This window comes from Williamsia deligens (genome assembly GCF_024171765.1).
Classification (GTDB): domain Bacteria; phylum Actinomycetota; class Actinomycetes; order Mycobacteriales; family Mycobacteriaceae; genus Williamsia_A; species Williamsia_A deligens.
In genome coordinates, this window is the sequence record NZ_JAMTCI010000001.1 from 1253214 (window position 1) to 1309657 (window position 56444).

General features: G+C 69.0%; 55 protein-coding genes and 3 tRNA genes (2 of these 58 cut by a window edge). 27 read left to right on the forward strand and 31 right to left on the reverse strand.

Features of this window, described 5'->3' with window-relative positions:
- The 9 genes from alc to LX14_RS06060 all read right to left on the reverse strand — a co-directional run.
- A protein-coding gene (gene alc, locus LX14_RS06020) for an allantoicase (RefSeq protein WP_253646339.1) crosses the window boundary here: on the reverse strand, positions 1–12 show its 5' portion. The gene continues 972 nt to the left of window position 1, outside the view; the window shows 12 of its 984 coding nt (coding positions 1–12); it begins with the start codon at positions 10–12; the stop codon falls past the left edge of the window.
- Positions 9–1241 carry a DUF6986 family protein gene (locus LX14_RS06025; protein ID WP_253646340.1) on the reverse strand — a complete coding sequence of 411 codons (1233 nt, stop codon included), beginning with the start codon at positions 1239–1241 and terminating at the stop codon, positions 9–11. The genes alc and LX14_RS06025 overlap by 4 nt, the downstream gene beginning before the upstream one ends.
- A 14-nt stretch (positions 1242–1255) precedes the next feature.
- Positions 1256–1987, reverse strand: a complete 732-nt coding sequence (locus LX14_RS06030; RefSeq protein WP_253646341.1) for an ABC transporter permease — start codon at positions 1985–1987, stop codon at positions 1256–1258.
- Complete coding sequence (locus tag LX14_RS06035) at positions 1984–2679, reverse strand: ABC transporter permease (RefSeq protein ID WP_253646342.1); 696 nt, start codon at positions 2677–2679, stop codon at positions 1984–1986. Before LX14_RS06035 ends, LX14_RS06030 begins: the two co-directional genes overlap by 4 nt.
- A complete protein-coding gene (locus tag LX14_RS06040) occupies positions 2676–3776 on the reverse strand; it encodes an ABC transporter ATP-binding protein (RefSeq protein ID WP_253646343.1) in 1101 nt (366 codons plus the stop codon). Before LX14_RS06040 ends, LX14_RS06035 begins: the two co-directional genes overlap by 4 nt.
- Positions 3773–4774 carry an ABC transporter substrate-binding protein gene (locus LX14_RS06045; RefSeq protein WP_372505256.1) on the reverse strand — a complete coding sequence of 334 codons (1002 nt, stop codon included), beginning with the start codon at positions 4772–4774 and terminating at the stop codon, positions 3773–3775. Before LX14_RS06045 ends, LX14_RS06040 begins: the two co-directional genes overlap by 4 nt.
- Positions 4775–4830: 56 nt before the next feature.
- Entirely contained in the window at positions 4831–5604 is a 774-nt protein-coding gene (locus tag LX14_RS06050; RefSeq protein ID WP_253646345.1) for a class I SAM-dependent methyltransferase, read from the reverse strand.
- Between the two features lie 126 nt (positions 5605–5730).
- Positions 5731–7188, reverse strand: coding sequence for an ATP-binding protein (locus LX14_RS06055; protein WP_253646346.1), 1458 nt, complete (start codon positions 7186–7188; stop codon positions 5731–5733).
- The gene (locus LX14_RS06060; protein WP_253646347.1) at positions 7185–8924 is read right to left on the reverse strand and encodes an NAD(P)/FAD-dependent oxidoreductase; all 1740 of its coding nucleotides are present in this window, start codon (positions 8922–8924) and stop codon (positions 7185–7187) included. The genes LX14_RS06055 and LX14_RS06060 overlap by 4 nt, the downstream gene beginning before the upstream one ends.
- Here LX14_RS06060 and LX14_RS06065 point away from each other — a divergent pair.
- Entirely contained in the window at positions 8923–9654 is a 732-nt protein-coding gene (locus LX14_RS06065; protein ID WP_253646348.1) for a YqjF family protein, read from the forward strand. The two genes, LX14_RS06060 and LX14_RS06065, sit on opposite strands and share 2 nt — an antisense overlap.
- Before the next feature lie 77 nt (positions 9655–9731).
- Entirely contained in the window at positions 9732–10757 is a 1026-nt protein-coding gene (locus LX14_RS06070) for a hypothetical protein (RefSeq protein ID WP_253646349.1), read from the forward strand.
- A 22-nt stretch (positions 10758–10779) separates the two neighbouring features.
- On the opposite strand, the gene LX14_RS06075 is transcribed toward LX14_RS06070, so the two are convergent.
- On the reverse strand, positions 10780–11136 hold the full coding sequence (locus LX14_RS06075) for an SRPBCC family protein (protein WP_253646350.1): 357 nt from the start codon (positions 11134–11136) through the stop codon (positions 10780–10782).
- A gap of 164 nt (positions 11137–11300) precedes the next feature.
- Here LX14_RS06075 and LX14_RS06080 point away from each other — a divergent pair, with 164 nt between their 5' ends.
- The 5 genes from LX14_RS06080 (at position 11301) to LX14_RS06100 (ending at position 16483) form a co-directional block, all read left to right on the forward strand.
- Positions 11301–11558 (forward strand): hypothetical protein, encoded by a 258-nt coding sequence (locus tag LX14_RS06080; RefSeq protein ID WP_253646351.1) that lies wholly within the window; start codon positions 11301–11303, stop codon positions 11556–11558.
- A gap of 253 nt (positions 11559–11811) precedes the next feature.
- Complete coding sequence (locus tag LX14_RS06085) at positions 11812–12474, forward strand: NADPH-dependent F420 reductase (protein ID WP_253646352.1); 663 nt, start codon at positions 11812–11814, stop codon at positions 12472–12474.
- A gap of 309 nt (positions 12475–12783) precedes the next feature.
- The gene (locus LX14_RS06090) at positions 12784–13860 is read left to right on the forward strand and encodes an ATP-grasp domain-containing protein (RefSeq protein ID WP_372505365.1); all 1077 of its coding nucleotides are present in this window, start codon (positions 12784–12786) and stop codon (positions 13858–13860) included.
- 41 nt (positions 13861–13901) lie between these two features.
- Positions 13902–15920, forward strand: coding sequence for a hypothetical protein (locus LX14_RS06095; RefSeq protein WP_253646354.1), 2019 nt, complete (start codon positions 13902–13904; stop codon positions 15918–15920).
- Between the two features lie 62 nt (positions 15921–15982).
- Positions 15983–16483, forward strand: a complete 501-nt coding sequence (locus LX14_RS06100) for an NADPH-dependent FMN reductase (protein ID WP_253646355.1) — start codon at positions 15983–15985, stop codon at positions 16481–16483.
- 15 nt (positions 16484–16498) lie between these two features.
- On the opposite strand, the gene LX14_RS06105 is transcribed toward LX14_RS06100, so the two are convergent.
- The 3 genes from LX14_RS06105 to LX14_RS06115 form a co-directional block, all read right to left on the reverse strand.
- Positions 16499–17194 carry a nucleoside/nucleotide kinase family protein gene (locus tag LX14_RS06105; protein ID WP_301283168.1) on the reverse strand — a complete coding sequence of 232 codons (696 nt, stop codon included), beginning with the start codon at positions 17192–17194 and terminating at the stop codon, positions 16499–16501.
- Position 17195: 1 nt separating this feature from the next.
- Positions 17196–17891, reverse strand: coding sequence for a 3-oxoacyl-ACP reductase family protein (locus LX14_RS06110; RefSeq protein ID WP_253647908.1), 696 nt, complete (start codon positions 17889–17891; stop codon positions 17196–17198).
- 62 nt (positions 17892–17953) lie between these two features.
- A complete protein-coding gene (locus LX14_RS06115) occupies positions 17954–19159 on the reverse strand; it encodes an acetyl-CoA C-acyltransferase (protein WP_253646356.1) in 1206 nt (401 codons plus the stop codon).
- A 150-nt stretch (positions 19160–19309) separates the two neighbouring features.
- Here LX14_RS06115 and LX14_RS06120 point away from each other — a divergent pair, with 150 nt between their 5' ends.
- The 4 genes from LX14_RS06120 (at position 19310) to LX14_RS06135 (ending at position 22764) form a co-directional block, all read left to right on the forward strand.
- A complete protein-coding gene (locus LX14_RS06120) occupies positions 19310–20722 on the forward strand; it encodes a phenylacetate--CoA ligase family protein (RefSeq protein WP_253646357.1) in 1413 nt (470 codons plus the stop codon).
- Entirely contained in the window at positions 20719–21489 is a 771-nt protein-coding gene (locus tag LX14_RS06125) for an SDR family NAD(P)-dependent oxidoreductase (RefSeq protein ID WP_253646358.1), read from the forward strand. The genes LX14_RS06120 and LX14_RS06125 overlap by 4 nt, the downstream gene beginning before the upstream one ends.
- Before the next feature lie 79 nt (positions 21490–21568).
- Entirely contained in the window at positions 21569–21982 is a 414-nt protein-coding gene (locus LX14_RS06130; RefSeq protein WP_253646359.1) for a VOC family protein, read from the forward strand.
- A gap of 47 nt (positions 21983–22029) precedes the next feature.
- The gene (locus tag LX14_RS06135; protein ID WP_253646360.1) at positions 22030–22764 is read left to right on the forward strand and encodes a TetR/AcrR family transcriptional regulator; all 735 of its coding nucleotides are present in this window, start codon (positions 22030–22032) and stop codon (positions 22762–22764) included.
- Position 22765: 1 nt separating this feature from the next.
- Here the strand turns inward: LX14_RS06135 and LX14_RS06140 are convergent, their stop codons facing one another.
- The 5 genes from LX14_RS06140 to LX14_RS06160 form a co-directional block, all read right to left on the reverse strand.
- Entirely contained in the window at positions 22766–24580 is a 1815-nt protein-coding gene (locus LX14_RS06140) for an acyl-CoA dehydrogenase (RefSeq protein WP_253646361.1), read from the reverse strand.
- Positions 24581–24613: 33 nt separating this feature from the next.
- Positions 24614–25534 carry an MBL fold metallo-hydrolase gene (locus tag LX14_RS06145; RefSeq protein WP_253646362.1) on the reverse strand — a complete coding sequence of 307 codons (921 nt, stop codon included), beginning with the start codon at positions 25532–25534 and terminating at the stop codon, positions 24614–24616.
- Between the two features lie 37 nt (positions 25535–25571).
- On the reverse strand, positions 25572–27563 hold the full coding sequence (locus tag LX14_RS06150) for an oxidoreductase (RefSeq protein WP_253646363.1): 1992 nt from the start codon (positions 27561–27563) through the stop codon (positions 25572–25574).
- A gap of 481 nt (positions 27564–28044) precedes the next feature.
- Positions 28045–28117 (reverse strand) — tRNA-Arg (locus LX14_RS06155).
- Between the two features lie 50 nt (positions 28118–28167).
- A tRNA-Ser gene (locus LX14_RS06160) sits at positions 28168–28256 on the reverse strand.
- Positions 28257–28357: 101 nt separating this feature from the next.
- On the opposite strand from LX14_RS06160, the gene hisC reads away from it, so the two are divergent.
- Positions 28358–29440: a histidinol-phosphate transaminase gene (hisC, locus tag LX14_RS06165; RefSeq protein WP_253646364.1), complete on the forward strand. Its 1083-nt coding sequence runs from the start codon at positions 28358–28360 to the stop codon at positions 29438–29440.
- Positions 29441–29483: 43 nt separating this feature from the next.
- Positions 29484–29738 (forward strand): hypothetical protein, encoded by a 255-nt coding sequence (locus tag LX14_RS06170; protein ID WP_253646365.1) that lies wholly within the window; start codon positions 29484–29486, stop codon positions 29736–29738.
- Here LX14_RS06170 and LX14_RS06175 read toward each other — a convergent pair.
- The gene (locus tag LX14_RS06175) at positions 29684–30730 is read right to left on the reverse strand and encodes an alpha/beta hydrolase (RefSeq protein WP_372505258.1); all 1047 of its coding nucleotides are present in this window, start codon (positions 30728–30730) and stop codon (positions 29684–29686) included. The genes LX14_RS06170 and LX14_RS06175 overlap by 55 nt on opposite strands.
- A gap of 122 nt (positions 30731–30852) precedes the next feature.
- Between LX14_RS06175 and LX14_RS06180 the strand changes: the two genes are divergently transcribed.
- Both LX14_RS06180 and LX14_RS06185 read left to right on the forward strand, forming a co-directional pair.
- Positions 30853–31290, forward strand: coding sequence for an acyl-CoA thioesterase (locus LX14_RS06180; RefSeq protein ID WP_253646366.1), 438 nt, complete (start codon positions 30853–30855; stop codon positions 31288–31290).
- A gap of 547 nt (positions 31291–31837) precedes the next feature.
- Positions 31838–32767, forward strand: coding sequence for an alpha/beta hydrolase (locus tag LX14_RS06185; RefSeq protein WP_372505366.1), 930 nt, complete (start codon positions 31838–31840; stop codon positions 32765–32767).
- A 3-nt stretch (positions 32768–32770) separates the two neighbouring features.
- Here LX14_RS06185 and LX14_RS06190 read toward each other — a convergent pair whose 3' ends face one another.
- Genes LX14_RS06190 through LX14_RS06200 form a run of 3 tightly spaced genes read right to left on the reverse strand, consistent with a single transcriptional unit; the run spans position 32771 to position 36482 of the window.
- Positions 32771–33994: a hypothetical protein gene (locus LX14_RS06190; RefSeq protein ID WP_253646368.1), complete on the reverse strand. Its 1224-nt coding sequence runs from the start codon at positions 33992–33994 to the stop codon at positions 32771–32773.
- A complete protein-coding gene (locus LX14_RS06195; protein WP_308214113.1) occupies positions 33991–35127 on the reverse strand; it encodes an acyltransferase family protein in 1137 nt (378 codons plus the stop codon). The genes LX14_RS06190 and LX14_RS06195 overlap by 4 nt, the downstream gene beginning before the upstream one ends.
- Positions 35128–35147: 20 nt before the next feature.
- The gene (locus tag LX14_RS06200; RefSeq protein WP_253646370.1) at positions 35148–36482 is read right to left on the reverse strand and encodes a UDP-N-acetylmuramoyl-tripeptide--D-alanyl-D-alanine ligase; all 1335 of its coding nucleotides are present in this window, start codon (positions 36480–36482) and stop codon (positions 35148–35150) included.
- An 83-nt stretch (positions 36483–36565) separates the two neighbouring features.
- Between LX14_RS06200 and LX14_RS06205 the strand changes: the two genes are divergently transcribed.
- The 4 genes from LX14_RS06205 to LX14_RS06220 all read left to right on the forward strand — a co-directional run bounded on the left by LX14_RS06205 (position 36566) and on the right by LX14_RS06220 (position 40660).
- Positions 36566–37684 (forward strand): D-alanine--D-alanine ligase family protein, encoded by a 1119-nt coding sequence (locus LX14_RS06205; RefSeq protein WP_253646371.1) that lies wholly within the window; start codon positions 36566–36568, stop codon positions 37682–37684.
- Positions 37684–38715, forward strand: a complete 1032-nt coding sequence (locus LX14_RS06210; RefSeq protein ID WP_253646372.1) for a magnesium transporter CorA family protein — start codon at positions 37684–37686, stop codon at positions 38713–38715. The genes LX14_RS06205 and LX14_RS06210 overlap by 1 nt, the downstream gene beginning before the upstream one ends.
- A gap of 63 nt (positions 38716–38778) precedes the next feature.
- Positions 38779–39942 (forward strand): NAD-dependent epimerase/dehydratase family protein, encoded by a 1164-nt coding sequence (locus LX14_RS06215; protein ID WP_253646373.1) that lies wholly within the window; start codon positions 38779–38781, stop codon positions 39940–39942.
- A gap of 4 nt (positions 39943–39946) precedes the next feature.
- On the forward strand, positions 39947–40660 hold the full coding sequence (locus LX14_RS06220; RefSeq protein WP_372505260.1) for a CPBP family intramembrane glutamic endopeptidase: 714 nt from the start codon (positions 39947–39949) through the stop codon (positions 40658–40660).
- A 2-nt stretch (positions 40661–40662) separates the two neighbouring features.
- Here the strand turns inward: LX14_RS06220 and LX14_RS06225 are convergent, their stop codons facing one another.
- The 3 genes from LX14_RS06225 to LX14_RS06235 form a co-directional block, all read right to left on the reverse strand.
- A complete protein-coding gene (locus LX14_RS06225; RefSeq protein WP_253646374.1) occupies positions 40663–41268 on the reverse strand; it encodes a class I SAM-dependent methyltransferase in 606 nt (201 codons plus the stop codon).
- Positions 41269–41380: 112 nt separating this feature from the next.
- A tRNA-Ser gene (locus LX14_RS06230) sits at positions 41381–41468 on the reverse strand.
- A gap of 45 nt (positions 41469–41513) precedes the next feature.
- On the reverse strand, positions 41514–42035 hold the full coding sequence (locus LX14_RS06235; RefSeq protein ID WP_253646375.1) for a MarR family winged helix-turn-helix transcriptional regulator: 522 nt from the start codon (positions 42033–42035) through the stop codon (positions 41514–41516).
- Between the two features lie 228 nt (positions 42036–42263).
- Between LX14_RS06235 and LX14_RS06240 the strand changes: the two genes are divergently transcribed.
- Positions 42264–43241, forward strand: coding sequence for an NAD(P)H-quinone oxidoreductase (locus LX14_RS06240; RefSeq protein WP_253646376.1), 978 nt, complete (start codon positions 42264–42266; stop codon positions 43239–43241).
- Positions 43242–43245: 4 nt separating this feature from the next.
- Here LX14_RS06240 and LX14_RS06245 read toward each other — a convergent pair whose 3' ends face one another.
- Positions 43246–44442: a cysteine desulfurase-like protein gene (locus tag LX14_RS06245; protein ID WP_253646377.1), complete on the reverse strand. Its 1197-nt coding sequence runs from the start codon at positions 44440–44442 to the stop codon at positions 43246–43248.
- A 164-nt stretch (positions 44443–44606) separates the two neighbouring features.
- Between LX14_RS06245 and LX14_RS06250 the strand changes: the two genes are divergently transcribed.
- The 4 genes from LX14_RS06250 (at position 44607) to glfT1 (ending at position 47856) form a co-directional block, all read left to right on the forward strand.
- The gene (locus LX14_RS06250; RefSeq protein WP_308214075.1) at positions 44607–45173 is read left to right on the forward strand and encodes a bacterial proteasome activator family protein; all 567 of its coding nucleotides are present in this window, start codon (positions 44607–44609) and stop codon (positions 45171–45173) included.
- A gap of 76 nt (positions 45174–45249) precedes the next feature.
- Entirely contained in the window at positions 45250–46113 is an 864-nt protein-coding gene (gene wzm / locus LX14_RS06255) for a galactan export ABC transporter permease subunit Wzm/RfbD (protein WP_253646379.1), read from the forward strand.
- Between the two features lie 7 nt (positions 46114–46120).
- Positions 46121–46930: a galactan export ABC transporter ATP-binding subunit Wzt/RfbE gene (wzt, locus tag LX14_RS06260; protein WP_253646380.1), complete on the forward strand. Its 810-nt coding sequence runs from the start codon at positions 46121–46123 to the stop codon at positions 46928–46930.
- A gap of 2 nt (positions 46931–46932) precedes the next feature.
- On the forward strand, positions 46933–47856 hold the full coding sequence (gene glfT1 / locus LX14_RS06265) for a galactofuranosyltransferase GlfT1 (RefSeq protein WP_253646381.1): 924 nt from the start codon (positions 46933–46935) through the stop codon (positions 47854–47856).
- A gap of 3 nt (positions 47857–47859) precedes the next feature.
- Here the strand turns inward: glfT1 and LX14_RS06270 are convergent, their stop codons facing one another.
- Entirely contained in the window at positions 47860–49470 is a 1611-nt protein-coding gene (locus tag LX14_RS06270; RefSeq protein ID WP_253646382.1) for a glycosyltransferase family 39 protein, read from the reverse strand.
- 123 nt (positions 49471–49593) lie between these two features.
- On the opposite strand from LX14_RS06270, the gene LX14_RS06275 reads away from it, so the two are divergent.
- Positions 49594–51189, forward strand: a complete 1596-nt coding sequence (locus LX14_RS06275) for a hypothetical protein (RefSeq protein ID WP_253646383.1) — start codon at positions 49594–49596, stop codon at positions 51187–51189.
- On the opposite strand, the gene LX14_RS06280 is transcribed toward LX14_RS06275, so the two are convergent.
- Entirely contained in the window at positions 51148–51516 is a 369-nt protein-coding gene (locus LX14_RS06280; protein WP_253646384.1) for an ASCH domain-containing protein, read from the reverse strand. The two genes, LX14_RS06275 and LX14_RS06280, sit on opposite strands and share 42 nt — an antisense overlap.
- An 18-nt stretch (positions 51517–51534) precedes the next feature.
- Positions 51535–53439, reverse strand: a complete 1905-nt coding sequence (locus tag LX14_RS06285) for a glycosyltransferase (protein WP_372505262.1) — start codon at positions 53437–53439, stop codon at positions 51535–51537.
- Positions 53440–53575: 136 nt separating this feature from the next.
- Here LX14_RS06285 and LX14_RS06290 point away from each other — a divergent pair, with 136 nt between their 5' ends.
- Complete coding sequence (locus tag LX14_RS06290) at positions 53576–54454, forward strand: TIGR03619 family F420-dependent LLM class oxidoreductase (RefSeq protein ID WP_253646385.1); 879 nt, start codon at positions 53576–53578, stop codon at positions 54452–54454.
- Positions 54455–54488: 34 nt separating this feature from the next.
- Entirely contained in the window at positions 54489–55352 is an 864-nt protein-coding gene (locus LX14_RS06295; protein WP_253646386.1) for an alpha/beta fold hydrolase, read from the forward strand.
- Between the two features lie 7 nt (positions 55353–55359).
- Here the strand turns inward: LX14_RS06295 and LX14_RS06300 are convergent, their stop codons facing one another.
- Complete coding sequence (locus tag LX14_RS06300; RefSeq protein WP_253646387.1) at positions 55360–56163, reverse strand: UbiA family prenyltransferase; 804 nt, start codon at positions 56161–56163, stop codon at positions 55360–55362.
- A 45-nt stretch (positions 56164–56208) separates the two neighbouring features.
- Positions 56209–56444, reverse strand: the 3' portion of a protein-coding gene (locus LX14_RS06305; protein ID WP_253646388.1) for a MarR family winged helix-turn-helix transcriptional regulator. Its footprint extends 220 nt past the window's final position; only the last 236 of its 456 coding nucleotides appear in the window; the start codon falls outside the window, past its right edge — the gene reads right to left on this strand; it ends in the stop codon at positions 56209–56211.

Below are 56444 nucleotides of genomic sequence, written 5' to 3' on the forward strand. Positions count from 1 at the left end.
GTCGTCACTCATGATGCGCCCGAGTATCGCAGCAGTCCGCGCAGCGTCTCGACGGTGCAGCGCGGCGCGAGCGCGACGATCTCGGATTCGGCGACGGCGCCGCTGTCGACGCCCCGCAGGACCACCGCGGCGAGCGCCTCGGCTGTCGCGGGTTCGTCGACGACCGATCCGCCCAGCCGTGCCAGGTAGGACTCCAGGCGACGGGCGGCCGGGGGCAACGCCGAGCGGAAGAAGGCGGTGGTCGCCGCCCAGCGGGTCACCAGGTGGCCGGGGTGCATGTCCCATCCTTGGTAGATGCCCCGCTGCAGTGATCGCGTGACCAGGCGGAAGTGGCGGTTGAGTGCGGTCAGCACCACGTCGGTGTCACCCTCGGGGACCACCTGTGTCGACCCGTCGGACACCCACACACCGGTCTGCGCCGCCGCGGCGGTCATCACCGCTTTCGCGTGGTCGGCGACGGGGTGGTCCAGGGACTGGTGCCGGGCGGCGATGCCACACGCGGCGCTGTAATCGTAGGTGCCGTAGTGCAACCCGGTGCACCGACCCTCCGACGCCGCGATGGCCCGCGCCAGAGTCGCCGTGCCGTCGTGTCCGACGACCGCCTGCGGGCTCTCGATCTGCAGTTCGAAACGCAGGGAGTGGTCGCCGAGGCCGTGCGCCCGTTCGAGCTCCTCGCACAGGGCCACGACGCCGTCGACCTGCCGCACCGACCGCAGCTTGGGCACGGTGAACACGAAACCGTCGGGGACACCGCCCGCTGCGTCGAGGACGATCTCGAGAGTGCGGATGCCCCGACGCCGCTCGGCGGGACCCAGTCCCTTGGCGCGGACCCCGAGGGAGAACGGGCCCGACGGGTCGTCCGCCCACGCCCGCAGCGTGGCGCCGGCGCGGGCGGCGTCGGCGTCCTCGGCGTCGTCCCCGCGATCGCCGTAGCCGTCCTCGAAGTCGATGCGCAGATCCTGCACGGGGCGCTCATCGAGGATGGTGTCGATCAGCTCGACGTCGACAGCGGGGTCGAGCGATGCGACCGCGGAACGGTGTTCGGTGAGCAGCGCCCGCGCTCGCGTCCCCCAGGACCGCGGGGTCTGCGGGGACGCGAGATCGGCGGTCACGTAGACGGTGTGGACGGGCTGGCCGTCACGCCGGTCCCCCGGGTAGTGGCGGGCGAGTTCGGCATCCGCCTCGGCGAGCAGACGCTCCACGCGGGCGCGGCCCTCGTCGGGAATCGGTGTGTGCACCATGGGACGAGATCGTGTCAGACGCGCGCCGCGGCACCCGCGCTCGACGGCGTCGTGTCGAGCGATGGCACGCGGCGCAGCCGACCGGTGCCCGGAGCGGCCACCCACACCAGACCGGCCAGGATCGAGTCGAGGACGAGGGCCAGCAGCGTCACCAGGATGGATCCCGCGATCATCGGTGCGTAGTCGTAGGTCGCGAGCCCGTCGAAGATGGGGCGGCCCAGTCCGCCCAGTCCTGCGTACGCGGCGATGGCCGCGGTCGCGACCACCTGGAGGGTGGCGTTGCGCAGCCCGCCGAGGATGAGCGGCAACGCATTCGGCAGTTCCACCCGGAGCAGGATCTGCCACTCCCGCAGCCCCATCGCGCGGGAGGCGTCGACGACGACACGATCGACGTTGGCCACACCCGAGTAGGCGCCGGCCAACAACGGCGGGATGGCCAGCAGGATCAACGCGATGATCGTGGGCGTCAGCCCCAGTCCCATCCACAACACGAACAGCAACAGCAGTCCGAGCGTCGGCAGTGATCGCACCACGTTGACGAGCCCCACGATGACCACCTCGCCACGCCCGGTGTGTCCGACAATCAGTCCCAGCGGGACCGCGATCACCGCGGCGACGACGACCGCGATCACCGTGTACTGCAGGTGTTGTCCGATGAGCAGACCGAGCCCGTCGACGTCGGCGGTGCCCGTCCAGTTCGTACCGGTCGTGAGATACGACCATGTCTGCGAGGCGATCCCGCTCATGCGCCCGCCCCCTTCGCCACGACACGGGCCTGTCGACGACGGAAGCGGCTGGGCGTCGGCGTCGCACGGGTCCACGGGGTGGCGGCCCGGCCGAGCAGGACCAGGATCACGTCGATCACCAGCGCCAGCACGACGGTGGCGATGATGCCCGCGATGATCTCGTCGGTGTAGTTCCGGCTGTAGCCCTCGGTGAATAGCTTGCCCAGCCCACCGAAACCGATCACCGAACCGACCGACACCAGCGAGATGTTCGTGACCGACACGACGCGGATCGCGGCCACGAGGACCGGGATGGCCAGCGGAAACTGCACTCTCACGATCCGTTCCCACGGCTTGTACCCGACCGCCGTCGCGGCGTCGAGAGACGCGGCCGGAACCGCGTCGAGCGCCTCGGGCACCGACCGCACCAGCAGGGCGGTTGCGTAGAGCGCCAACGCCACGATGACGTTCAGGTCGGAGAGGATGCTCGTGCCGATCAGCGACGGCAGCACGATGAACAGCGCGATCGACGGGACGGTGAACAGGATGGACCCGACGACGACGGTGATCCGCCGCGCGAGTGCCGACCGGTGGACGGCCAGGCCGAGCGGGATGGCGATGACCAGTGCGACGACGATCGGGATGAGCGCCAGCTTGAGGTGTTCCCCCGTCAGCGCCCACACCTTGTCGAAGTGGTCGATCAGGTAGTTCACGACGAGGTCCGCTCGCGTTCGATCACCGACAGCACCCCGGCGGCGCGCAGCCCGCCGGTCACCACACCGGCGGCATCCACGACCACCCCGACGCCGGACGGGGACGACAGCGCGGCGTCGAGTGCCTGCCGCGCGGTGCCACCCTCGACGAAGAGCGATCCACCGGCCGAACAACTCTCGTAGAGGCCGGCACCGCCTCGGTGGACGGTCACCCCGGCCGCGTCGACCCAGCCGAACGGGCGTCGCTCGCCGTCGAGGACGAGGCGCCAGTCGTCCTCACCGAGACGGAGCTCGTCGATCTCCGACTCGGTGACGGGGACCAGCGGTTCCATCGGGATCTCCTGCCCGGAGGTGAACTGCAGCAACCGGTATCCCCGGTCGCGGCCGACGAAACCGGCGACGAAGTCGTCCGACGGTGCCGCGAGCAGGCGTTCGGGGGTGTCGTACTGGTGCAGCTTGCCGCCGGCACCGAAGATCGCGATGCGATCGGCGAGCTTGACCGCCTCGTCGATGTCGTGGGTGACGAAGACGATGGTCTTGCGCAGTTCGCCCTGCAGCCGCAGCATCTCGTTCTGCAGGTCCTCACGGACCACGGGATCGACGGCGCTGAAGGGTTCGTCCATCAGCAGGATCGCGGGGTCCGCGGCGAGCGCCCGGGCCACACCGACACGCTGCTGCTGACCACCCGAGAGCTGCGCCGGGTACCGGGTGGCGAGGTTCGCGTCGAGCCCGACGCGCTCCAGCAGCTCCATCGCCGCGGACCGCGCCTTCTTCCGTGAGACACCCTGCAGCACCGGCACGGTCGCGACGTTGTCGACGATGCGCTGGTGCGGCATGAGGCCGGCACTCTGGATGACGTAGCCGATCCCCCGCCGCAGCGTCACCGGGTCGACCCCGGAGATGTCGTCCCCGTCGACGCGGATCGTCCCGCTGGTCGGCGTGATCATCCGGTTGATCATCCGCATCGAGGTGGTCTTGCCACATCCCGACGGCCCGACGAACGCGGTGAACGATCCCTGTTCGATGGACAGGTCGAGGGTGTCGACGGCGGTGGTCCCGTCGGGGTAGGTCTTGGTCACCGACTCGAAGGTGATCATCGTGTTCCGATCTTCTCGTTCAGGTTCCACTTGTCGACCCATTCCGACGCCGCCTGTTCGACCTCGAGTTTGCGCGGCCCGGACACGGCGTAGTTCAGGTCCCGCAGCTCGGTGACCGTCAGTTTCGCGGAGACGGCGTCCAGCACTCCGAGCAGTCGCGGCGACGCCTTCTCCTTCGCGATCAGGGGCACCACGTTGTTGGCGGGGAAGTTGTTCTTCGGGTCCTCGAGCACCACGAGGTTCTCGGTCGTGATCGCCGGCGTCGTCGTGTAGATGTCGGCGGCGGTCACCCGGCCCGAGGTGAGCTCGTTGATGGTGGCCTGGCCACCCGAGTCGTTGTTGGGGCGGAACTCGACGCGCAGGCCGTAGTTCTTCTCGAGACCCGGCACGCCGACGGACCGCGTCGCGAACTCGCTGTTGGCCATGAACGTCACCGTCTGCCGCTGGGAGAGCGCGGCGAGGTCACCGATGGACTTCAGGCTGTACCGACGGGCGGTGTCGGCGGTGACCGTGACGCTGTCGGAGTCGGATCCCGGCGCCGGCGCACCGATCGCGAGATCCGGTCCGAGCGCCTCGGGCATCGCGGCCTCGATCTGCTGCAGTCCGGTGATGGCCGAGATCGTCTCGGCGCGCTCCGCGGACACCGCGGGGTTGTTCGCGGCGAGGTAGTAGAGCAGGTTGCCGATGAAGTCGGGCGTGAGGTCGATGTCGCCCGCCTTCAACGCGGGGACGTACCGCTCCCGGGTACCGGAGTTGAGCTGGTCGGTCACCTGGAACCCGTTGGCCTTCAGCGCATCGATGTAGATCTGACCGATGATCTGCGCTTCCAGGACGCCGCCGGATCCGACGACGATGTGGTTGGGGTCCGGGTCACGGTCGCCGGCCCGGTCGAGCGGGTCGAAGCAGCCGGCGAGGACCACGGCTGCGACCGTCAGGACGACGGCGAGGACGAGACGACCACGCCGTCGACGGCTCCGGGGCTCACGCACCCGATCCATACAACACCACCCACCGACACCGCGTGCGCCTTCGAATACGACGCAGGTCGCCGTGCCTACCGGACGGTGGCGGTGACGACGACGTAGGGCGAGTCGAACGCGACCGTCCCGTCGGAGTCGCTGTGGGTGGTCATGACCGCCTCGAATGCGGTGAGCAGACGGTCGCGTTGCACCTCGTCGACCCGAGCGAGCAGATCGACATGGACCGGCGACTCGCGCGAGATGAAGTGCAGCGCGGCGTCGACGGAGGCGAATCGCCACGTGTGCACGCGCGGATCCACCTCCACGGTGTGGAACCCGTCGGCCAGGCGCGCGTGGACGGTCTCGGCGTCACCCCATGCGTCCGGACCCGGCTGCCCCGCCGGTGCGTCACCGAGGACCTCGACCACCGGGTCGTGGAACGGGTTGTGCGCGGCGCGGGTCCACGCGGTGAACCCCAGCAGCCCACCGGACCGCAGCACGCGGGTGATCTCGGTGAGCACCGGGTCGGCCGCGGTGAAGATGATGCCCATGTTGGACAGCACGACGTCGGCGCTCTCGTCGGGCAGACCGGTGTCGGTCGCGTCGGCGACGAGCCAGCCGATCGCGTCGGGCGAGGAGTTCCGCGCGATCTCGATCAGTTCGGCGGTCAGGTCGACGCCGGTCACCCGGGCGCCTCGCCGCACCGCGGACCGCGCGACCGACCCTGTGCCACAGGCCAGGTCGACGACATCGAGCCCGGCCAGCGGCCGCAGGTCCTCGGCGCGGGCGACGAGCTCCTCGGCGGCGGGAGCGATCATCGTCGCCACCGATTCGTATCGTCCTCGCGCCCACGGCGTCGTCTGCGACATGGGGTCAGCCTAGTGGCGCCCTGCGCCGGGGCGGCCACTTCCGTCCGGGTCGGACCCGATCCTCAGCGGTGAGAACCCGCGCCCTGCGCATCGACCCGCGCCGAGCACGGCGCGGGTCGGCATGGATCACGCGGAGACGTCGGCCGTCGGGGTCTCGGCGGAGACCGCCGGCGACTCGAGGGGGATCCGGACCTCGAACACCGTGTCCCCCGGCTCCGACCGCACCGTGAGACTGCCGCGGTGCTTCTTGACCACGATGCGCCAGGAGATGTCGAGTCCCAGGCCGGTGCCCTGACCGACGGGCTTGGTGGTGAAGAACGGTTCGAAGATGCGGGTGCGCAGGTCCTCGGGGACGCCGGGTCCGGTGTCGCCGATCTCGACGACGGCGCTGTCACCGTCGCGGCGCGTCCGGACCGTCAGGGTGCCGACACCGTCCATCGCGGCGACGGCGTTGTCGATCAGGTTGGTCCACACCTGGTTCAGCTCCGCGGCATAGACCGGGATGTCCGGCAGCGTCTGGTCGTATTCGCGGACGACGGTGACACCGTCACCGAGCTTGCGGCCCAGCATGATCAGCGTGGAGTCGAGCAACTCCCGCACGTCGACCCGCTGGTGCGGGGCACGGTCCATCTGCGAGTACTGCCGCGCCGCATCGACGAGCGTGGACACCCGCGTGGTCGAGTCACCGATCTCGTTCATCAGCAGCTCGGTCTCGACGGTGTAGTCGAGCCAGCGGATCGCGCTCTCCAGCAACGACGGGTCGACCCGAGCCGACACCTTCTCGAGCCAGTCGACGTCGATGCCGGACGCGACGAACGGCGGCGCGAGTTCCCACCCCCGCGAGACGGAGTGGTCGTCGAGCCAGTCGGCGATCGCGTCCTCGCGATCGGAGGTCTCGAGCGGCGTGAGCGTCGGGGCCTTCGCGACGAGCTCGGCCGCCTCGTCTTGGAGTCGGATGAGGGTGGCGATCGCCTCGGCGTCGTAGGTGCCCGACGCGATCACCTGCAGCTTGCGGCGCATGTGGGCGACGCGGTCCCGCAGCGCGGAGGTCGCCCGGACCGCCGCGGCTGCAGGGTTGTTCAACTCGTGTGTCAGGCCGGCCGAGAGCGAGCCGAGCGCGAGCAGCCGCTCGCGCTGGTCGAGGACCTGCCGCGAGTTCTGGTTGCCCCAGAACAGGCCCTCCAGCAGGTGCACGGCCATCGGGAACCACTCGCGTACGACCCGACCGAACACGTCCGCGTCGAGGACGAAGAACCGCGACGGCACCACCACCCGCATCGATCCCGGATAGGTCTGGGCCGCACGCTCACCCAGATACGCCTGCCACGCACCCGCGTACACACCCTTCTGCGCGGTGCGGGAGATCTCGATGTCCTCGCCCGCCGACATCTTCGACAGCACCAGCTCACCGGAGATGAGGACGAAGAAACAGGTCGCCGGATCGCCTTCGGCGTAGACCGGCCCGGGTTCGACGGCCTCGACCCGTCCCAGCCGACACAGTTCGTCGAGTTGGTCGGCGGTGAGGTGCTCGAACAGGAACAGCTCGCGCAGTTCGTCCGGCGTGCAGGTGGTCTCGGTTGTCATGACTGCCCCAGATATCGGTGGACGAGCATCACGGCCATCGCCCCCTCGCCCACGGCGGAGGCGACGCGTTTGGCGGACTGCGACCGGACATCACCGGCCGCGAACACCCCCGGGACGTTGGTCTCGAGGTGGTGTGGCATGCGGCTCAGGGACCATCCGCCGCCGACGGCCCCGTCGCTGACGAGGTCGGGGCCGGACACGATGAACCCGTGGGCGTCGCGTTCGACCACGCCGTCGAGCCATTCGGTGCGCGGTGCGGCACCGATGAACAGGAAGAGGAAACCGCTCTCGACGGACTCCTCCGCCCCGGTGTCGCGGTCCCGCAGGGTGATCCGCTCGAGATGGCCATCGCCCTCGACGCCGACGACCTCGGTGCAGGTGCGCACCGTGACGTTCGGCGTCTTCTCGATCTGCGCGATCAGATAGTGCGACATCGACGCCTCCAGGGACTTCCCCCGGACGACGATGGTCACCGACCGCGCGCCGCGCGCGAGGTACAGGGCTGCCTGGCCCGCACTGTTCGCCCCGCCGACGATGTAGACGTCCTGGTCGCCACAGCGGGCGGCCTCGGTGACCGCCGAGCCGTAGAAGACGCCCCGCCCGGTGAGCTCGTCGAGTCCGGTCGCGTCGTGGCGTCGATAGGCGACTCCGGTCGCGAGGATCACCGCGTGCGCGTCGATGGTGCTGCCGTCGTCGAACCGGACCGTGCGCGCGGACCCGTTGCGCTCCAACGCCACCACGTCGCGTGTCGTGATCAGCTCCGCGCCGAAACGGATGGCCTGACGGCGGGCGCGATCGGCCAACTGTGCGCCGGAGACCCCGTCGGGGAAACCGAGATAGTTCTCGATGCGCGAGCTCTGTCCGGCCTGACCGCCTGTCGCCGTACGTTCCACCAACACCGTGCGCAGACCCTCGCTGGCGCCGTACAACGCCGAGCCCAGACCGGCCGGACCGCCGCCGACCACGACGAGGTCGTAGAACTCGCCGGCCGGATTGGTCTGCAGGCCCAGGCGGTCGGCGAGCTCGGTGTCGGTGGGCTGCTGCAGCACCGTCCCGTCCGCGCACACCACCACGGGCAGTTGCGGGTCGTCGCCGAGACCGGCCGCAGCGAGCAGCCGCGCCCCCTCCGGCTCGTCGGACATGAACCACCGGTACGAGAGCTGGTTGCGTGCGAGGAACTCGCGCACCTCGGAACTGCGCGGATCCCACCGATGGCCGACGACGCGGGTGTCCTCGGCCGGACTGCGGTCCGACGCCGACCACGCCTCCAGCAGCGTGTCGACGACGGGGTAGAGCTTCTCCTCCGGCGGGTCCCACGGCTTGAGGAGGTAGTGGTCGAGGTCGACGACGTTGATCGCGTCGATGGCCGCGCCGGTGTCGGCGTAGGCGGTGAGCAGGACACGACGGGCGGACGGGACAAGATCCATCGCCTGCTCGAGGAACTCGATGCCCGTCATCCCGGGCATGCGGTAGTCGGCGAGGATCACCGCGACGTCGTCGCCGCGCAGGGTCAGCTCGCGCAGGGTGTCGAGCGCCGACTCGGGGGACTCGGCGCGGACGATGCGGTGGTTCTCGCCGTAGCGGCGGCGTAGATCGCGGGCGACAGCGCGCGAGACAGAGGGGTCGTCGTCGACGGTGAGGATGGCGGGTTTGGCACCGTTGGGCACGAGGGTCAATGCTGCCCGTGTCGCACGCCACGTGCCAGTGCAGCTGGCCTGAGAGATACTGGACGACATGTCCACGACCACCGGACCGCCGCTCATCGCGCCGAAGCTGCCGCGCCCCATGATCCTCGATCAGCGCTGGGAGAACCTGACTTTCGTCCACTGGCCCGTGGAGCCGGCGTCGGTCGCGCACCTGTTCCCGCGCGGGACGCGGCCGGACGTGTTCGCGGACGGCTTAACCTACGTCGCCCTCGTCCCGTTCGAGATGCACGACATCTCGCTCGGCCGCACCCCGTCGGTGCCGTATCTGGGGTCGTTCGCCGAGACGAACATCCGCCTCTACTCCGTCGACGACGCCGGCCGGCACGGCGTGGTGTTCCGCTCGCTGGAGACCACCCGGCTCGCCGTGGTGCCGATCACCCGCATCGTGTTCGGCATGCCCTACACCTGGGCGGGGATGTCGGTGCTGCGGCAGGGCACGCGCGTCCGGTACCAGAGCCGTCGGCGGTGGCCGGATCGCGGCCTGAGGAGCCGTCTGGAGGTCGAGATCGGCGAGCCCGTCGAGCCGACGGAGCTCGAACAGTGGCTGACCGCGCGCTGGGGTGCCCACACCCGTATCGCCGGGCAGACGTGGTGGGTCCCCAACGAGCACACCTCGTGGCCTCTGCACCGCGCCGAGATCCTGCACCTCGACGACGACCTGCTCGACGCGAGCGGTGTCACGGCCGCGGGCCCGCCTCTGCGGGCCCTGTGGTCGCCCGGTGTGCGCACACAGTTCGGACGGCCCTCGCTCGTCCGCTGACGCACGCCTCTTGCAGACGACGGATCTGTGATCAGATATCGCACACATGACCCGACTCGCTGCCAGGAGCACTGTCGATGACGTCCCGCACACCCGCCGGCCTCAGCGCGCTCCGTTGGGCCGTCCTGGGTGCTGCGGTCGCGGTGATAGCGCCGACGCTCGCGGCGTGCGGCGACGATGCGTCGACGAACCCGGCCACGCTGTTCGCCGGGACCTACTCGGTCACCCGGACCACCACCACGGTCGACGGGGCGCCGGCCACCGGCACGGATGCGACACCGGCGACGTCGACCTGGGTGGTGCAGACGTCGTGTGCCGGTCCCGGCGACGGTTGCGTCGCGGTGGCGTCGTCGACGAGTCCTGATCCCGGCCTGACCTACGACCAGGACCGCATGGAGTTCGTGTTCGAGAACGGGACCTGGGACCGGGTCGTGGTGCCCCCGACGCGTCCGTGTGTGCCCGACGGGGAGTCGGCGCCGGTCGACGAACCGTGGGTGGCGCTCGACAGCGCGACGATGCGCATCAACGAGTCGGCCAGCCGCGTCATCGGCACGCTGCGGTCGGTGCAGGGCGGCTCGTGCTCCTCCTCGTCGGAGGGCACCATCACCCTGTCCCGCACCGGAGGACTGCCGTCGGCGACACCACGAATCGGTGAGGTCCGCGTGCCGCCGAAGGTCGAATCCCCCGCCGCGGGCTTCCGCGGCTCCTACGAGCAGAAGACGACGATCGTCGCCTGGAACCCGCCGTCGTTGATCCGCACCCCGACCACCGAGACCAGTCGGTTCACCGCGACGCCCACGTGCACCCGCGACGGCGTGACCTGCGCCGTCGTGATGTACGACGCCGGTACCCCGGGGCAGTCGCCGACGGTCGCGGGATACACCGGCGGACCGACCCGAACACTGTCGCAGGTGGAGACCGTCGGCCCGCGGCGATGCGCCGACGGCCGTCAGTACCGTCCGGTGCTCACCTCGACCACGACGCTCCCCACCGACGCGGGGTCACCGGTGCAGTCGGTGACCAGTACGTCCACGCTGTCGTGGACGGAGGCCTGCCCCGGCCGGGTGACCTTCGAGAACGACGTCCGGCGGGTCGGCGACTGATCCTGGTCCCGCCATCCTGCGGTCACTGCCCGTAGGAGTACCGGAGCCCCGCGTTGATCAGCTCGCCGATGCGCTGACACATGTGCCGGAACGACCGATCGTCGGGCGCAGGTCGCTCCACCAGCAGAGTCCACCGCAGGTCGGTCCCTCCGTCGCCGGGTTCGAGGTCGAAGCGGACCTCGGCATCGGGTCGCTTCACCCAGATCGACGACCACACGACGAGGCTCGGCCGCTCCGCGAGCCGGACCTGCGGACGCACCTCGTCGTCGAGGAGGTGCAGCCAGGGACGGCCGGCGTCTCGCTCGGGCTCGACGAGATCGTCGAAGACGACGTGCGGAGGGGCCGGCTGGTTCCGTTTCCGGGTTGCGATCGCGTCCACACCGCGCACGGTACGAGCCCGGCCGGGAGGCGGACCCTGCCTGCGAGGCTGCCGATCAACGGACTGCAATCGACCGTTACCGGATCGCAACCGGCGACACGGTTGGTGGGTCGATTGCCCTCGGACCCTTTCGGGCACGCCTGCGTCGCTTTAGCGTCGGAGAGGTGACGAACCACAAGGCAATCGCAGACCACATCGCACTCGGATCGTCGCCGGCGCAGACGGCCACGCTCCTGGGCGTCTCCCCCGCCGACGTCGACGAGTGCCTCAGCGCGCTCGCGACGATTCTGCGGACGCAATCACTCGAGGCCATTCGCGGCCGGCTCGTGCAGATGGGATACGGCCGAGAGACCGTCGCGCCGTGGACAGCGCCGGCGTTCCGCGGAACGCCGGCGGCACCGCACGTCGCGCCTGCTGCCTGAGAAAGTTTGGGTGACGGGGCCGGCGATGCGCCTCTCGGCAAGTGGCCGCTCTCGGCGGCTGTGAGGTGGGGCCCGGGGCATTCGTCCGGCTCCGTCGAGCTCTACAACCACCCCCGGGGCGTCTGCATTCCCGGGCGTCGCGCGTCTCCTGCGTCACACATCGTCGTCGGAATATCTGCCTGCCGCCGCCCCTTGTCATCGCCGAGAGCTCGGCCACCACACAGCGGGACCGGCACGCGACGAAGGAGACATTATGCGGATCGGGATCATCGGGGCCGGATACATCGGCGGCACGTTGACGCGTCGGCTCACCGCCCTCGGCCATGAGGTGTCGGTCGCCAACTCCCGCGACCCCGAGACGCTGTCGGAACTCGCGTCGGAGACAGGGGCGACCGCAGTGTGGGCACGCGACGCCGCCCGCGGTGCCGACCTCGTCATCCTCTCCATCCCGCAGAAGAACGTCCCCGACCTCGAGCCGGGCATCTTCGCCGCCCGGGCCGACGGCGCGCCGATCATCGAGACGAACAACTACTACCCGCAGCAGCGCGACGGTCTGATCGCGGCGATCGAGGACGGTCAGCCCGAGAGCGCGTGGGTGTCCGAGCAGATCGGCCAGCCGGTGGTGAAGGTGTTCAACGGGATCTACTGGAAGAACCTGCTCGAGAAGGGCAAGCCTGCGGGCACCGAGGGCCGCATCGCCCTGCCGATCGCCGGCGACGACGCCGCCGCGAAGGTGCTCGTCTCCGACATCGTCGATCAGCTCGGTTTCGACCCTGTCGACGCCGGCACGATCGCCGACTCCTGGCGCCAGCAGCCCGGTACGCCCGTCTACGGCCAGCACGGCACCGCCGACGAGACCCGCACCGCCCTCGACCAGGCAACTCTAGAGCGCACCGCGGAGTGGAAGGCTGCGTGAACAGGTTCGCGCACGCGGCCGAATAGGACGCTGCATGCGTCATCTGTACCGTTGGCGGGGCTCGACCCCCTACCGCTCGACGGGAAGGAGACAGGCATGACGCAGACGCAGACCCAATCGCCGACGCAGTCACAGACGCAGGTGCAGACCGGGGTGCAGAAGACCCCGAAGAACCCCGACAAGGGGTACGTGGCCCTCCTCGGATGGAGCCTCGCCGCGGTGGAGGCACTTGACGCATTCGACCGCCGATACGTGGTGGTCGCGCCGCCGTGGGCGGAGGAGTACTGCACCCAACACGACATCCCCTTCCTGCCGTGGGATTTCGAACGTCTCAACGACCGGTCGCTCGAGATCGCGGAGACGCTGCGCGACAAGGGCGTCGACGTCGCGATCCCGCTCTACGAGGAGACCGTCGAGTGGGCGGGCGCCATCAACTCCGTCCTGCTCGACAATCCTCGCCTCTTCGGACAGGCGATGTTGTTGCGCGACAAGGCGTTGATGAAGCGCCGCGCGCAGCTGGGTGGTATCCGCGTCGGCATCTTCGAGGAGGCGCACGACCGCGAGGACGTCATCCGCTTCCTGCGGCGGGTCAACCAGACGCTGTTGAAGCTCGACGGTGACCCGAACGACCCCATCCACCTCAAGGCCTTCGACAAGGCCGGATGCCTGGGGCACCGGGTCATCCGCACCCCCGACGAGGTGGACTCCATCCCGGACGACGAGTTCCCGGTGCTGATGGAATCGCACCTGGACGGTTGGGAATTCGCGGTCGAGGCGTGGATCCACAACGGAAAGATCAAGTTCCTCAACATCTCTGAGTACGTGACGCTCGGCTACTCCGTCTTCGTCCCAGCCACACCGGAGCTCGAGAAGTACCGTCCCGCGATCACGGCCCAGATCGAGAAGCTGATCAAGACCTTCGACATCGAGTTCGGCTTCGTGCACCCCGAGTACTTCGTCACCAGTGACGGCGAGATGTACTTCGGCGAGGTCGCCTACCGTCCGCCGGGCTTCAAGGTGTTCGAACTCCTCGAGCGCGCCTACGGCTTCAACGCCTATCAGGGACTCGCACTCGCGTTCGACCCGAAGACCACCGAGGAGGAGATCGACGCGTTCTTCCCCCGCGAGGTCGTCGACGCCTCCGGTGTCGCCGGGTGTTTCGGCGTGTACCCGCGCCGTCGGGTGGTCTCGAATCTCGAGATCCCGGCGGAGACCGCCGAACACGACTACTACGAGACCAACGATCTCGCCGCGCCGTTGGAGCAGACCGTCACCAAGCGCACCGCTTTCGGGACGCACTGGGGTCTGCTGTACTTCTTCGGTGACGACCCCTACCGGATGCGGGACCTGTTGAAACACCAGGAAGAACTGGACTTCTACGTGTGAGGCAAGAACTCGGCGGGGGTGAACCAGGTCCGACGCAGTCGATGGACGGCGATCCCGGCGCGTCGACACCTGCCCCGGATCCTGCGCTCACCTCGCGGCTCGCCCAGCTCGACCACGCGGTGGTCGCGCTGCGGGACGCGCCCGAGTTCTCCAAGAGCACCAAGGTGCGGCGCGTCCTGGACTCGCTGACCCGGGTGCTCGCACAGAAGGGCGGCTGCGAGGCAGTTCGTGATCGGGCCGGTGCGCTCGAGGACGCGGGTCTGTTCTCGGGCACCGACTGGGGACATCCCGACATCCTCGTCCCGGGCATCGTCGGATCCAGTCTGCGCAGCGGTCACGCCGACACCGTCGCGATGGAGGCGACCAGCGAGCTTCGTCTGGTCGCTGTCGCGGCCGGTGAACTGGTCCACCCCGCGATCGACGCCGACGACGCCCGACGGTTCCTCTCGCAGGTGCTGGCCATGAACCTCGACGTGCTGTTCACGCCGCCGTCGGAGTCCGAGCGGGTCCGTCTGGGCCGCACGGCCCTCCTCATCCGCGACCTCTTCGGCTACGTCGCCGAGCAGATCGGCTACGACAGCGTCCTCGACCAACTCGTCGACGAGATCTGGCGCATCCTGCGACAGCGACCGATCCAGGTGGAGCAGGTGACCGCGATGGTCACGCGCATCGCGATCTATCGCGACGACCCCGACGTGGACCTCGGCACATCAGGTCAAGGCCTCGACCGGCTCATCACCGCCCTCTTCGGCACCACCGACGCCTGCCGGGAGGACCCCGGTGTCGACGTGTACCGCTCACGCCTGGAGGTGATGGACGCCGGCGGCCTGCAGTTCGAGGCCGGCGGATTCGCGCGTGCGATGCACGACACCGGGCTCGTCTCCCCGTATCACGCTGCGCTGCTGCGGTATCTGGTGGAGACGAACCCGCATCTGCTCCCCGAGGCGCTCGGCCTGTCCGACGTCGGACGCACCTCCCTGCAGCGGTTCCCGGACCTGGTCTACCGGCTCGTCGACGTCGCGGTGCATCCCCAGACGGCACAGAGCATCTACGGCCTGGCGCTCATGCTCGATCGCGGGATCCTCCATCAGCCGCCGATCGTCCCGTCGCTGTGGCGTCAGATCGCGCTGCCACTGGCACCCGGGGCGCGGGAGCGCCTGCGCCTCGCGTTCGGCGACGCACCCGATCCCGCCGCGAGGCTCGTCGCCGGGATCCTGTCCATGCTCGGTCAACCGCTCGGCGTCGGACAGGGTGACAACCCGACGTGCCAGTCCGCGCGGGCGCTGTCGATGTGGGCCTACAACGATCCCGACTACCTCCTGCAGATGGTGGTGTGGGCCGCACGTGACGAGGAGATCGTCATGCACTTCGAGGGGCAGTCGCTCTCGTCGACCGCGAGCGAGGGCGGCGTCGCCACGAGCGATCCGATCGACCTCGACCCGGTGTCACTGCTGCTGGTCCCCCACCTCGACCGGATCTACGCCGAGATGGTGCGCCGCTGCGCCGATCGCCCCGGTGACCCCCACCGTTGGGTGAACCCGGAGTTCCACGGGTGGTGGTCGTGGCGGGAGTTCCACATCGACGTGGACGTCGAGACCGGCGACATCGTCGACGTCCACGGGTTCCTGCGCCAGTTCCACGCCTCGTATCACCCCGCCTACAACGGGGATCAGCCGCTGATCCACCCGCAACCGGCCGGGGTCGCGGTCACCGACAGCGCGGCGCGGTATGTCGGGTGGCACGCCATCACCATCCTGCGTGTCGCGGCCGATCCCGACGGCGTCATGCGCGTGTACTTCTTCAACCCCAACAACGACAGCGGCCAGGACTGGGGGGACGGCGTCGTCGTCGGCACCGCGGGCAACGGTGAACGGCACGGCGAGGGGTCACTCCCCTTCGACCAGTTCGCGTCGCGGCTGTACATCTTCCACGCCGACCCCCTCGAGGACGGCGAGCCCGACGCCGTGCCCGCCGAGGACGTCGACCGCATCGTCGGCTACATGCGGCGCAGCTGGGCGACCGACCGCCTTCCCCCTGCCGCCCCGTCCGCGGAGGGCTGAGCGATGACGACCTCCGACGTCTCGATCGTGACCGCGGTGCACCCCGACAGAAGGGCCCTCCTGTGACCATCACCGTCGTTGCCGGGAACCCCAAGCCGGCCTCACGCACTCTCGACGCCGCGACGCGGCTGGCCCACGCGCTCACCGGTGCCGCGCCGGATCATGTCGTCGACGTCATCATCCTCGGTGCCGGCCTTCTCGGCTGGGGTGACCCGGACGTGAAGGCCGCGGTGACGACCGTCGCCGAGTCGGATCTGGTCGTGGTCGCCAGCCCGACGTTCAAGGCCACCTACACCGGCGTGCTGAAGCTGTTCCTGGACCAGTTCGCCGGTGGCGACGGGCTGCGCGACGTGGTCGCGGTGCCCCTGATGCTCGGCGCCGGCCCCGCTCACGCGATGGCGCCGGATCTCCTGCTCAAGCCCGTCCTCGTCGAGCTGGGTGCTGTCACGCCCGCGCCCGGGCTCTACCTGATCGACTCGACCTACACGACCGACACCGCGATCTCGGACTACGTCGAGCGCTGGGGCCCTGCGCTGACGTCCCGACTGTCCACGGAACCCTGAGGTCCTAGCTCGCCGTCACCGCTCGATCGACCACCCGTCGGGGCCGTTGACGATGACGCGGGCGGCGCGCGTCGCCGTCGACGACACCATCTCGGCATTGGGATCGTCGACGTCTGCGATCCACGCGCGGGCCGCCGTCGGCGTCTTCCCGAACTCGACATGCCTGGCCAGCAGACGGTCACGACGTGTCGACTCGTCGGCGGTCACGAACCAGACGGCGTCCATCGCGGCTCTCGCCGACGCCCACGCCGGATCGTCGAGCAGGAGATAGTTGCCCTCGGTGACCACGAGCCGGGCCTCGGGCACCACCACCAGGGCGGCGGCCACCGGTTGCTCCAGCGTCCGCTCGAACCCGGGCGCGTAGACGGGTTGCTCGGTCTCGCGGCGGACCCGCTCGAGGAGAGCCGCGTACCCCGCCGCGTCGAAGGTGTCGGGCGCGCCCTTCCGGCCGAGTGCTCCCAGACGCCGCAGTTGGTCGTCGGCCAGATGGAAGCCGTCCATCGGCACGAGTGCGGCCCAGCCCGGCCCCCGGAGTTCGTCGATCCGGGCGACGAGCGCCTCGCTCACCGTGGTCTTGCCCGCGCCAGGCGGTCCGGTGATGCCCAGGACAGCGCGCGCGTTCGCCCCGACCAGGTCGATGGCATCCCGGGCGAGAGTGTCGATCACCACCGCGACGACTGTAGACGTCCTCGGAGACGACGACTCCCACATGTCACATGGCCAGCCCGCCGTCGACTGGCAGGACCGCGCCGGTGATGTATCCGGCCTCTGTCGACGCGAGGAACGCGACAGCAGCGGCCATCTCGTCCGGGTCGCCGAAGCGCCCCAGGGGAATGCCGGCCTCCGTCTGCGCCCGGATGCCGTCGGGGATGGAGGCAATCATTCGGGTGTCGGCATTCGGCGAGATCGCGTTCACCGTCACGCCGAACACGGCCAGTTCCTTGGCGACGGTTTTCGTGAAGCCGATGATGCCGGCTTTCGCCGCGGCGTAGTTGGCCTGGCCGACGTTGCCGTGGAGGCCGGTGTATGAGGTGACGTTGACGATGCGACCGTGGTGCTGGGCTCGGAACGAGGGGATGCAGGCCTGCGTGAAGTGGAAAGCTCCCGTCAGGTGAACCCCGAGGACGGCGTTCCAGTCCTCGGCCGTCAGCTTCCAGACCCTTCGGTCTCGGAGGATTCCCGCGTTGTTGACCAGGACATCGACCCGGCCGGTGTGCTCCACGGCAACGGCGACGACGTGGTCGACCTGGGTGCGGTCCGACACATCCGCACCCACGGCGATCGCGCCGATCCCCGCCGCTGCCGCAGAGAGCACATCCTCGTCCACGTCGACGGCGACGACCGTTGCTCCTGATGCAGCGAACAGCGTCGCAATGCTCAGCCCCACACCTCGTCCAGCGCCGGTCACGATCACGGTCTGCCCGGAGAAGTCGAACTCCAGAGTGGGCGGACGATCGGGCCGCGGTGTGTTCACAGTGCCACCTCGAAGAGACCGGCGGCACCCATACCGCCGCCGACGCACATCGAGACCACGACCCAACGGACCCCGCGGCGTCGTCCCTCGACCAGAGCATGACCGACGAGCCGGGCACCGGTCATGCCGTACGGATGCCCCAGCGCGATGGCGCCACCATCGACGTTCATCTTGTCCGGATCGATGCCGAGGACGTCGCGCGAGTAGACCGCCTGAGATGCAAAAGCCTCGTTGAGTTCCCAGAGCCCGACGTCGTCCACGGACAGCGAATGGTTCTGCAGGAGTCTCGGGATCGCGGTCACCGGACCGATGCCCATCTCTTCGGGAGAACACCCTGTGACGGCCATGCCGCGGTAGAAGCCGAGGGGGATGACACCCCGCCGACTGGCCTCGCTCGCCTCCATCATGACGACCGCGGCCGCGCCGTCCGACAGCTGCGACGCATTCCCCGCCGTCACGGTGGGTACTTCACTGGCGTCACCGGGAGCGAGGACCGGCCTGAGCGCCCCGAGCCTGTCAGCCGTGGTGGGTCGGATGCCCTCGTCGTGGGTCAGCGTCACCTCCTCTTCGGTGACCTCGCCGGTCTCACGGTCGTGCACCTTCTTGACCACGGTGATCGGCGCGATCTCGGAGGCGAACCGGCCTGTGTCCCTGGCAGCAGCGGCGCGCTCCTGCGACTGGAGACCCATGAGGTCCTGGGCCTGCCTGCTCACGTCATACCGCTCGGCGACGACCTCGGCGGTGCGCAGCATGGGCCAGTACACGCCGGGCGCATTCTGTTCGAGCCAACCGTCCGCGGCGCGATGGGTGTTGCGGTGCGCGTTCTGGACCAACGAGATCGACTCGACACCCCCGCCGATGGTCACGGTCATGTTTTCGTGCACCACCTGTCGACCCGCCGCGGCGATCGCCATGAGTCCTGACGCGCACTGACGATCGACCGTCGACCCCGGAACGGTGACCGGCAGCCCTGCGCGCAGCGATGCCTGGCGCGCGACGTTGAAGCCCGTGGTGCCCTCCTGCATGGCGCAGCCCAACACCACGTCCTCGACCTCCGACGGGTGGACGCCCGCGCGCTCGACAGCGTGACGTATGGCGTGCCCCGCCAGTTCCTGTCCGGACGTGTCGTTGAAGGCGCCGCGGTAGGCCTTGCCGATCGGCGTGCGTGCCACCGAGACGATCGCTGCTTCTCTCTGACTCATGGGACGCAGCGTCGCAGTGTTCTACCCATAAGTCAATAATTCGACCCGCCGTTTAAATCGCGGCCACCTCACCCTTGACGCAGGCGTCCGAGGGCACCATGATCGACCAATAGTTCAATTTTTCGACCGCGCGACCGGCCAGGAGTTCCGATGTCCCAGAAGCCCATTCCCTATTACTGGTCCAGCGTCGACTGGGAGAAGCTAGTGGCGGACTACCCGCCGCCTCCGCACTTCGACGCAGCCATGGCCGGGCTGTCTGATGAAGCCGTGCACGAACTGCAGAACGCCCGCTTTCTCGCGCGGATGGACGATGCGTGGCGGGTCCCGTTCTATCGGGAACGCTGGACGGCTGCCGGCCTGGAGCCCGGGGACATCCGCTGCCTCGACGACCTGGCCCTCGTCCCGACCTTCACCAGCGAAGACCTCAAGCACAGCGCGGAGAGGACCCCGCCGTTCGGCGACCACCAGACATTCGCGCTGGCCGATATGAGCACGCCGTTGAAGATCCAGTCGAGCGGCGGAACGTCTGGCCTGCCCCGACCCACACTCTTCGACCCGATCGCGTGGGAGGTGCAGGCAATCCAGTTCGCGAGAGCCTTTGTGGCACAGGGATCTGAGGTCGGCGACATCCTCCAGATCACTCTGACCAACAGTCTCGCCAACACGGCGTGGTGCTCCTCGACGGCTGCGATGCACTGGTCGGGCATGGTGCCTCTGACGACGGGTTCCGGTGCCGTCACGAGCTCTGTGCGCCAGCTCGAGCTCGCTCGGGAATGGGGCACAGCCGGGTGGGTCGCATTCGGCGAGTACCTGAAGATCCTCGCCGAGACGGCGGAGAACACCGGCATCGACCTGCGCAAGGATCTGCCGACCCGCTTCATCCACACCTATCTCGGTGTCGACACCGACGGCCACCTGCGGCGCCTCCTGGAGGACGCCTGGGGAGCGCCCGTGTACGACAACTACGGGACCCATGAGGTCGGACTCATCGGCTACGAGTGCCGGGGGCAGAACGGCTTGCACGTCAACGACGACACCGCGGTGCTGCAGATCGTGGATCGTGAGACCGGTCAGCCTCTGCCCGACGGTGGAGCGGGGAACATCGTCGTCACGAGCCTGCACCGATCGGTGCCCCCCATCATCAGGTACGACCTGCGGGACCTCATGCGTCGGGAGTCGCGCACCCTGTGCGCGTGCGGCGCACGCACGACCAAGCTGTCCGGCTTCCTGGGCAGGAGCGACGAGATGGTGAAGCTTCGGGCGACCAGCGTCTATCCCCGTGCTGCCCAGGACACCGTCCAGGGTGACGAACGCTCGACGGGCGAGTTCCTGTGCGTCGTGGAAAAAGTCGGGGCCGGCCTCGCCGAGCGCGAACGGATGACCGTGCGGGTCGAGGCGCGGCGGGGGGTCGACGAGGCGGCCCTGCACGCGGACATGGCCCAGGGTCTGAAGGTCCTGTTCGGAGTGGGTGTGGACGTCGACATCGTCCCGGCCGGCTCACTGGCGGAGTTCACGGGCCTCGGCGGCGAAGGCAAGGTCAAGCGGCTCCTGGATCTCCGATGACCGGGCCGCTGAGCGACTGGTTCTCGCTGCAGGACAAGGTCGTCGTCGTCACGGGCGCATCCGCGGGACTGGGGGCCGTCTTCGCCGAGACCTTCGCGCGCGCAGGCGCGGACGTGGTCGTCGGCGCCCGGCGGCCCGACCGCCTCCGGGTGACGGTCGACGCTGTCACGGCCCACGGCCGTAGGGCGCTGGCCGTACGGACGGACGTGTCGGTGCCAGAGGACTGCGACGAGCTCGTGCAACAGGCAGTCGAGGAGTTCGGCCATGTCGACGTGCTCGTGAACAACGCCGGCGTCGCAGGGGCGGTCCCTGCCACGCGGGAGACTCCCGAGCAGTTCCGATCTGTCGTCGACGTCAACCTTCACGGTTCCTACTGGATGGCGCAGGCGTGCGCGCGAGTCATGCGGCCGGGCAGTTCGATCATCAACATCTCGAGCGTGCTCGCCGTCACGACAGCAGGGCTACCCCAGGCGGCCTACTCCGCCAGCAAAGCAGCCTTGATCGGACTGACCCGCGACCTGGCGCAGCAGTGGGGTCGCCGCAGGGGCATCAGGGTCAACGCACTCGCCCCCGGATTCTTCGAGAGCGAGATGACCGAGGCGTACACCGCCCAGTACATCGACGAGGTGCTGATGCCGCGCGTGCTCCTGGGTCGCGCAGGCATCCCCGAGGAGCTGGCGACGACGGCGGTCTGGTTGGCCTCGCCGGCAGCGGGATTCGTCACGGGCCACACGCTTCTCGTCGACGGTGGCATGTCCATCACCTGACCCCGCTGCACAGGAACCCCCGGAAGTCCCCACCTCGCTCGTCCCGGCTCCCCCGCCGGATCCGATGAAAGGCCCTCACATGAAGTCGAACTCCGTCTACGGGATCAACATCGCCGTCAGCGACCTGGATCGTTGGACCCGTCAGTACGAGCAGGTGCTCGGCATCACCAGCGACCCCGTACCAGAGGAAGGTTTCGCGTTCCCTGGCATGCGCGGTTCGTCGTTCGACGTCGACGGGTTCAAGCTCAACCTGATCACCAGTGCCGATCCGACCACATCGGTCGGCCGCTTCCTCGCCCGAAACGGTGACGGCGTCTTCCTGTTGTCGGTGCGCGTGGACGACGTCGAGCAGGCGAGCCAGGAGCTCCGCGACCTGGGCATCGATCCGCTCCTCGAGCAGACCAAGAGGGGGCCCGGGCACCTCCCGGTGAACTTCGTGCACCCCAAGGCGATGGCCGGAGTGCAGATCGAGCTCATCGAGGTCCCACGGTAAAATTCCTCCGACGTCCTACTTCCCGGAGACAGCGAGCACAGATCCGCATGGCCAGAGGCGCGATGGTACGAGACGAAGTCGTGCGGGCGGCCACGAGGCTGTTCACGGAGCGCGGCATCCGTGGCGTGTCCCTGCAGGACATCGCCGACGAGGTCGAACTGACCAAAGGCGCCCTGTACCACTACTTCAACAACCGCGACGACCTGTTACGCCAGGTGTTCGGCGACTGGATCACCGGTGAGTTCACGAGTCTGCAGGAGCACACATCGAGGTCGGGTACTGCGACCGACAAACTCCGTGACTACGTCCGCTACCACGTGTCGTCCGTGGTCGACAACATCGAGCTGTACAGTCTCTCCTTCTCGTCCGAGGCCGAGCTGCCTCCGGAGGTCCGCACAGAATTCCGTCACCTCAAGCGCCGCAGCGACAGCGTGCTGAAGGACATCCTGAGCCAAGGCGTCTCCGACGGTGAGTTCGAGCTCCGCGACGAGAAGGTCATCGCCTTCGCCATCGACGGCATGTGCAACTGGCTGTGCCAGTGGTACGTGTCCGATGGCCCCAAGTCGGCCACCGAGATCGCCAACGACTTCAACGACCTCCTGCTCAGGGGCCTCCTAAGAGGGGACGGCGACGAGAGTCCTGTTCAGTCCGGCCGCACACACAGCCCGGCCGAGGCGGTCGAGTACCACGCCAGGGCCATACGGTTCCACAGCGAGCGCCTAGAGCAACTGCTGCCGTCACTGACGGGCGACCATCCCGGCCCGACTCACGAGACTCCCTGACTCACAACACGTTGTAGTCGACATCGCGACAGAACGTCTGTTGGCCGCTGACGACGCGCAACCACGCACCTACGCGCGGGAGCTCGTGTGTGAAAAAGTAGCGCATCGCCGCAGTCCGGCCCGGCGCGTCCGGGTGGCTGGACGATGCCGCCGCGATCGCGAGGTCCAGGTGGATCCACGCCAGCACCACGTGCCCGAACCCCTGTAGGTAGGGCGTCGCATTGGCCAATGCGTCCGCCGGTTTCCCGGTGGCCCATGCAGCGTCGGTCGCGCTCATGATCTCGACCCAGGCGTCGTCCAACATCGACGACTCCGCCACGAGACCGGCCGAGCGCGCGGCCTGGACCGTCGACCCGATCGCGGTCCCTAGTTCACGCAAGTGCGACCCCCCGTCGAGTCGGACCTTGCGCCCGAGGAGATCCATCGCCTGGATGCCGTGTGTCCCCTCGTGGATCATGTTCAGGCGCTGATCGCGCCAGAACTGCTCGACCGGGAAGTCGCGGGTGTAACCGGCGCCGCCGAGCACCTGGATGGCCAGGCTGTTCCCTTCGAGGCACCACTCGCTGGGCCAGCTCTTCAGCACCGGGGTCAGGATCTCCAGCAGTGCGCGGGCCCGACGCCGCTGTGAGGCGTCGCCGGTTCTCTCGTCGTCGAGGAGTTTCGCGACGTACAGCGTCAGGGCGATGCCGCCCTCTGCGTACGCCTTCTGGGCCAACAGCATCCGCTTGACGTCCGCGTGCTCGATGATCGGTACCTGGTCCGTGGTGACGCCGTCACGGGGCCTACCCTGACGCCGGGTCTTCGCATAGTCCAATGAGACGGCGAACCCTGCATATCCGACGGCCGCCGAGAGCAGCCCGATCTCAGCTCGTGCGGCGTTCATCATGTGGAACATCTGGGACAGTCCGCGCCCCGGGTCGCCCACCAGGTAACCGACAGCGCCTCGTCCGCCCCGCGGACCGTGACTCCGCTGCCCGAAGGCGAGTGCGGTGTTGGGGATACCGCGGTTACCCAGCTTGTGGTTCAGCCCGACGAGCGCCACGTCGTTCCGCTCGAGCATCTCCGAGTCCTGACCGACCAGGAACTTCGGCACGATGAACAACGAGAGCGCGCCGGTCGAGGCACCGACCGTGCCGGCCGCGTCAGGGATCTTCGCCAGGACGAGGTGCACGATGTTCTCGGTCAGGGTGTGTTCCGCGCCGCTGATCCACATCTTGTCGCCGACGATGCGATAGCGCGGCCCCAGGGGGTCGGTGTCGAAGTCGTCCCCGTCCGGGGTGGCGCGGGTTGCGATGTCGGCGAGCGAGGAACCGGCCTGCGACTCCGACATGGCCATCGTGCCGGTCCATCGAGCCTGGATCTGCGGCAGCGCGAACGCTGTGCGCTGACCCGGCGTGCCGTGCGCCAGGATCAGCGCGGCATTGCTCTCGGTCAGGAGGATGGGAGCGACGTTGGGGCCGGCCGCCGAGAACAGGACCCGGATGGCCATGTCGACCACGCGAGGCAGCTGAGCGCCTCCGTGCTCTTGGTCGTGGCCGGCGCCCATGAGTCCGAACGCCGCGTAGGCCTTCCACGCGCGGTGGGTCGTCTCGGGGAGGACGACCTCGCCGTCCGCGTCGACGTAGGGCTCCTGCAGGTCGCTGATCCGATTGGCCGGTTCGAAGACCTCGGCAGCGAGGTCGGACGATGCATCCAGCAGGTCGCGGCATGACTCCGTGGAGTGGTCGTCGAACCGCGGTCGATCGAGCAGGTCCTCGAGGGCCAGCCAGTCGAACAGCAGGAAGTCGATGGTCGAGAGCAGCTTGCGCTGTGTCACCGAGTTGTTCACGGGCGTGGTCGGTCCTCGCCGTCAGACCGACGTCAGCCGGTAGGAGTCCCCGTCGCGGACGATCCGGCCGGCGCTGGTACCCGCGAAGTGGGTGCCCAGCACGAGCAGATCCGTGTCGGCACTGCTCGCGACGAAGTCGGTGCGATGGTCGGCGCTGATGGCACGCTCGAAATCACCGCGGGAGCTCCATCGCGGTCGCGCGATCTGGACGGGGTGATGGATGAAGTCCCCGGTGATGAAAGCGCGCTCGCCACCGGACTCGACCATGACGCTGTGATGGAACTTGGTGTGTCCAGGCGTCGACACGTACCGCACCCCATCGGTCACGACGTGGTTCATCGGGACGAGATCGACCAGGTCGGCGTCGAGGCATGGCTGGAGCGATTCTGCGAACACGAGCCGCGTCTGGGAGTGGATGTCGGGGTCGGCGCCCTCGTAGACGACGGCGTGGGCGAGGTCGTCCGAGATCGCGCTCTCCTGACCGATTCCACGGTGATACTCGAACTCCTCCTCCACGAACGTGTATCGAGCGTTGGGGAACGTCGGCACCCATCGACCGTCGACCTGGACGGTGTTCCAACCGACGTGGTCGAGGTGCAGATGCGTGGCGAGGACATGGTCCACCTGGTCGGGCATGTAACCCGCTGCGGCGAGGCGCTCCAGGAACGGGTCGTGGCGGCTCCAGTTCGGGATGAGCGGGAGGGTCTTGCCGGGGCCACATCCCGTGTCGACGACAACCACGCTCGACCCGGTGTCCACGACATAGGAATGGACACTCCACAGCATCTGACCGTCGGCATTCGCGTAATCCGGTTCGAGCCAGGGAATCTCTCGCACCGCTTCGGGCGTGGCCTGCTCGATCAGCCCGTCGAGCTCACCGATCTCCACCTCGAACTCGACCACCTGAGTGACCGTGATGTCACCGATCGTCCAGCTGCGCACTGCGTCGTCCTCCGAATGTGTTGGGGATGTGGGGGTGTCAGATCGCACGGCCGGCCATCTCACCTTCGTAGATGGCCTCGTCGACCTGGCGCGGCGCCAGGCAGTCACCGACCTGGGTCACCTCGAACTCGCGCTGGAGGGACGACAGCAGTGACGTCTCGGAATCGCGGAGCATGACCGTGACGATCGAGTCGACCTTCGACAACCGGGAACTCCCATCCCAGATTCGCGTCAGCACAGCACCATCCGAGTTCACCTCGCCGACGATGTGCTGGGGGGTCAAGGTGACACCCAGGGCGTAGAGCCTGGGATAGAGATGGCCGACGTCCAGCGTCAGAAGGATCTTGTCGCCGAGGAACAGGCCGGCCGTGATGACCTCGACAGACTTGCCTGCCTCGGCCAACGTCTCGGCCAGACCGAGAGCTGTGTACTCGCCGGTGTCGTCGACGATGAGCACGGAGTCTCCGCACCGGTCGGGCTCTGCAATCGCCTCCAGCGGGTCCAGCACGGTCACATGGTCCAGCCCGGGGATACCGGGACGGGCGGCCAGCTTCGCTGAGAACCCGTCGGTCCGCCAGCTCGACCCTGTCGCCAGCACGACGTGGTCCGGTTCGAGCTCACGGATGTTCTCCACGGTCGCCTCGAAGCCGGCCCGGATGTCGACCCCGTGCACGTCGAGCGTCCGCTCCATGTCGCGGATCATGACGGCCCAGCGGCCGCGGGTGGCGAGCTGGGCGGCGTACCGGATCTGTCCTCCGAGCCGGTCGCTCCTCTCCAGCAGCACGACGTCGTGCCCGCGGGATGCAGCGGCCTCTGCGGCCCGCATACCCGCGGGGCCCCCGCCGACGACGACGATCCTCTTGCGACGGTCGGGCACTGTGATCGTGCCGATGCCCAAGGTCTTCTCTCGTCCGGCGGCCGGATTCTGCGTGCAGGTCAGGGAGAGGCCCTGGGCCATGCGGTTGATGCATCCCTGATTGGCGCTGACGCAGTGGCGGATCTCCTTCTCCCGTCCGGATCGCGCCTTGCTGATCAGGTGGGGATCGGCGATGTGGGCCCTGGTCATGGCGACCATGTCGGCCTTGCCCCCACCCACGATGTCCGCGGCGATCGACAGGTCGGTGATGCCGTTTGCGGTCAGGACGGGCGCGCCGTTGACGACCTTCTTGGCGCGTACGGCGAGGTCGACGAGCCGTGCGCCGGGCAGACTCATCGGCGAGACGACCTGATCGAATGTCGACGCGTTGCCGGCGCTGATACTGAAGTAGTCGAAGATGCCGGAGTCGGCCAGATGCTCGGCGATGCGCTCACCCTCCGACTCGTCGATCCCACCGGGCACTCCTTCAACCATGGACAGTCGCACACCGATCGGGAAGCCCGGTCCACACTGGTCGCGCACTGCTTGCGCGCATTCGAGGACGATGCGGCACCGGTTCTCGGTACTGCCGCCGTACTGGTCGGTCCGCAGATTCGTCAGCGGGGACAGGAAGCTGCACAGGAGATACCCGTGGGCAGCATGGACCTCGGCACCGTCGAGGCCGGCGACCTGTGCGTTGCGTGCGCTCCGCGCGAAGCCGGCGACCAGTTCGTCGATGTCGCCGTGGGTCATGGCCCGGCCGATCTCGTTGTAGGTCGACGACGGGAGTCCGGAAGGGCTCCACAGGGCGCGCCAGTTGTCCAGGTGCATCGAGCTGTTGTCCTCGACGCCGAAATGCGACAAGTCGATGAACACCTTCGCGCCATGGCGGTGGACGGCCTCGGCGAGACGTTCATAGACCGGGATGACGTCGGTAGGCCACCCCTGCGTCGTGCGCGGCGCCAGACCCCGGCTCGTCGGGTGCACTGCTTGCGCCTCGGTGAGGATCAGGCCGGCGCCTCCCTTCGCCCGCTCCTCGTAGTAGTCGACACTCTGCTGGGTCATGAGGTTGTGCTCGGCGTACTGGAGTGCGTGCGCGGTGACGACGATGCGGTTCTTGAGCGTCACGGAGCCGAGCGTCAGGGGCTCCCACAACGGCGCGTACTTGTCCATGTCTGTTCCTCCACGATCCACAAGAGGGCCGCCTCACGACCGACTCGACCGATCATTCAATTTTCCAACTTGATGGTCAGTTGTCATCATGGTGCTCTGCGTCACACGTGTCAAGAGCACGCTGGTTTCAGCCGGTCGACTGTGCAAAACAGCTCTGCTGCAACGGCTCTACTGGTTCGACGGGCGTCCACGTCCTCGTGTGGGACCTCCGGTGTCCATCGCCGTCAACGTCACCGACGACTCCGATCCGTGCACGATGGCCGGGCGTCGTGAACCAGGCGTCGCTCGGGCAGGCCTGAGCTGAGTGAGTCGCGGACGGCGACGGCGCCGCAGTTCTTCGCGGTGAGGCTGCCACGCACCGCCGCCAGGTCGAGGGTGTTCCTACCGCGCACAGCGGCGCGGTGGACCCGCCCGCTCTCCGTGTCGAGCGGCCCGGGAACGAGGAACTCCCCGGCACCTGAGGTACCGGGGAGTTCGTGGGTGCGCCCGAAGGGATTCGAACCCCTAACCTTCTGATCCGTAGTCAGATGCTCTATCCGTTGAGCTACGGGCGCGTGCTGTGTTCAGTTGTGGCGGCCGGCCCCGCGAGGGGCCGATGCCGGTGCGGAGGCGAGAGGATTTGAACCTCCGGTCCCGTTTTAGCGGGACAATTCATTAGCAGTGAATCCCATTCGGCCGCTCTGGCACGCCTCCAGCGAGTCCTTGCGAACTGCCGAACGCAAAGGTTACACATCGCGTCCGAGGCGGAGCAAACCAGGTTGGAACCCCTGCTCACACGGCCCTAGATTGGACGTGTGACCCCGCGCATCCGCCCCGATCTGGCCTCGGTCCCCGCCTACGTGCCGGGCAAGACGTTCCCCGGCTCGGTGAAACTCGCGAGCAACGAGGTCACCTTCGGTCCGCTCCCGAGTGTGGCCCGGGCGATCGCGGACGCGGCGACGTCCCTCAACCGCTACCCCGACAACGGCATGGTGGAGCTCACCGAGACCATCGCGAAGAAGCTCGGCGTCCCGCCGGACGCGATCCAGACCGGGTGCGGCTCGGTCAGCCTCTGCCAGAACCTCATCACCATCACCTGCACGCCCGGCGACGAGGTGTTGTTCGCATGGCGGTCGTTCGAGACCTACCCCCTCGCGACCCGTGTCGCCGGCGCCACGCCCGTGCAGGTCCCGCTCACCGGGGACCGCGTGCACGACCTCACCGCGATGGCCGACGCGATCACCGATCGCACGCGTCTGATCTTCGTCTGCAACCCGAACAACCCGACCGGCACCGTCGTCGAGGCGCAGGCTCTCGTCGACTTCCTGGAGAAGGTGCCGCCGGAGGTCGTCGTCGCCCTCGACGAGGCGTACGTCGAGTACGTGCGGCCGTCGCAGACGCAGGCCTACGACGCGATCGAACTGCAGCGCCGGTTCTCGAACGTGGTGGTGTTGCGGACGTTCTCCAAGGCGTACGGGCTGGCCGGCCTGCGGGTGGGCTACGCGGTCGCCGACGCGGCGGTGATCGACGGCCTCCGTCGCGTCCATGTCCCGTTCAGCGTGAACTCCCTGGCGCAGGCCGCGGCCACCGCATGTCTCCATGCCGACGACGAGCTGCTCGCCCGCACCGAGGCCGTCGTGGCCGAACGGGCCCGGGTCGCCGGTCGACTCCGCGAACTCGGCTACGTGGTGCCGGAGTCGCAGGCCAACTTCGTCTGGCTGGACCTCGGCGACGACGCCGCGCCGTTCGCGGCCGCCGCCCTCGACGCGCGCGTCGTGATCCGCCCGTTCGCGGGCGACGGTGTCCGCGTCACGATCGGTGACACGGTCGAGAACGACCAGTTCCTCACGTTCGCCGGGACCTGGGCCGGCCGGGACGGGGCCGTGGCCCATCACTGACGCGATGGGGTTCTCGCAGTGTGCACGAACCCGCGGATGCGACATGGTCCCGCACTACCTCGAGGTGTCCGCCTGGCTCGCTCTCGCGGCGGTGACCTTCGCGTGGATCGCGCTCGCCGCCTACCTGACGATGGTGGTCATCGCACAGGACGACGCCACCCGGGCGCAGCGATCACGCTGGATCGCGGCGCTGTGGCTTCTGCCGTTCGTGGGTGTCGCGGTCGTCCTGGTCGCTCGGCGCGCTCAGAGCCCGCGGGCGATCGTCGGCCACAGGTCGGGCAGGTCACGCTTCCAGTAGGCCCAGGAGTGTGTGCCGATGAGCGGGAAGTCCACCGTCGCCGGGATGTTGTTCGCGCGCAACGTGACCGCGAACTCCACCGAGCAGCGGTAGGCGCCGCTCTCGAGCCCCGACGCGGCCAGGGTCTGTTGCTGTCGGCTCATCCCCGGATCCAGGGGCTCGGCGAAGTCCAGTGGCCCGACGGCCCCGGTGCCCGCGGAGATGTAGAGGTTCTTGCCGCGCAGCTTGTCGAGGTGCAGGCTCGGATCGTGGTCAGCCCACCCCGGCGCACCGAACGGGCCCCACATGTTCGTCGCGTCGGCGCCGTCGCGGCCGACCGTGGCCCGGATGTACGCCTCGTTGAGGATGCCGCTGGTGGGAGGACAGCCGCTCAAGGACGCTGCACCCGTGTACAACTCGGGATGCCGGAATGTCAGCGCGATGGCCGCCTGACCGCCCATCGAGAGACCCACGATGGCGTTGCGACCGTTGCCGTTGTAGTACCGGTCGATCAGCGGCGGGAGTTCCTTCGTCAGGAACGTCTCCCACATCGGCTTGCCGACGACACGGTCGGTGCGTTCCCAGTCGGTGTAGAAGGTGCTCTTGCCCCCGGACGGCAGGACGACGTTGACGTCCTTGTCCTCGAACAACTTCGCCGCGCCACCCTTGGTGATCCAATCGCTCACCGAGCCCGTCGCGCCGGCACCGTCGAGCATGTACACCGTGGATCGGCTGCGGGACGTGTCGCGGGGCAGCAGCACCGTGACCGACACCGGGCCACCCATCGCGGGCGACTGCACGGTGATCTCGAGTTGGCGCGGCGACACCTTCGTCACCTCGTCGAGCGCGACCTCGCGGGGCGCGACGAAGGGTGCGGCGGGCGCGGCGATCGCCGACGGCGCGGCCACACCACAGCACGCGAGAAGGACGGACGCGGACACGACGGCACGCCGCAACACACGTCGCCTACCCGTCGAGCTGGTCACGCCACCCACCCCTCCATCGCGGTTCATCGGACCACCGCGTTGTATCAACAGTAACTTCGGCACCATCCCGCACCCGGTTGCCGACGGGGCTCGGCGGCTATCGGCTCGATCACGATCAGGCATCCGGACGGCAACATCAAGGAGGAGACGTGCACGGATCCGACGGCTACGCGTTCGTGGCCACCGTCGCCGTCCGGTGGTCCGACGTCGACGTCACCGGCCACCTCGCACCCGCCCGACTCGTCACCGCGATGGAGGAGGCCCGCGTCGCCTGGCTGCTCAGCGCCGGTGACGAGTACCGACCCCTGATCACCAGCGCGATGATCGTGTCCGTCGAGCTCAGCACCGACAGGCGCCTGACCTACGACGACGGACCGCTGCGCATCGCGATGTGGATCGAGGGGTTCCGCAGCGTCGACTTCACCATCGCCTACGCCGTGCACTCGTCCCGGGACGCACCCGACGCGCCGGCCGCCTACACGGCGCGGACGCAGATGGCGGTCGTCGACGTCGCGGCGCACACGCTGCGCAGGCTGACCGACGAGGAGAAGGGTCACCTGCGGGCCTGGTCCCGTCCGTCCACCTGACGTCGGAAACGTCGGCTGCGTCCGGGTTCCATTGTGTGCACATCGATCTCACAGCGACCGGCCAGGTTCGCTCGGCACCATCGGGGCCGTGCCTGTGTCGTCACATGAGGGTGTGTCCCTGCTCGACGGGTGGTTCCCGATCACCCTGCAGATCGTGTCCGTCGTCCTGCTGGTGGTCGCCGTCGGATGGCGCACCCGGCGGTGGCGACTGGTCTGGCTGCCGGTCTCGGTGGCCGTCGCGGTGCTCGGGGCGGTACTCGTGCACGTCTACTTCGACGCACAGGGGCTCGCGACCGACCCCGCACCGTGGCAGCTGTGGGTATGGGTGGGCGTGACGGTCGGGGCGCTCGCGGTGGTGGTCGTCGGGTTCCGCAGCGCCCGGTGGTGGCGGCGCGGTGTCGCCGTCCTCGCGGTCGCCGCGGCCGCGCTGACCACCTCGGTGGTCCTCAACCAGTGGGTGGGGTACTACCCGACGCTGACCGCCGCGTGGGGCGCCATCACCGCCGGTCCGCTACCGGATCAGGTGTCCGCCGACCACCTCGCCTCGATGCGCGACACGAACCGGACCACCGGGGCCGTCGTCCCCATCACCACCACCGACGACGTCAGCCACTTCGCGCATCGCACCGAGTACGTCTACCTGCCGCCCGCATGGTTCCGCGGTGCCACACCACCCACCCTGCCCGTGGTGATGATGATCGCGGGCGAGTTCAACACCCCGTCGGACTGGATGCGCACCGGCAACGCGATCCCCGTCGTCGACGCCTACGCCGCCCAGCACGGCGGACAGGCCCCGGTGCTCGTGTTCGTCGACGCGGGTGGGTCGTTCAACAACGACACCGAGTGCGTGAACGGGCCCCGCGGGAATGTCGCCACCCACCTCATCGACGAGGTCCGACCGGCGGTGATCTCGCAGTTCCACACGTCGTCGGCGGCCGCGAACTGGGGGATCGTCGGGTGGTCGATGGGCGGGACCTGCTCGGTGGACCTGACGGTCATGCATCCGGATCTGTTCCACTCCTACGTCGACATCGCCGGGGACGCAGCGCCGGTCGCCGGGACGAAGCAGCAGACGATCGATCGACTCTTCGGCGGGAACGCCGCCGCCTACGCATCCTTCGACCCGGCGACCGTGATGCAGAAGCACGGCCCTTATCAGGGCGTGTCCGCACGGTACGAGGAAGCCGACCAGTCCGGCATGCCCCGTTGGCGCGGGCAACACGGCGGCGGACACCACCGCCCGCCGGGCGGCTGGAAGCCCCCGTCCCAGGGCGGCGCCGGGCTCGGCGGTCGCCAGGACGGCGGCTCGGCGAACCAGGCCCAGGAGGCCGTGCAGTTGTGCGCCGCGAATCGCGCCGCGGACATCACCTGCAGCATCGACAACCGCGCGGGCCGGCACTCGTGGCAGTTCGCGTCGACGTCGTTCCAAGACTCGCTCCCCTGGCTCGCCCAGCGGGTCGGGGTCAGCGGGGTGTGACGGTCACTTCCCCGACCACGGGCGCCCACCCGACGCCAACCGGAGGATGTTGCCCTGCAACACATCCCGGTAGATGCGAATGTTCTCCTCGCCCGAGCGCACCTGCTCGGTGAGGCGACGGGTGTTGTCGGCGGAGATCTCGCGGTTCCCGGACCGGGACACCAGCTGATCGATGCGGTCGTCGATGGTGGTGGTGTGCGCGAACTCCTCGAGCACCCGCAGCTCGGTCGCGGCCGACTCGACCACCTCGGCGACCGTCGCCAGCGCGGCGACCCGGTCGACGAGTTCCCGCCACACCGGTCGCAACGATTCCTCGCGCTGCGCGATGTGACCGAGCAGTTCGGCGTCGCCGCCAGCGGCCCGTCGGCTCGACTCGAGATCGACCCGGATGGTGCGCAGCGCGACCACGTCGGCGGCGACGTCGGCGAGTTCCGCCTCGAGATCGACCTGTCCGCGCTGGACCGCGAAGTGCTCGGAATGCCATGCGGGACACCGCTGCACACGGTCGTAGAAGCTGCCGACGGCGAACAGCATGGTCTCGTAGCCGTCGACGAACTTCGAGTCCGCACCGGGCGTGGCGGTCTCGACGTCACCGAGGAGGTCGGTGATCCACCGCCGCCCGGATTCCTTGCCCGCCTTGGCCGCCGCGTTCTCGATCGCGCCCGCGACGCGCTCCAGGGCGGCGTTGCCCATGCGGCGGACGTAGCTGCCGAGGTCCGGGGTCGGGGTGTGGGTGAGCCCGAGGAACAACCGCTCCCGGTCGACGGCTTCGAGGTGGGTGCCCTCGCGGCGTTCCCGGCGGATCGCGCGCACCCCGGTCGCGAAGATGCCCTTCCCACCGACGAGGGCACGTCGGGCGTCGTCGAGCTTGCGCGCCACGGAGTTCCGGCGTGCGCGGATGAGTGCCGCGACCATCGCGGGGGTCAGCGGCGCATCGGCCTGCTCGTCGAGCGCCGCGACCGTGCGCTGCAGACGACGTAACTCGGCGAAGCCCTGGGTGCCGGTGAGGTTCCACGACGACGGGATCGGCAGTCCCGCACGCATCCGGGCGAGGACCACAGCCCGCGCGGAGGAGTCCAGGTGACCGGTCGCGATCGCGACCGCCGCGGCGTCGGAGAGTTCGGGGTGCCGACCCGGGATGGTGGCCCGCTCGCACCAGCGCTGCACCGTGTCCGAGGTGACCTCCACGGCCGCGGCATCGCGTCGACGTGGGTGGTTGTCGGTCATCGGGCACCGTCTCCGATCGGGGTCGCAGGCCTCTCCGATGGTACGGATCGCGCGAGCGCGACACCGCGCGTGAACCGGTGCAACGCCCAGGCCACCGGGATGCTCACGACGGTCGTGACGATGAGCACCCCCAGCATCGACCCGGTGAACGTGACGTAGCCGAGGAGGTCCATCGCCCACACCAGGACGACGAGGTGGACCAGGAAGAACTCGTAGGAGATCTCCCCGAACCACACCGCGACGCGGTGACCCAGGAGGCGGTCGAGGAACGTGCCCGGCCGGGACAGCGCCAGAGCGCCCACGAGACATGACGCGACGATCGCGTAGAGGACCGACTTCACGATCGTCGCGCTCGCGGTCGTCGGGGTGATCGTGGGCTCACCGGCGGCTGCAGTCCAGCTGAGCTGGAACGCCAGGATCGCCACGAGGACCGCCAGCACGGGGTGGACCCGGACAGCGCACTGCGCGGCGACGGCGAGTGCCATCCCGCACGCGAACCAGATGACGAACGCCGGCGGCCACAGACGTGCGGTCGGGTCGGTGAGCGTGCCGTCGGCGGTGAGCAGAGCCCAGACGGGGCTGACCGCAGCCACCACGACGATCGCGGCCAGGGCTGCCCACGGACGCCATCGCCCACGGCACACGACGGCCGTGATGATCCAGGCGATGACGGGGAGCGCGACGTAGAACGCGGCCTCCACGGCAAGGCTCCACATCTGCGTCAGGCCGGTGTGCAGGTGGCCGAAGCCGTAGATCTGGGTGAGTGTCATCGACCGCAGGAACCCGGACCAGTCGTGGGCGAGCGTCGCGTCCTGGGTCCGCCACACCGAGAACAGCGCGTACGTCACGGTCACCGTCACCCAGTAGGCCGGCAGGATGCGCCGCGCGCGGTGCAGAGCGTAGCGGCGGACCGAGGGACCGGGTGTCCCCTGCGCCAGAGACCGGACCCACGGCCGGAACAGCAGGTAGCCCGAGAGCACGAAGAAGATGGCGACGCCGACCTCGAGTCGCGCGGCCATGCGGCCGAGGAGATCGTCGGTGTACCCGCCCGTCCAGAACGCCGCGTGCGTCGCACACACCGATAACGCCGCGACGGCGCGCAGTCCGGTCAGTGAGTCCCGGCGTCCCCCGATCGGGGTGTCCTCGGCGATGATCAGCGAGACGCGGGCGCGGCCATGAGGGCGGCGGCGACGCGTTCGAGCGCGGCCACGCGCGACCCCTTCACGAGCACCGCGTCCCCCGCCTCGAGGTCGGCGACGGCCGCGACGGCCGTGTCGATGTCGGGGACATGCCGCGCGCCCGATCCGTAGTCGGGGGCATCGACGGCGATGAGGTCGACGCCCAGGTCGCGGGCATGGGCGGTGATGGCCCGGTGCTCGGCCGGCGCGGTGTCACCGATCTCGGCCATGATCCCGACGACGGCGACCTTGCGGCCGGCCGTGAGCCCGACGAGGGCGTCGAGAGCGGCTCGCATCGACGTCGGGTTGGCGTTGTAGGCGTCGTTGAGGACGGCCACACCGTCCACCGTGCGCGTCAGCTCCATCCGCAGACCGGAGATGGCCGCACCCGAGAGGCCCTCGGCAATCTGCTCGACCTCGAGACCCAGCCCGCCCGCGACAGACGCCGCCGCCAGGGCGTTGTGCACGTTGTGCCGACCCCGCGCGGCCATGGACACCTCGATCGACCCCCACGGCGATCGCAGCATGAAGGTGGGTCGCAGTTCGTCGTCGACGCGGATGTCCTCGGCGTACACGTCGGCCGTCGTCGACATCCCGTAGGCGATGACGTCGGCCGTCGTCCGCGCCGCCATGGCGATCACGGCGTCCTGATCGACGTTGAGCACCGCGAGGCCGTCGTCGGGCAGAGACGCGATGAGCTCGCCCTTGGCCTGCGCGATGGCCCCGATGTCACCGAACAGTTCGAGGTGCACCCCGTCGACGCGGGTGACGACACCCACGGTCGGGTGCGCGATGTCACACAGGGTCGCGATGTGCCCGACGCCCCGCGCACCCATCTCGACGACGATCGCCTCGGTGTCGTCGGGAGCGGCGAGAAGCGTCAGCGGGAGCCCGAGCTCGTTGTTGAACGACCGCTCGTTGGCGTGGGTTCGCACCGCCACCGACAACACACGGGCGAGCATGTCCTTCGTCGATGTCTTGCCGACTGACCCGGTGACACCGACGACGGGTCCGGTGATCCGCGTGCGGGCGGCCTCACCAAGGGCGGCGAGCGCCCGGGCGGTGTCGTCCACCTGCACCGAGGTGACGCCGGAGTCGGCGAGTGGCGGACGGGCGGTCAGGTAGGCGGACGCACCGGCCGACAGCGCCTGGGGGATGAAGTCATGACCGTCCCGCTCGGCGACGACGGGCACGAAGAGCTGGCCCGGGCCGATCGTGCGGGAGTCGATCCCGGCGCCGTCGAGCTGGACATCGGCGCCGGAGAGACTCCCGCCGGTGGCGGACGCGATCTCGCTGGCTGTGAAACGCACCCGTCGAATTTACTCCGACGGGGACGGCGGACAGTTCCCCCACGTCGCGCGGGTGTCCGGATCGTGACCGTAGGGTGTGGCGCATGGTCCAGCCGGCGGATTTCGACGTGCCCCCCGAGCGGGTACGTCTGGTCGTTCTCTATGGCGGCCGGTCGGCCGAACACGACATCTCCTGCATCACCGCCGCGCACGTGATGGCGGCCGCGGACCGCAGCCGGTACGAGATCGTGCCCGTCGGCATCACCCGTTCCGGCGAGTGGATCCGCAACGACAAGGCCGTCGCCGCCCTCGAGGAGGGCCGCGAGCTCCCGTCGAGTCTCGCCCCCGAGGGCACGGCGGTCTCCTCGACCGAGGTCGTGCTCGGTCGAGGAGAGGTGGCCCCCGGCGACCCGATCACCCCCACCGTCGTCCTGCCGCTGCTCCATGGGCCGCACGGGGAGGACGGGACCGTCCAGGGGATGCTGGAACTGCTCGGGGTCCCGTACGTGGGCAGCGGCGTCCTCGGGTCGTCGCTCTGCATGGACAAGGCCATGGCGAAGGTCGTTGCGGCGCAGCACCGGATCCCGCAGTGCCGGTGGCTCGAGTTTCAGGAGGGCGTGGGCACCGCCGCCGACTTCGCCGCGCGCGTCGCCGGCCAGCTCGGCTTCCCGTGTTTCGTCAAACCCGCGAATCTCGGTTCCTCCGTGGGCATCTCGAAAGCGCACGACGCCGGCGAGCTCGACGCGGCCATCGAGGTCGCTCTGCGCTACGACGACGTCCTCGTCGTCGAGGAGGGCGTGACCGGTCGCGAGATCGAGGTCGCGGTGCTCGGCAACGCGCAGCCGGAGGCGTCCCTTCCGGGTGAGGTCCTCCCCGGCGCGGAGTTCTACGACTATGCCGACAAGTACCTGAACGGGACTGCGGGCCTGTCGATCCCGGCAAAGCTGCCCGACGAGGCCGTCGCCGAGGTGCGCGAGCTGGCTGTCCGCGCTTTCACGTCGATGCGCTGCTCGGGGATGGCCCGCGTCGACTTCTTCTACGAGGAGGACGGCCGAGGCTGGCTCCTCAACGAGGTCAACACGATCCCCGGTTTCACGCCGTCCTCGATGTACCCGAAGATGTGGGAGGCCTCGGGGCTCTCCTACGCCGATCTGATCGACCGCCTCGTGGACCTCGCCTGGTTCCGGTTCGGCCGTCGGTCGACCTTCTCCACCGAGCACTGATGACCGTGCCCGACGGTGCCATCACCGGGCAGATCTGGCGAGGCGGCAAGCCCGTCGACGGCTTCGACCTCGCGCAGATCTCGGACTGCCTCACCGAGTCCGACACCCTCGTCTGGGCGGATCTGCAGGATCCGTCGGACGAGGTCATGGGGCGGCTGGCCGACGAACTCGATCTGAGTCCCTGGGCCGTGGAAGACGCGCTGGCCGCATCCGAGCGGACCAAGGCGACCACCTACGCCCACCACACCTTCGTGACCGTCTACGCCGTCCGATGCTCGGCTGACGCCGGCGTGCGCGCCGCCGACTCCCCCACCGGCGCCTCGCAGTCCATCGCCACCCAGCGGATCTCGGTGTTCGTCAAGCGCAACGCCTTGATCACGGTGCGACTCACCGGCGACGCCGACATCGTGGACATGGCGGAGGTGCAGCGGCGCTGGGACGAGACCGAGGCGCACGACCGCGGTGTCGAGGCGCTGCTGCACGGACTCCTCGACGTCGTCGTCGACGGGCACTTCGAGGCAGTGCAGACGCTCGACGATGCGATCGAGGACCTCGAGGGACTGCTGTTCGACGAGTCCGTCGCGGCCCGGACCCTGCAGCGACGCACCTATGGCGTGCGCAAGGACCTCGTCGCGCTGCGCCGGGTGGTGCTGCCGATGCGGGAGGTCGTGGCGGTCATCCAGCACCGGCGTGACGCCCTGGGCACCGGCGACCGCCTCGACGCCGAGTTCGCCGACCTCTACGACCACGTCCTGCGCGCCGCGGAGTGGACCGAGTCGCTGCGGGACATGGTGTCCACCGTGTTCGAGACGAACCTGTCGTTGCAGGACGCGCGACTGAACACCGTCATGAAGAAGCTGACGGGGTGGGCGGCGATCATCGCGGTCCCGACGGCCATCACGGGGTTCTACGGGCAGAACATCCCGTTCCCCGGGTTCGACCACACCGTGGGATTCGTCACCAGCACGGTGTTGCTCGTGACCGCCATGGTCGTCCTGTTCACGCTGTTCAAGCGGCGCGACTGGCTCTGAGCGTCCGATGTGTCGGGCCCCGCGCCCCGACCTCGTCGCCGACCAGCGTTTACCGTGGTCGGTATGCGCATCCTGGTGACCGGAGCCAGCGGCTATGTCGGGTCACGACTGGTCACCGGCCTGCTCGACGCTGGACACGAGGTGATCGCGGCCTCCCGTAAGCCCGACGGCCTCGCCACCTACGGCTGGTACGACGACGTCATCCCAGTGGCGCTCGACGCGTCCGACCGCACGGCGGCCGCCACGGCCTTCGGGGCGGTGGGCCCGGTGGACGTCGTCTACTACCTCGTCCACGGCATCGGACAGCCCGGATTCCGGGAGAAGGACAACGCCGCGGCCCGCAACGTCGCCGAGGCCGCCCGCGACAACGGTGTGTCGCGGATCGTCTACCTCGGCGGCTTCGTCCCGCAGGCGGAGAAGCTGTCCGAACACCTGGTCAGCCGCGCTGAGGTCGCCGACAACCTGCAGGTCCCCGGTGGGCCTGAGCTCGTGTGGCTGCGATCGGCCGTGGTCCTCGGCGCCGGGTCCACGTCCTTCGAGCTGATCCGCTACCTGGCCGACCGACTCCCGGTCATCCCGCTGCCGGCATGGGCCGACAACCGGATGGACCCGGTGTCGATCCGCGACATCGTGCACTACCTCGTCGCCGCGGCCGACTCCTCGACCCTCCCGGCCGGCGCGTACGACGTCGCCGGCGCGGACACCTCGAGCTACCGCGAGGTGCTGACGACGTACCTGTCGGTCGCCCACCGTCGCCGGATCCCGCTGCCGCTGCGGGGCTTCGGGACGGGACTCGCGTCGAAGGTCAGTGGATTGCTGGTCCCCGTGCCGACCGGCCTGACCGGGGACCTCGTGGCCTCGCTCGACTACCCGATGTACGCCTCGGAGAACCGGATCCACTCGCTGGTCCCCGACCCGCCCGGCGGTCTGCTGACCGTCCGCGACGCGATCGGACGTGCGCTCTCCGGTGGCGACGACCCTCGCCCGGTGAACCGCCTCGAGGATCCCCACCACCTCGCCGACTCCGACCCCGACTGGGCCGGCGGCGACGTCGCGCACATCCGCAAGCTCGGGTCGGCGGCGGTCTCGGCTGACGGGTGGGATCAGTTCGAGCGCCTCGGTGCCGCCCTGGTGCTCTCCTACGGTCCGGCGGCCGGGGCGGTCCGGATCGGGTGGGATCTCGCCGCGTCGACGGTTGCCCGCGTCAGCAACCACCTGGGACGGTGACCCCGTGACGACACTCGTGAGCGAGGGCTGGGACCAACTGCGTGGCGCCGTCCTGCACAAGGAGCCCGCACATCCCGCCGAACCGCCCCGCACCATCAAGCGCCGACGCGTCGTCGTGGTGGTCTTCCTCGTCATCGGCGCCGTGTTCCTCGGGCTGTCGTTGTCGACCAAGCCGGGCGACGCGATCTTCTACGTCTACACACTCGCCCTGGCCGGGGTGTGGTGCGTCGGGGCCGCGCTGTCCCGTCCGCTGCACCTGGGCCGGGTGACGTGGCGCGGGCACAGGCGCCGCCCGATCCTCACCGGCATCGGTGTGGGGCTCGGACTGGGTGCGGTGTTCGTCGTCGGCGGTCTCGTCGTGCGCACGATCCCCCCGCTGAAGGACCTCGTCACCTCGGTGTTCGAGCACGCCACCGCAGGCAACCTGGCGCTCGTCCTGGTGATCGCCCTCGTCAACGGCATCGCCGAGGAGCTCTTCTTCCGCGGCGCGCTGTACTCGGCGCTCGGTCGGCACTACCCGGTGGTCTTCTCGACACTCATCTACATCGTCGTGACGATGGCCAGCGGGAACCCGATGCTCGGCTTCGCCGCGATCTTCCTGGGCTTCGTCGCCGCGGTGGAACGTCGAGCGACCGAAGGCGTGCTCGCCCCGATCCTCACCCACGTCGCGTGGACCTCGGTGATCTTCCTGGCGCTGCCGCCGCTCTTCGGCGTCTGAGTTCAGGGCTTGCGCCACACGATGGCGTAGCGCCACATGGGGAGTCGACGCCACCGGCTGCCGGGCAGCATTTCCTCCGCGGCCGTGCGCATCTCGCGGTAGGTGTGCGACTGCCGCCAGATCTTCGGTGCCGTGTGCTCCCAGAAGCCGTGGCGCGCGGACAGGATGCGGTGCTGCAGTTGGCCGACGAGATGGATTGCCACGTCGCCGAGCGTCGACGTCCTCGCGAGCCCCACGACCACCATCACGCCCCCAGGCGCGGTGAGACCGGCGAGTCGTCGCAGGGCGGTCGCCGGATCGCCGAGATGGTGCAGTGTCGCCACCGAAGCGACGACGTCGAAGGACTCCGGCGCGAAAGGGTGCGTCATCACGTCGCCGTGGACCCATGTGACCGACGACGATTCGCGACGGGCCGAGGTGAGGACCTCCGCGTCGGCGTCGATCCCCGTCACCGACCCGACGACCGTCGCGAGATCCGCGGCGAGCAAACCGTCTCCGGTGCCGACGTCCAGCGCGGTCCGGGCGCCGTCGGGAACCGCGTCGAGAACGACACGGTGGTAGTGAATGTTGTGGTTCCACCGGCCGTCGATGGGCCCCCGGCCGCTCATCGCGCCGACCGTACCGTCGACTGTCCGGGAACCGCATCCTGAGATGCACTCGCGGGCGATGTGACCGCGGCGACCGCTGTGGGTGCGGATGTCGGACGGTTCGCGCGAATCCTGGCGGAAGTGGAGGGATTTGAACCCCCGGTGGTTTCACCCACGCTCGCTTTCAAGGCGAGTGCATTCGGCCGCTCTGCCACACTTCCCTCGCCGGTCAGGGTAACGCAGCAGATCCGACGCGGACGTGGTGCCTACAGCCCGTCCCGAACGTCCTCGAAGAACGTCTCGATGTCGCCCAGGTTGCCCGGGCTGCGCTCGAGTGGACCGAGGAGATGCCGGCGGACCCGCGCCGCGTGACCCGCCGCGGCCCGTCGGAGGTGCTCCCGTCCGGCCGGGGTGATGCGCACCAATCGGTTGCGGGCGTCATTCGTGTCGGGGACACGCTCCACGTCGCCGAGTTCGACGAGGCGCGACACCTGCCGCGAGATGGTGCTGCGCGACGCGAGCGCCCCGCCGGCGAGATCGGTCATCCGCAGCATCGGGTGGTCGGCGAGGACCTCGAGCACCATGTACTCACCCAGTCCGAGATCGCTGTCGCGGACGAGTTCCCGGTCGAGGTGGGTGAGCAGTGCCTGCGTCCCCTCGACGAAGCTGCGCCACGCCCGCTGCTCGTCCGGACCGAGTTCCGCGTCGTCATGCCGATCACCGACCGACCTCAGCGGCGAACCCGGGTGGGCCGGACTGTCCGGGTAGTCGTCCGGTTCCGGCTGCATGTCCTCGCCAGTGCTGAACATCGCCCCCCGGATTCGTGTCGCGGCGAATTCCGGGCACGAAGGAACGGAAGGCGCCTTTTCTCGGCTGGTCCCGACACTAATTCGCGGTACCGAGAAAAGGCAGTCGGTCGATCGCGCGACTTGTCGACGGAAATCACCAGATCCATCGCACGCGTGCTTTGTGTTGTGGGGAGGGAATGGGTTCGCCGCCGGCCGGTTGCACTGGGAATGCGTGTCATCTCCGTTCAGGACGAAGGTCCGGAATCCGTCCTCGTCCCGGCGACCGCGGACAAGCCCACGCCGGGTCCGGGTGAGGTCCTCATCGCGGTCGCCGCGGCAGGCATCAACCGTGCCGACCTCATGCAGCGACAGGGCCTCTACCCGCCGCCGCCCGGGGCGAGCGAGATCCTCGGCCTCGAGGTGTCAGGCACCGTCGAGCAGGTCGGCGACGGTGTCGAGTCGTTCACGGTCGGCGACGAGGTCTGCGCGCTCCTCGCCGGCGGCGGATACGCCGAGTACGTCGCGGTGCCCGCCGTGCAGGTCCTCCCCGTCCCCGACGGCGTCGACCTGATCGAGGCCGCGGCACTGCCCGAGGTGTCCGCCACCGTCTGGTCGAACCTCGTCCTCGCGGCTCGGCTGCAGTCCGGCGAACAGTTGCTCGTCCACGGCGGCGCGAGCGGCATCGGCACACACGCGATCCAATTGGCCCGCGCACTCGGCGCCCACATCGCGGTCACCGCCGGCTCACAACGCAAACTCGACATATGCGCCGAATTCGGCGCGACGACCCTCATCGATTACCACCAGGACGATTTCGTCGACGTCATCGACGACGCGGGTGGCGCCGACGTCATCCTCGACATCATCGGCGCGAAATATCTCGCGCGGAATGTCACCGCGCTCGCACCCGGCGGGCGCCTGGTCGTCATCGGGATGCAGGGCGGCACCACCGCCGAGCTCGACCTGTCGACGCTGCTGCGCAAACGCGGCAGCGTCATCGCGACCAATCTGCGCGGCCGCCCGGTCGACGGACCGAACGGCAAGGGCGCGCTCATGGCCGGCGTCCACGAGACCACCTGGCCGCTGATCGCGTCCGGCGACATCCGTCCCGTCGTCGATCGCACGTTCCCCCTGGAGGAGGCGGACGCTGCGCACCGCCACCTCGACGGCGGCGACGCGGTCGGCAAAGTGCTGCTGACGCTGTAGGGGGTCAGCCCAGCGAGCCGAGGCAGCGCACGAGCTGGTCGACCTCGTAGGGCGTCGAGTACTGCCCGAGCCCGATGGTGACCGCGCCACCGACGTCGCGCACACCGATGACGTCGAGCGCTCGATTCGGCACGTCGACGAGAGCGCAGATGCCGTTGTCGGCGAGACGGCGCGCCACCTTGTCCGCGACGACACCGTCGACGGTGAAGCTCACCGTCGGCACCCGGTGCTGAGGAGAACCCACGAGGTGCACCGAACTCAGGTGCGACACCGACTCGACCAGGTAGGCGGTCAGCCGCCGCAGGTACGTGTTGAGGCTGGTCATGGACGTGACGAGCCGCTCTCGCCGGGTGCCCGTCGCCGCGTCGTCGAGGGAGGCGAGATGCTCGACCGACGACGCCAACCCGGCCAACATCGCGTGCTGCAGTCCGTCGACCTCGAGGCGGCCGGGTCCCGTGGTCGTGCCCGACAGGCCCGGTGAGCGCAGCCCGGCGATCCGCGCCGGATCGCGGAAGACCAGAGCCGCGACCTGCGGGCCGCCCCATCGTTCGGCCGAGACGACGAGCACGTCGGCACCCATGGCCTCGATGTCGAGCACCGAGTAGGGCGCGGCCGACGTCGCGTCGACGACGAACAGCGCGCCGACCTCGTGTGCGGCGGCACCGATCGCGGCGACGTCGGTGACGGTGCCGATGGTCGACGACGCTGCGGTGACGGCGACGACGGCTGTCGAGTCGTCGAGGATCTCGGCGAACTGCCACGCCGGCAGCTCACCGGTCTCGATGTCCACCTCGGCCCATCGCACCCGGGCGCCGTACCGGTCGGCCGCGCGCTCCCAGACCGTCACGTTCGGTTCGTCGTCGAGACGACTGACGACAGCCGTGGACCCGAGCCACACCCGTGGCGGCAGGACCTCGGCGAGAGTGGAGAGCAGGATGCCGCGCGTGGGGCCGAGGACGACGCCGTGCGGATCCCCACCGACCAGATCGGCGACGGCGACCCGCGCCGCGTCGATCACGGTCTGCGACTGCCGTGCCGCCGGGTACACGCCGCCGGGCTGGGACACCAGCGCGCGGAACCCCTTGGACACGGTCGACGCGACCGAATCCGGGATCTGCATCCCGGCCTGTGGATCGAGGTGGATCCACCCGTCGCCGAGTGACGGGAAGAGTCCCCGCACCCGAGCGACGTCGTAGGCCATGGCGAACACCATAGACCTCCGGCCCGTCACGCCCTGAGGGCCGACGGACGGCCGGAACGGAGTTCACCAGAGTGCACGCGTGCGTTGTCGTCGCAGGTGGGGACCGGTATTCACCAGGAGGGATCACGGTGGGCGTTCGCGGGCCGTCCGACCCCTGTCGCACAATGGTCGCCATGACGTCACCACTGTTCGGTTCGGGCCGCGACGATCATCCTGATCGCGACGACATCGTCGTCGTCGGTCCGGGTTCCTCCCGTGGGGAGGGCGTGGACGGCGAGTCCGACGACCAGCCCGGCGGCATCGCCGACATGGTGGAGCAGCCGGCCAAGGTCATGCGGATCGGCACGATGATCAAGCAGCTGTTGGAGGAGGTGCGGGCCGCCCCTCTCGACGACGCCAGTCGGACGAGGCTCAAGGAGATCCACGCCTCGTCGATCCGCGAGTTGGAGGGTGGGCTCGCGCCCGAACTCCGCGAGGAGCTGCAGCGCCTCGCGCTGCCCTTCTCCGACGAGGCGACTCCGTCGGACGCGGAGCTGCGCATCGCCCAGGCACAGCTCGTCGGTTGGCTCGAGGGGCTGTTCCACGGCATCCAGACAGCTCTCTTCGCGCAGCAGATGGCCGCACGGGCCCAACTCGAGCAGATGCGTCAGGGCGCTCTGCCCGGTCCGGGCGGTCCCGCGATGGGACCGGGCGGTGGGCACGGGGTCACCGGGACGGGTCAGTACCTCTGACGGCGGAGACCGTGCGGATGCGCGGTCGGTCACTGGCCGCAGGTCGACCGACCTCGGGCCGGTAGGCTCGGGCCTCATGTCCACACTCGCCGACGACGCGGTGCACCCCGGTCCGCCGCCGCCGTCCGACTCGAGGACTCTGCGCCGTGCGGTGACCGACCTGCGTACCGGCTTCGGTCAGCGGGAGATCTGGCTGCACCTCGGTTGGCAGGACATCAAGCAGCGGTACCGACGTTCGCTGCTGGGTCCGCTGTGGATCACCATCGCCACCGGCGTCACCGCCGTGGCCATGGGGCTGCTCTACTCCCAGCTGTTCGACGAGGACATCGCGACGTTCCTGCCCTACGTCACCCTGGGCTTCATCTTCTGGGGCTTCATCGAGGGATCCATCCTCGACGGCGCGGAGGTGTTCTCCAGCAACGAGGGCCTGCTCAAACAGATCCCCACCCCGCTGAGCGTGCACGTCTACCGACTGGCCTGGCGGCAGCTGATCATCTTCGCGCACAACATCGTGATCTACCTCGTGATCCTGGCGATCTTCCCGCAGCCGATCACCTGGACCGTCGTCCTCGTGATCCCGGCGATCGTGCTGTTCGTGCTGAACAGCGTGTGGGTGGCGATCGTCTTCGGCATCCTCACCACCCGCTTCCGCGACATCGGTCAGCTGCTGACGACGTCGGTGCGACTGGTCTTCTTCATGACCCCGATCATCTGGAGCGCGACGAGCCTGAAGAAGGTCACGGGCGCGGAGTCGACGAAGGCGAAGGTCGTCGAGATCAACCCGATGTTCCACTACCTGCAGATCGCGCGCGGACCGCTCCTCGGGGAGCCGGTCCCCTTCTATCACTGGGCCATCGTGATCGGCTGCACGGCGATCGGATGGCTCGCGGCGATGGTGGTGCTGCGCAACTACCGTGCTCGAGTGACCTACTGGGTGTGAGGAACAGATGAGTGACGTCCGGGTCGACACGTGGGGTGCCTGCGTCGACTTCCCCATCTTCGACGCGAAGACGCGGTCGCTGAAGAAGTCGGTACTCGGCAAGGCCGGCGGTGTGATCGGCGCCAACGACTCCGATGTGGTGGTCGTCGAGGCGCTGAAGAACATCGACCTGCACCTGCAGCACGGCGACCGCGTCGGTCTCGTCGGCCACAACGGTGCCGGCAAGTCGACGCTGCTGCGGCTGCTGTCCGGCATCTACGAACCGACCCGGGGCGCCTGCCGCATCCAGGGTCGCGTCGCGCCCGTCTTCGATCTCGGTGTCGGCATGGACCCGGAGATCTCCGGGTACGAGAACATCATCATCCGCGGCATGTTCCTGGGGATGAGCCGTCGCGAGATGCTCAAGCGGGTCGACGAGATCGCCGAGTTCACCGAGCTCGGTGACTACCTGGGCATGCCGCTGCGCACGTACTCGACCGGTATGCGGGTGCGCGTCTCGCTCGGCGTGGTGACCAGCATCGACCCGGAGATCCTCATCCTCGACGAGGGCATCGGAGCCGTCGACGCCGACTTCATGCGCAAAGCCCGTGTGCGATTGCAGGAACTGGTGAAGCGGTCGGGGATCCTGGTGTTCGCCAGCCACTCCAACGAGTTCCTGGCGCAGCTCTGCGACCGCGCGCTGTGGATCGATCGTGGCGAGGTCCGGATGGACAGCGACATCGAGTCGGTCGTCGGCGCCTACGAGGGCCCGGAGGCCGCGAAGCACGTGCGCGAGGTGCTCGCCGAGGTCGCCGGCGACCCCACTCCTGGGGCCTGAGGGTGCCCGAACCGCAGTCGTCCGGCACCGTCGTCGCGGTCGTCGTCACGCATCGTCGCCGTGCGCTGCTGGAGAAGTCCCTGACCGTCCTCGGCGCGCAGACCCGTCCCGTCGACCACCTGGTCGTCGTCGACAACGGCGACGAGCAGGATGTCGCCGACCTGGTTGCGGCGCAGTCGATCCCGACCACCTACCTGGGCTCCAAGCACAACCTCGGCGGTGCCGGCGGTTTCGCGCTCGGCATGCTCCACGCGTTGGCCCTCGGCGCGGACTGGGTGTGGTGCGCCGACGACGACGGTCGACCCGAGGGACCTGACGTCCTGGCCACGTTGCTGCGGTGTGCCGTCGCCGGTGGCTACGACGAGCTGTCGCCCGTCGTGGTGAACATCGACGACTCCGACACCCTCGCCTTCCCCCTGCGCCGCGGACTCGTGTGGCGCCGTAGGCGATCCGAGCTGTTCGCACCCGGCGAGGACACCTCGTCCCAGGAGGTGCTTGACGGGATCGCGTCGCTGATGAACGGGGCGCTGTTCTCGGCCCGGGCCATCGAGGCCGTCGGCGTCCCCGACCTCCGACTGTTCGTCCGCGGCGACGAGGTCGAGATGCACCGGCGGCTCGCCCGCTCCGGGCTGCGGTTCGGCACCTGCCTCGTCACCGCGTATCTGCACCCGGACGGCACGGCGGAGTTCCGCCCGATCCTCGGCGGGCGGATGCACACCCAGTACCCGGATGATGCGACCAAGCGGTTCTACACCTACCGCAACCGGGGATGGCTGCTGCATCAGCCCGGCCTGCGACGACTGATCCCTCAGGAGTACGCACGCTTCGGCTGGTACTTCCTCGTCCAGCGACGGGATGTCACCGGTTTCCGAGAGTGGGTGTCGTTGCGGCAGAAGGGCCGTCGGGAGATGTTCGGTCGACGCTGACCGTCACCGGTCCATCCGCACGACCTGCGAGTTGTGGAAGCTCGTGCGGCTCGTCTCGTGGAGTCCCGCTGACACCGCCAGTGCGTGGATCGGGGTGTCGACGAAACGGTTCGGCTCGAAGTACCAGTAGGTCCCGCCGTCGGGTCGGATGCGCGACGACGTCGTGCGGTCGCGGTCGGCGAGCACCCACACCACACGGCAGGTCTGCATCCACGCTCGGTACGTCGTCGGGTCGGGCTCGCCGTCCCACAGCGCGTTCTCGCGGATCCGGCTGCTGCCGGCCAGGATTCGCAACCCGCGGAAGTCATCCGGTTCCGCGGTGGCGATGATGCGCTGGGACTGGGGGCTCCAACTGAACGTCTGCTGGAACGCGACGCAGTCACCGGGGTGGGCGTTGTCGCGGACGTGCTGGGCGACCTGCGAGAAGTCGGTGCCCCCGGTGCGGCCGTACGGCTCCCGCTGATGCAGGTACGCGGGAACCGACAGCCCGACGAGGACCAGCACCACGATCGCGCGCAGCACCCACCGCTGACTCAGCACGCGGATCCCCTGCGCGACGACCAGCGCGAGGCCCGGCGCGGTGACGGCCAGGTACCGCGGCGTGTACGTGGGCGTGGCCAGCGCGGAGTACACGAGCAGCACCACCGCCGGCCCCACGACCCAGAACACGCCGATCGCGGTGACACCTGCGAGGGACCGCGCTCGTTCGCCGCCGCCGCGCATCGACGCCACGGCGGACACGATCGCGGCCACGGTCAGCACCGCGATGACGCCTCCGAGCATCACCGACCACAGACGCGTGTCGTCGACCATGAGGAACTCGTCGCGCACGTAGTCACCAAGGGTCCGCCACCCGAACGGCGGGATCCACGAGATCTGACCCGACTGGCCGTGGGCGAGGACGAGGAACGGCAGGGACAAGCACGCCGACGCCACCGCCGAGACGATCGCCGGTCGCACAGATCGTCGCCCACCGGCATGCCATGCCCATGCGACGTGGACGGGGAGGAGCAGGATCGCGATGGCGAACCACGACGACGCCAGGGTCGCGAGGAACCACTGGAGAATCCACCGTCCGGCGCCGCCGCGTTCACCGGCGATCACCGCGGCGAGAGCGGCCAGGACGGTCAGGGCGACAGCGAGGGCGTAGGGGCGCGCCTCGGAGCCGGCCCACTGGATCCGCGGCAGCGCCACGAACACGACGGCGGCGGTGATCCCGAACCGCCGGCCGCCGACGCGCGTACCGAGCGCGGTCAGGCCCGCCGCGGCGACGCCCACACCCACCGCCGAAGGGAGGCGTAGGCCGAACTGGGTGAGCCCGAAGGAGCCGGTGGCGTCGAGCCACAGGTGCATCAGCAGGTAGTAGCCGGTGTGCACGGCGTCGACGTGTCCGAGCAGGCCCATCATGTCCGGCAGGGGCCGGTCGGTGGCCGAGACGGTGGCGGCCTCGTCGTACCAGAGCGACGGCCGCCACGTCCCGATCGCGGTGACCAGCGTCGCGACCACCCCGACGATCGCGATCGTCAGAAGGCCCCGCCGGTCATCCGACGCCTCGTCGACGTCGGCCCGACGCTCCGCAGTCGGGCCTGCCGGCGCTGAGTCGTGGACCGTCACGGGCTGACGGTACGTCGCGGCGACGGCGGGAGACCGACACCACCGCGACCGATTCCCCGCCGGGTCTCGCGGGGTGGACCGTTTTCGCACGTTCGACCGATTCGCCTGGCTAAGGTTCGCGTCATGAGTACTCCCTCGTGGCGCGTGCTTCGTGCCAAGAACTACGGCACCGTGGGGCGAACGCTGCACGCCCATCTGCGGTACGCGAACGGCCAGACCAGTGAGCTGTGGCTGGACCCGCCGAAGCGGGAACGCGAGGAGCGCAACGGCGCCCCGATCTACATCGCATCGGAGACGGAGACATTCCGTTTCCCCGCTGATGCCGACGTCGTGCGTACCGATCTCACCCAGGGTCAGTTCGCCATGATGTGGGCCGGGGCGCACCACAGTCGCCTGTTCGGTGCCCATCGCCGATGGCCTTTCGAGGACCGGGGCGGCTTCGACATCGGTCAGCCGACGTCGATCACTGAAGCGACCCACCAGGGCCGACCTGCATGGGAGGTCACCTTCCCCCACGGTCCACATCGGTCCGGTCCCCAGGAGACCTTCATCATCGACGACGCATCGGGCCTCGTCCTGAGGTGGACCGACGGGACCGACCACCTCGAGGTGATGTCATTCGTCCTCGACGAGGAGCTCGACGACTCGCTCTTCACCTGGAGTGGACCCTTCATCACGCACGAGGACGAGACGGCGCAGATGATGCAGCGCAACGAGGAACTGCAGGCGAGGATCGCCGACATCCCCCTCTCGCGGCCGGCCTGGATGCCGTCGGAGATCACCGTGTCCCGCACCGACGGCGACCCCGAGACGGGCTCCCTGACCATGTCGGTCTCGGTGACTGCCCCCTACGTCACGGTGCGACGGTGGCTCACGCGGCTCCCACAACCCGAGCCGTCGTTCGGGTTCCGGGCGCCGGAGAGTCACTCGATCTCCGACGGGACCTGGACGCACGAGCTGCGCTGGCAGACTGATGCGCTCACCGTCGCCGACGCTGAGCGCATCCTGCGATCGATACCCCCCGTCGGCAGCGAGGACGACGCCGCGGACGTCGTCGCGCGAGTCCAGGAGGAGGCGGAGAACTCACGGCGGGAGCTCGAGTCACCGGGTTCGGCGCTCACCACCGGCATCGTCTACTCCGGCCCCGTGGACGTCGCCTACCACCAGTACTACCTGGCTACCCAGGACGACTGGAGCGGTGATTACTGGGCGTCGTTCGTCGGGCAGCGCAACGGGCTCGTCGGCACCGCCGACCCAGCATGCATCCCGCTGAACAGCGGTCTGCACACCGGGGACATCGACGTCACTCTCGAGGTCAGCCAGGAACAGCCCCCGCTCGACACCGACGGGTGGGAGGACATCGTCGAAGCCCCGCTGACGGTCGATTCGCCACTGTTCCTGAACGGTTGGGGCACCGGGGAACCCGGCGTCGAACTGCCCTTGGCGCGCGGTACCTACCGCCTCCGCTACAGCGCGAACGGCATGGACGCCGCGGCCGAGGCCGACACCGGTTCCGGTATCGACAGGTATCTGATCACCATCTGGCCGGCTCCGGCGTCGGCGGACGAGGTCGTCAAACAGACCTCAGACGCAGCGCGGTATCAGCACGACCACACACGGACCCTCACCGCGCCGGACCCATCGCTGCAGAACACCGGGACCGGAGTCGAGGACGCGTCAGTCCGCCTCTCCGGTCCGGTGACCTGGCCGTCCGACTGAACCGCCGAATTCGAGGCGGAACTCGACCACGTCCAGATCTGCGACGTCGGGCATGTCCGGATAGTGATTCTCGCGGAGTTGGGAGACGAATGCGCGCGTGTCGGTCCCCTGCGGAGCACCGACGTCGGCGGCGGTGATGGTGTCCGACCGTCGGCGGGTCACGCTCAGCACCTCGCCGCGCACCGCGCTCAAGGGGTGGGACCCGTCGACGACGAACAGCGCCGGACCCACGACGATGTGCTCGTTCCAGCGGACCGTCGTCGTCTTCACGCCGTCGAGCACCGCGTCGCGATGCCGGGTGTGGAAGACGACGATCTGTTCAGCCACCGAGGTTCGATTCCGGCGTCACTCGCCGTCGAACAACCGCTTCCAGTTCTCGCGGCTGGTGAGATCCGGGAGGGCACGGGTCCACTCGGCCTGGAGTCGGTCGGCGTCACGCCGCAGGTCGCGGCACACCTCGAACAGCTCCTTCAGCTGAGCGGCAGCGATCTCCTTGTCACGCTTGCGGACACGGACCGCGCCCTGTGAGGAATCCGTGACGACGGCGTTGTCGAAGAGCGAGACGTGCCACCACCGCGCGTCGTCGGCGGAGATGGACACCGGCGCCGACGACACCCGGCCGAGGTACTGCTTCGCGACGCGCTTGAGCAGCACCTCGGTCAGACGGTGCTCCTTGGGCTCATGGCCCTTCGCCGAGATCCGCGTGTTCGGATCGGACGCGGCACCGACCTCGTGGGCAGGTCGGCGGACGGTGTCGGGGAATCGACTCCGCAGCGCCTGTAGCTCGGCCAGTTTCGACTGCCCACCGTCGTCGAGGATCGACGGGCCCGCCATGAAGTCGCGCACCGCGAGCAGGAAGGTCGCCGCGAGCCCGTACTGCATCGACACGATGTGCTGACCGATCTCCTCGGCGACCACCCGCGAGTAGTGCTTGCCGTCGAACGGGGTGTGGATGGCGGCGACGATGAGCGCGTTGCGCCAGCTGAAGTACCGCGACCAGTCGTCGTAGTCCTTGAGGTGGAAATCGGCGTGCCACACACCGGCGTTCGGCAGCGTGACCGTCGGGAAACCGTGCATGCGCGCCCGGATGCCGAATTCGATGTCATCCCACTGGAAGAACAACGGCAACGACAGGCTCTCGGCGGTGACCGCCTCGGCCGGCAACAGGCAGGTCCACCACCCGTTCCAGCCCGCATCGGTGCGGGCGTCCTGCTTGAACTTCAGCAGGTTCTTGCCGCGCTTGGCCTTCGCGGTGAGGCGGCCGGCCTTGAGCTCGTCGAGCGCTTCCCACTCGGCGGTGACGTGGATGCGGGAGGTCTCCGACAGCAACAGCATCTGCGCGCCGACGATGAGCGGCTGCACCGTCGAGTTCGCGAACGACGACATCCGCAGGACGCTCTCCGGCTCGCACAGGATGTCGTCGTCCATGACGACGATGTTGGTGTCGGTCGAGCCGCCCTCGGTGAGTTCGTAGATCCCACGGTTGAACCCGCCGGCGCCGCCGAGGTTCGGTTGGGTCAGGTAGTGCAGCTTGTCGCCGAGCAGATCGCGCACCTCGGAGAACCGTTCGCGGTCGGCGACACGATCGCTGCCCTGATCGACCACGTAGACCTGGTCGACGTGACCCATCGCGACCGGGTCGCCGGCGAGGGTGAGGACGGTGGTGACGCAGTCCTCGGCGCGGTTGTGGGTGCACACCACCACCGACGACGGCCGGAACGACGCGGGCGCCGGGACCGTCCACCGGACGTCGGAGATGGTCGCCTCACCGTCGAACGCGTCGACGTCGAACCAGATCGCGCCGCCGTCGACGAAGCGGTCGAGGCGGATGTCGAACGATGCGTGCCCCCGGCCGGAGAGCTGGTGGTTCTCGATCGGCCGTTCGCGCCCACTCTGGTCCGAGGCGCGCAGTGCGACGCCGAGGCCCGTCGCGTCGTCGCAGTGGTGGTCGAACTCGAGCCGGACCGTGTCGACGGCGGTGTACCGCTGCCAGAAGCTGGCGGCGAAGCGACCGAAGTAGGTGTTGGTGCTGGCGGACGCGCCGTCGTGCAGTCGAAGCGTGTCCCGGGTGGCACGGAAGGTGCCGGACTCGGCATCGACGTACATGCCGAGATCCACACGTCGATGGGGACCACAGAACACGGTCCGCTGGGCCAGCAGGCGGTCGACGTCATCCCGCTGATCGCTCACCTGCCGCGCGTCCGTCGACGAAACGGTGGCCACTCGTTCTCCGCATCTACTCGAGGGCATCGGCACCGGGGACTGACGATAACGCACCAGCGTGAAGGATCGCTGTACGCCGGTCCGGTGGTCGGCGACGGTATTCGGACCGTCCGGCAAACTGAAACATGTTCTACTTTGGGGACAATCGGACCGAGGAGCATCGATGCGTTTCACCTATGCGGAGGCGATGACCGATCCGCGGTACTACACCGATCTCGCGGTCGCCGCCGAGGACGCCGGGTACGACGGGTTCACCATCCCCGACTCGATCGCCTACCCGGAGGAGTCGGACGCGACCTATCCGTACACCGAGGACGGCAACCGCGAGTTCCTCGACGGCAAGCCGTTCATCGAGACGTTCATCCAGGCGATGGCGATGGGCGCGGTCACGAGCCGCATCCGGTTCACGCCGTTCGTGCTCAAGCTGCCGATCCGACCGCCGGTGCTCGTCGCCAAGCAGGCCGGCTCGGTCGCCTACCTCACCGACAACCGTCTCGCGCTCGGTGTCGGCAGCAGCCCGTGGCCGGAGGACTACGACATCATGGGTGTCGACTTCGCCCGCCGAGGTCGGCGCATGAACGAGTGCATGGACATCATCCGCGGCCTCACCACCGGCGAGTACTTCGAGTTCCACGGCGAGTTCTACGACATCCAGAAGATCAAGATGACCCCTGCGCCGACGCAACCCATCCCGCTGCTCGTCGGCGGTCACGCCGATGCGGCGCTGAAGCGCGCGGTCATCCGCGGTGACGGGTGGATGCACGGCGGCGGTCAGCCGGAGGAGCTCGACGCACTGCTCGCGAAGATCGACGACATCAAGAAGGCGGAGGGCCTGCAGGACAAGCCGTTCGAGGTCCATGTCATCTCGTTCGACGCCTACACCCCCGACGGCTGCAAGCGCCTCGAGGACAAGGGCGTCACCGACGTCATCGTCGGGTTCCGCATCCCGTACATCATGGGTGACGACACCGAGCCCCTGCAGACCAAGATCGACAACCTCCGCGGGTTCGCCGACGGCGTCATCAGCAAGGTCAACGGCTGAGCGGGAGAATCACCACCGACCGGGAAGGAGAACGATGACGACGCAGGACAGGCAGTACACCGATCTGCACGGCGAGCGCATCGCCTACCGCGACGTCGGGACCGGCGACACCCTGCTGCTCATCCACGGGATGGCCGGTAGTTCGGCGACCTGGGACGCGGTGATCGGGCCCCTGTCGGAGCGGTACCGGGTGATCGCCCCGGACCTGCCCGGGCACGGCCTGTCGGCGAAGCCGCGCGGCGACTACTCCCTCGGCGCGTTCGCGGCGTTCCTGCGCGACCTGCTCGACCACCTCGAGGTCGCCCGGGTGACGGTCGTCGGCCAGTCGCTGGGTGGCGGCATCGCCATGCAGTTCACCTACCAACACCCCGACCGGTGCGAGCGACTGGCGCTGATCGGCTCCGGCGGTCTCGGGCCGGAGGTCAACTGGACGCTGCGGCTGCTCGCCGCCCCGGGTGCCGAGATGGTGCTGCCGATCATCGCCCCGCACTGGGCTGTGGCGGCGGGCGGCCGGGTCCGGGGGTGGATGGCCGCCGCGGGCGTGCGATCGCCGCGCGCGGACCAGTCCTGGCAGGCGTACGCGTCGTTGTCCGATCGGGCGACGCGCGACGCGTTCCTGCGGACCCTGCGATCCGTCGTCGACCATCGGGGACAGGCCGTGAGCGCGATGAGCCGTCTGCACCTGAACGCCGACCTGCCCACCCAACTCATCTGGGGCGCGGCGGACAAGATCATCCCGGTCGCCCACGGCCACGCCGCGCACGAGGCCATGCCGCACAGCCGACTCGAGGTCCTCGACGGCGTCGGCCACTATCCACATGCGGAGGCGCCCGAGAGGGTGGTCGCGATCATGACGGAATTCATGGAGTCGACCACCCCGGAGCGCGCCGGTCTCTGACGGCGCGTCAGGCCGTGACGACGATCGCGAGGTCGACCGCGGCGATCGCGACGGTCACCGCGAGTGGCGCACGACGACACAGGGTGGACACCGCAACCACCACGGCCAACGCGATCCAGTGCCACAGATGCATCCCCGCCCCGACGACGGCCACCGCCGTCGCGGCCGTCATCACCACCGTCGTGGCGACAGGGATCCCCCGGCGGCCCAGACGCTGGGGTAGCCCCCGCACGTCGGTGACGGCGTCGGCCTCGAGGTCGGGATACACGTTGAGCAGATGGGCACCCACGCCGAGCAGACCGGCGACCACGACCACCCAGACCGGCGGGAGTTCCGTCGGGCGGTCGGTGAGCCCGACGGCCACCGGCAGTGACCCGAACGCCACCAGGTACGGCACCCAGGACACGACGGTCGCCTTCAGCCCGACGTTGTAGAGCAACGCCGCGACGACGCCGAGGAGATGGACCGCGGCGGCTGCGGGTCCGCACAGCAGCGAGAACACGGCGCAGACGACGCCGCCGACGGCCACGGCCGAACCCACCGCCCGGACGCGCAGCGTGCCGCCCACCAAGGGCTTCTCGTCGCGACCCGCCTCACGGTCGGTCGCGACGTCGATCAGGTCGTTGGTCCAGCCGACGAGGAGTTGGCCGCTCAACACGGCGACTGCGAGAACCGCGATGCGGTGGGCCGGCAGTCCCGCGAACGCCGCGAGAGCGACGGTCAGTCCGGTGACCGCCAGACCGGGTTCGGGGTGACCCGCTCGCATCAGGGCGCGTGTCCGCGACACGACTCCCGCCCCCGAACCTGGCATCTCGCGACCGTACGCGCCTCCTGCGCGGCGCCTGAGGTCCCGCCGTCAGACGTCCTCCCCCGAGGACCGCACCGCGGCCGTCAGCTGTGGGATCACCGCGACCAGTTCGGCGAGGGCGCTGTCGGACAGGTGCTCGCGCAGGATCCCGTCGTGATCGTCGACGATGGACCGACCCTCCGCGATGAGTCGCCGGCCCGCGTCGGTCACCGAGAGCCGGGCCGTGCGGCCACGCCCCGCGTCGGTCTCCCGTCGAACCGCACCGCTGTCCTCGAGCGTGCGCA

Excerpts from the sequence above, each read along its gene's own strand:
- LX14_RS06135 (WP_253646360.1), top strand. The coding sequence starts at position 22,030 with ATGGCCAGAGGCGCGATGGTACGAGACGAAGTCGTGCGGGCGGCCACG.
- LX14_RS06175 (WP_372505258.1), bottom strand. The coding sequence starts at position 30,730 with ATGAACCGCGATGGAGGGGTGGGTGGCGTGACCAGCTCGACGGGTAGG.
- LX14_RS06245 (WP_253646377.1), bottom strand. The coding sequence starts at position 44,442 with ATGGCCTACGACGTCGCTCGGGTGCGGGGACTCTTCCCGTCACTCGGC.
- LX14_RS06125 (WP_253646358.1), top strand. The coding sequence starts at position 20,719 with ATGACCGGGCCGCTGAGCGACTGGTTCTCGCTGCAGGACAAGGTCGTC.
- LX14_RS06025 (WP_253646340.1), bottom strand. The coding sequence starts at position 1,241 with ATGGTGCACACACCGATTCCCGACGAGGGCCGCGCCCGCGTGGAGCGT.
- LX14_RS06205 (WP_253646371.1), top strand. The coding sequence starts at position 36,566 with ATGGTCCAGCCGGCGGATTTCGACGTGCCCCCCGAGCGGGTACGTCTG.
- LX14_RS06045 (WP_372505256.1), bottom strand. The coding sequence starts at position 4,774 with ATGGATCGGGTGCGTGAGCCCCGGAGCCGTCGACGGCGTGGTCGTCTC.
- wzm (WP_253646379.1), top strand. The coding sequence starts at position 45,250 with ATGTCCACACTCGCCGACGACGCGGTGCACCCCGGTCCGCCGCCGCCG.
- LX14_RS06130 (WP_253646359.1), top strand. The coding sequence starts at position 21,569 with ATGAAGTCGAACTCCGTCTACGGGATCAACATCGCCGTCAGCGACCTG.
- LX14_RS06235 (WP_253646375.1), bottom strand. The coding sequence starts at position 42,035 with ATGCAGCCGGAACCGGACGACTACCCGGACAGTCCGGCCCACCCGGGT.
- LX14_RS06055 (WP_253646346.1), bottom strand. The coding sequence starts at position 7,188 with ATGACAACCGAGACCACCTGCACGCCGGACGAACTGCGCGAGCTGTTC.
- LX14_RS06105 (WP_301283168.1), bottom strand. The coding sequence starts at position 17,194 with ATGTGGGAGTCGTCGTCTCCGAGGACGTCTACAGTCGTCGCGGTGGTG.
- LX14_RS06295 (WP_253646386.1), top strand. The coding sequence starts at position 54,489 with ATGACGACGCAGGACAGGCAGTACACCGATCTGCACGGCGAGCGCATC.
- LX14_RS06275 (WP_253646383.1), top strand. The coding sequence starts at position 49,594 with ATGAGTACTCCCTCGTGGCGCGTGCTTCGTGCCAAGAACTACGGCACC.
- LX14_RS06085 (WP_253646352.1), top strand. The coding sequence starts at position 11,812 with ATGCGGATCGGGATCATCGGGGCCGGATACATCGGCGGCACGTTGACG.
- LX14_RS06225 (WP_253646374.1), bottom strand. The coding sequence starts at position 41,268 with ATGAGCGGCCGGGGGCCCATCGACGGCCGGTGGAACCACAACATTCAC.
- LX14_RS06150 (WP_253646363.1), bottom strand. The coding sequence starts at position 27,563 with ATGGACAAGTACGCGCCGTTGTGGGAGCCCCTGACGCTCGGCTCCGTG.
- LX14_RS06040 (WP_253646343.1), bottom strand. The coding sequence starts at position 3,776 with ATGATCACCTTCGAGTCGGTGACCAAGACCTACCCCGACGGGACCACC.
- LX14_RS06115 (WP_253646356.1), bottom strand. The coding sequence starts at position 19,159 with ATGAGTCAGAGAGAAGCAGCGATCGTCTCGGTGGCACGCACGCCGATC.
- LX14_RS06170 (WP_253646365.1), top strand. The coding sequence starts at position 29,484 with ATGGTCCCGCACTACCTCGAGGTGTCCGCCTGGCTCGCTCTCGCGGCG.
- LX14_RS06285 (WP_372505262.1), bottom strand. The coding sequence starts at position 53,439 with ATGCCCTCGAGTAGATGCGGAGAACGAGTGGCCACCGTTTCGTCGACG.
- LX14_RS06190 (WP_253646368.1), bottom strand. The coding sequence starts at position 33,994 with ATGACCGACAACCACCCACGTCGACGCGATGCCGCGGCCGTGGAGGTC.
- LX14_RS06120 (WP_253646357.1), top strand. The coding sequence starts at position 19,310 with ATGTCCCAGAAGCCCATTCCCTATTACTGGTCCAGCGTCGACTGGGAG.
- LX14_RS06250 (WP_308214075.1), top strand. The coding sequence starts at position 44,607 with ATGGTCGCCATGACGTCACCACTGTTCGGTTCGGGCCGCGACGATCAT.
- LX14_RS06095 (WP_253646354.1), top strand. The coding sequence starts at position 13,902 with ATGGACGGCGATCCCGGCGCGTCGACACCTGCCCCGGATCCTGCGCTC.
- LX14_RS06300 (WP_253646387.1), bottom strand. The coding sequence starts at position 56,163 with ATGCCAGGTTCGGGGGCGGGAGTCGTGTCGCGGACACGCGCCCTGATG.
- LX14_RS06060 (WP_253646347.1), bottom strand. The coding sequence starts at position 8,924 with ATGTCGTCCAGTATCTCTCAGGCCAGCTGCACTGGCACGTGGCGTGCG.
- LX14_RS06070 (WP_253646349.1), top strand. The coding sequence starts at position 9,732 with ATGACGTCCCGCACACCCGCCGGCCTCAGCGCGCTCCGTTGGGCCGTC.
- wzt (WP_253646380.1), top strand. The coding sequence starts at position 46,121 with ATGAGTGACGTCCGGGTCGACACGTGGGGTGCCTGCGTCGACTTCCCC.
- LX14_RS06065 (WP_253646348.1), top strand. The coding sequence starts at position 8,923 with ATGTCCACGACCACCGGACCGCCGCTCATCGCGCCGAAGCTGCCGCGC.
- LX14_RS06050 (WP_253646345.1), bottom strand. The coding sequence starts at position 5,604 with ATGTCGCAGACGACGCCGTGGGCGCGAGGACGATACGAATCGGTGGCG.
- LX14_RS06240 (WP_253646376.1), top strand. The coding sequence starts at position 42,264 with ATGCGTGTCATCTCCGTTCAGGACGAAGGTCCGGAATCCGTCCTCGTC.
- LX14_RS06210 (WP_253646372.1), top strand. The coding sequence starts at position 37,684 with ATGACCGTGCCCGACGGTGCCATCACCGGGCAGATCTGGCGAGGCGGC.
- LX14_RS06215 (WP_253646373.1), top strand. The coding sequence starts at position 38,779 with ATGCGCATCCTGGTGACCGGAGCCAGCGGCTATGTCGGGTCACGACTG.
- LX14_RS06185 (WP_372505366.1), top strand. The coding sequence starts at position 31,838 with ATGCGCGACACGAACCGGACCACCGGGGCCGTCGTCCCCATCACCACC.
- LX14_RS06030 (WP_253646341.1), bottom strand. The coding sequence starts at position 1,987 with ATGAGCGGGATCGCCTCGCAGACATGGTCGTATCTCACGACCGGTACG.
- LX14_RS06290 (WP_253646385.1), top strand. The coding sequence starts at position 53,576 with ATGCGTTTCACCTATGCGGAGGCGATGACCGATCCGCGGTACTACACC.